The 41060-nt window shown below is 70.8% G+C and carries 39 protein-coding genes and 2 pseudogenes; 25 read left to right on the top strand and 16 right to left on the bottom strand.

Going from position 1 to position 41060, the window contains the following annotated elements:
• Positions 1–92: 92 nt before the first annotated feature.
• The 3 genes from WG212_RS18390 to WG212_RS18380 are packed head-to-tail and all read right to left on the bottom strand — an operon-like array spanning position 93 to position 3340.
• Positions 93–944, bottom strand: coding sequence for an SDR family NAD(P)-dependent oxidoreductase (locus WG212_RS18390; protein ID WP_337188568.1), 852 nt, complete (start codon positions 942–944; stop codon positions 93–95).
• A gap of 10 nt (positions 945–954) precedes the next feature.
• Positions 955–2490 carry an acyl-CoA synthetase gene (locus tag WG212_RS18385; protein ID WP_337188567.1) on the bottom strand — a complete coding sequence of 512 codons (1536 nt, stop codon included), beginning with the start codon at positions 2488–2490 and terminating at the stop codon, positions 955–957.
• A gap of 10 nt (positions 2491–2500) precedes the next feature.
• The gene (locus tag WG212_RS18380; RefSeq protein WP_337188566.1) at positions 2501–3340 is read right to left on the bottom strand and encodes an N-acyl homoserine lactonase family protein; all 840 of its coding nucleotides are present in this window, start codon (positions 3338–3340) and stop codon (positions 2501–2503) included.
• Between the two features lie 236 nt (positions 3341–3576).
• On the opposite strand from WG212_RS18380, the pseudogene WG212_RS18375 reads away from it, so the two are divergent.
• Positions 3577–3786 (top strand): annotated as a pseudogene (locus WG212_RS18375) (DUF2892 domain-containing protein); the annotation flags it as partial.
• 8 nt (positions 3787–3794) lie between these two features.
• Positions 3795–4255: pseudogene (locus WG212_RS18370) on the top strand (TSUP family transporter); the annotation flags it as partial.
• On the opposite strand, the gene WG212_RS18365 reads toward WG212_RS18370, so the two are convergent.
• Positions 4163–4819, bottom strand: coding sequence for a DnaJ domain-containing protein (locus WG212_RS18365; protein WP_337188565.1), 657 nt, complete (start codon positions 4817–4819; stop codon positions 4163–4165). The pseudogene WG212_RS18370 and the gene WG212_RS18365 sit on opposite strands and share 93 nt — an antisense overlap.
• A 52-nt stretch (positions 4820–4871) precedes the next feature.
• Between WG212_RS18365 and WG212_RS18360 the strand changes: the two genes are divergently transcribed.
• The 4 genes from WG212_RS18360 to WG212_RS18345 are packed head-to-tail and all read left to right on the top strand — an operon-like array spanning position 4872 to position 8929.
• A complete protein-coding gene (locus tag WG212_RS18360) occupies positions 4872–5144 on the top strand; it encodes a BolA family protein (RefSeq protein WP_337188564.1) in 273 nt (90 codons plus the stop codon).
• 58 nt (positions 5145–5202) lie between these two features.
• Positions 5203–5706 carry a 2Fe-2S iron-sulfur cluster-binding protein gene (locus WG212_RS18355; RefSeq protein ID WP_337188563.1) on the top strand — a complete coding sequence of 168 codons (504 nt, stop codon included), beginning with the start codon at positions 5203–5205 and terminating at the stop codon, positions 5704–5706.
• Entirely contained in the window at positions 5703–6665 is a 963-nt protein-coding gene (locus WG212_RS18350) for a xanthine dehydrogenase family protein subunit M (RefSeq protein WP_337188562.1), read from the top strand. Before WG212_RS18355 ends, WG212_RS18350 begins: the two co-directional genes overlap by 4 nt.
• Positions 6662–8929 carry a xanthine dehydrogenase family protein molybdopterin-binding subunit gene (locus WG212_RS18345; protein ID WP_337188561.1) on the top strand — a complete coding sequence of 756 codons (2268 nt, stop codon included), beginning with the start codon at positions 6662–6664 and terminating at the stop codon, positions 8927–8929. The genes WG212_RS18350 and WG212_RS18345 overlap by 4 nt, the downstream gene beginning before the upstream one ends.
• 125 nt (positions 8930–9054) lie before the next feature.
• Here the strand turns inward: WG212_RS18345 and WG212_RS18340 are convergent, their stop codons facing one another.
• Genes WG212_RS18340 through WG212_RS18330 form a run of 3 tightly spaced genes read right to left on the bottom strand, consistent with a single transcriptional unit; the run spans position 9055 to position 13623 of the window.
• On the bottom strand, positions 9055–12006 hold the full coding sequence (locus WG212_RS18340) for a TonB-dependent receptor (RefSeq protein WP_337188560.1): 2952 nt from the start codon (positions 12004–12006) through the stop codon (positions 9055–9057).
• Between the two features lie 55 nt (positions 12007–12061).
• Positions 12062–12841, bottom strand: a complete 780-nt coding sequence (locus WG212_RS18335; RefSeq protein ID WP_337188559.1) for an enoyl-CoA hydratase-related protein — start codon at positions 12839–12841, stop codon at positions 12062–12064.
• Positions 12838–13623 carry an enoyl-CoA hydratase/isomerase family protein gene (locus WG212_RS18330; RefSeq protein ID WP_337188558.1) on the bottom strand — a complete coding sequence of 262 codons (786 nt, stop codon included), beginning with the start codon at positions 13621–13623 and terminating at the stop codon, positions 12838–12840. The genes WG212_RS18335 and WG212_RS18330 overlap by 4 nt, the downstream gene beginning before the upstream one ends.
• 232 nt (positions 13624–13855) lie before the next feature.
• On the opposite strand from WG212_RS18330, the gene WG212_RS18325 reads away from it, so the two are divergent.
• The 9 genes from WG212_RS18325 to WG212_RS18285 all read left to right on the top strand — a co-directional run bounded on the left by WG212_RS18325 (position 13856) and on the right by WG212_RS18285 (position 24124).
• Entirely contained in the window at positions 13856–14650 is a 795-nt protein-coding gene (locus WG212_RS18325; protein ID WP_337188557.1) for an IclR family transcriptional regulator C-terminal domain-containing protein, read from the top strand.
• A 251-nt stretch (positions 14651–14901) separates the two neighbouring features.
• Positions 14902–15810, top strand: a complete 909-nt coding sequence (locus WG212_RS18320; protein WP_337188556.1) for a hydroxymethylglutaryl-CoA lyase — start codon at positions 14902–14904, stop codon at positions 15808–15810.
• Entirely contained in the window at positions 15807–17045 is a 1239-nt protein-coding gene (locus WG212_RS18315) for a CaiB/BaiF CoA-transferase family protein (RefSeq protein ID WP_337188555.1), read from the top strand. The genes WG212_RS18320 and WG212_RS18315 overlap by 4 nt, the downstream gene beginning before the upstream one ends.
• Positions 17042–19147: an acetate--CoA ligase family protein gene (locus WG212_RS18310; protein WP_337188554.1), complete on the top strand. Its 2106-nt coding sequence runs from the start codon at positions 17042–17044 to the stop codon at positions 19145–19147. The genes WG212_RS18315 and WG212_RS18310 overlap by 4 nt, the downstream gene beginning before the upstream one ends.
• On the top strand, positions 19144–19905 hold the full coding sequence (locus WG212_RS18305) for an enoyl-CoA hydratase/isomerase family protein (RefSeq protein WP_337188553.1): 762 nt from the start codon (positions 19144–19146) through the stop codon (positions 19903–19905). The genes WG212_RS18310 and WG212_RS18305 overlap by 4 nt, the downstream gene beginning before the upstream one ends.
• Positions 19902–20339, top strand: a complete 438-nt coding sequence (locus WG212_RS18300) for a PaaI family thioesterase (RefSeq protein ID WP_337188552.1) — start codon at positions 19902–19904, stop codon at positions 20337–20339. Before WG212_RS18305 ends, WG212_RS18300 begins: the two co-directional genes overlap by 4 nt.
• Positions 20336–21094 (top strand): SDR family NAD(P)-dependent oxidoreductase, encoded by a 759-nt coding sequence (locus WG212_RS18295; protein WP_337188551.1) that lies wholly within the window; start codon positions 20336–20338, stop codon positions 21092–21094. Before WG212_RS18300 ends, WG212_RS18295 begins: the two co-directional genes overlap by 4 nt.
• Before the next feature lie 8 nt (positions 21095–21102).
• Entirely contained in the window at positions 21103–22653 is a 1551-nt protein-coding gene (locus WG212_RS18290) for an acyl-CoA synthetase (RefSeq protein WP_337188550.1), read from the top strand.
• 28 nt (positions 22654–22681) lie between these two features.
• Positions 22682–24124 carry an MFS transporter gene (locus WG212_RS18285; RefSeq protein ID WP_337188549.1) on the top strand — a complete coding sequence of 481 codons (1443 nt, stop codon included), beginning with the start codon at positions 22682–22684 and terminating at the stop codon, positions 24122–24124.
• Positions 24125–24395: 271 nt separating this feature from the next.
• On the opposite strand, the gene WG212_RS18280 is transcribed toward WG212_RS18285, so the two are convergent.
• On the bottom strand, positions 24396–24770 hold the full coding sequence (locus WG212_RS18280) for a response regulator (RefSeq protein ID WP_337188548.1): 375 nt from the start codon (positions 24768–24770) through the stop codon (positions 24396–24398).
• 286 nt (positions 24771–25056) lie between these two features.
• Between WG212_RS18280 and WG212_RS18275 the strand changes: the two genes are divergently transcribed.
• Entirely contained in the window at positions 25057–25266 is a 210-nt protein-coding gene (locus tag WG212_RS18275; RefSeq protein WP_337188547.1) for a hypothetical protein, read from the top strand.
• A gap of 164 nt (positions 25267–25430) precedes the next feature.
• Positions 25431–25742 (top strand): UrcA family protein, encoded by a 312-nt coding sequence (locus tag WG212_RS18270; RefSeq protein WP_337188546.1) that lies wholly within the window; start codon positions 25431–25433, stop codon positions 25740–25742.
• Positions 25743–25826: 84 nt separating this feature from the next.
• Here WG212_RS18270 and WG212_RS18265 read toward each other — a convergent pair whose 3' ends face one another.
• The gene (locus tag WG212_RS18265; RefSeq protein ID WP_337188545.1) at positions 25827–26525 is read right to left on the bottom strand and encodes a pirin family protein; all 699 of its coding nucleotides are present in this window, start codon (positions 26523–26525) and stop codon (positions 25827–25829) included.
• A 205-nt stretch (positions 26526–26730) separates the two neighbouring features.
• On the opposite strand from WG212_RS18265, the gene WG212_RS18260 reads away from it, so the two are divergent.
• The 5 genes from WG212_RS18260 to WG212_RS18240 all read left to right on the top strand — a co-directional run bounded on the left by WG212_RS18260 (position 26731) and on the right by WG212_RS18240 (position 30661).
• Positions 26731–27363: a beta/gamma crystallin-related protein gene (locus WG212_RS18260; RefSeq protein ID WP_337188544.1), complete on the top strand. Its 633-nt coding sequence runs from the start codon at positions 26731–26733 to the stop codon at positions 27361–27363.
• Positions 27364–27415: 52 nt separating this feature from the next.
• The gene (locus tag WG212_RS18255; RefSeq protein ID WP_337188543.1) at positions 27416–28225 is read left to right on the top strand and encodes a peptidylprolyl isomerase; all 810 of its coding nucleotides are present in this window, start codon (positions 27416–27418) and stop codon (positions 28223–28225) included.
• A gap of 76 nt (positions 28226–28301) precedes the next feature.
• Entirely contained in the window at positions 28302–28478 is a 177-nt protein-coding gene (locus WG212_RS18250) for a hypothetical protein (RefSeq protein WP_337188542.1), read from the top strand.
• Between the two features lie 78 nt (positions 28479–28556).
• Positions 28557–29816, top strand: a complete 1260-nt coding sequence (locus tag WG212_RS18245) for a cation:dicarboxylase symporter family transporter (RefSeq protein WP_337188541.1) — start codon at positions 28557–28559, stop codon at positions 29814–29816.
• Between the two features lie 62 nt (positions 29817–29878).
• Positions 29879–30661, top strand: coding sequence for a thioesterase family protein (locus WG212_RS18240; protein ID WP_337188540.1), 783 nt, complete (start codon positions 29879–29881; stop codon positions 30659–30661).
• Here the strand turns inward: WG212_RS18240 and WG212_RS18235 are convergent.
• The 7 genes from WG212_RS18235 to WG212_RS18205 all read right to left on the bottom strand — a co-directional run bounded on the left by WG212_RS18235 (position 30658) and on the right by WG212_RS18205 (position 39263).
• A complete protein-coding gene (locus WG212_RS18235; RefSeq protein WP_337188539.1) occupies positions 30658–31359 on the bottom strand; it encodes a hypothetical protein in 702 nt (233 codons plus the stop codon). The genes WG212_RS18240 and WG212_RS18235 overlap by 4 nt on opposite strands.
• A gap of 75 nt (positions 31360–31434) precedes the next feature.
• Complete coding sequence (locus WG212_RS18230; protein ID WP_337188572.1) at positions 31435–35118, bottom strand: hydantoinase B/oxoprolinase family protein; 3684 nt, start codon at positions 35116–35118, stop codon at positions 31435–31437.
• Positions 35119–35458: 340 nt separating this feature from the next.
• Complete coding sequence (locus tag WG212_RS18225; protein ID WP_337188538.1) at positions 35459–35980, bottom strand: hypothetical protein; 522 nt, start codon at positions 35978–35980, stop codon at positions 35459–35461.
• Positions 35981–36054: 74 nt separating this feature from the next.
• Positions 36055–36861, bottom strand: a complete 807-nt coding sequence (locus tag WG212_RS18220) for a PEPxxWA-CTERM sorting domain-containing protein (RefSeq protein WP_337188537.1) — start codon at positions 36859–36861, stop codon at positions 36055–36057.
• 26 nt (positions 36862–36887) lie between these two features.
• Complete coding sequence (locus WG212_RS18215) at positions 36888–37427, bottom strand: hypothetical protein (protein WP_337188536.1); 540 nt, start codon at positions 37425–37427, stop codon at positions 36888–36890.
• Positions 37428–37672: 245 nt separating this feature from the next.
• Positions 37673–38650 (bottom strand): LysR family transcriptional regulator, encoded by a 978-nt coding sequence (locus tag WG212_RS18210; protein ID WP_337188535.1) that lies wholly within the window; start codon positions 38648–38650, stop codon positions 37673–37675.
• Positions 38589–39263 (bottom strand): glutathione S-transferase family protein, encoded by a 675-nt coding sequence (locus WG212_RS18205; RefSeq protein ID WP_337188534.1) that lies wholly within the window; start codon positions 39261–39263, stop codon positions 38589–38591. The genes WG212_RS18210 and WG212_RS18205 overlap by 62 nt, the downstream gene beginning before the upstream one ends.
• Before the next feature lie 433 nt (positions 39264–39696).
• Between WG212_RS18205 and WG212_RS18200 the strand changes: the two genes are divergently transcribed.
• From WG212_RS18200 to WG212_RS18190, 3 genes are all read left to right on the top strand, one after another.
• Positions 39697–39897, top strand: coding sequence for a hypothetical protein (locus WG212_RS18200; RefSeq protein WP_337188533.1), 201 nt, complete (start codon positions 39697–39699; stop codon positions 39895–39897).
• Positions 39836–40540 (top strand): molecular chaperone DjiA, encoded by a 705-nt coding sequence (locus tag WG212_RS18195; protein ID WP_337188571.1) that lies wholly within the window; start codon positions 39836–39838, stop codon positions 40538–40540. The genes WG212_RS18200 and WG212_RS18195 overlap by 62 nt, the downstream gene beginning before the upstream one ends.
• 121 nt (positions 40541–40661) lie before the next feature.
• Complete coding sequence (locus WG212_RS18190; protein ID WP_337188532.1) at positions 40662–40952, top strand: hypothetical protein; 291 nt, start codon at positions 40662–40664, stop codon at positions 40950–40952.
• The last annotated feature ends 108 nt before the right edge of the window (positions 40953–41060 follow it).

Below are 41060 nucleotides of genomic sequence, written 5' to 3'. Positions count from 1 at the left end.
GGGGGAGGAGCGATGATCCAGGTCCTCCCCCGAAGGGCACACTTCGGGGGAGGTGGCCGCGAAGCGGACGGAGGGGGTGCTCAGCCGCGGCCTCACCCCGTCGGTGGAACGCGGTCGCGGATGCGGCTGAAGCCTTCCCGGATGGCGGCGAAGCGGGCCTCGACGACCGGCTCGAACTCGGCGTCGGTGAAGATGTAGGGCCAGTCGCCCTCGATGCCCTCGCGCACCAGCTCGCCCACGTAGCGGGGGTCGATGCCGGTGTCGACGCGGGTGCGGAGGTTCTCGATCCACGCCAGGCGTTCGCCCGCCGGGGCGCCCGCCGGCTGGTCGTCGGCGAAGCGGTCCGGGCGGTTGCGGCCGGAGTCGACGATGCGCGTGCGGATGAAGCCCGGGCAAAGCACCGAGACGCCGACGCCACGCGGCGCGAGTTCGACCCGCAGGCCCTCGGACAGCGCGACGACCCCGTACTTCGTGACGTTGTAGGCGTTGCCCGAGCCCGAGACGAGACCGGCGATCGAGGCGGTGTTGACGATGTGGCCGCCCTGGCCGTGGCGCTCGATCAGGGGGCCGAAGATCTCCGCGCCCCAGACCACGCCCATCAGGTTGACGCCGATCGTCCAGTCCCAGCTCGCGTCCGTCCAGGCGTCGTAGCTTCCGCCCCCGCCGACACCCGCGTTGTTCACCAGGATGTGGACCTCGCCATAGGCGTCGAGCGTGGCCTGGGCCGCCTCGCGCAACTGGTCCTTCAGCGACACGTCCGCCACGACGCCGGCCACGTCGGCGTTGGTGGCGCGCAGGCCCGCGAGCGCGGCGTCGAGCGCGGCCTGCTCGATGTCGCACAGCATCACCTTGACCCCGGCCTGGGCCAGGGCGGTGCCGATGCCCAGGCCGATGCCGGACGCCCCGCCGGTCACGAACGCGGTCTTGCCCGCCAGGTCCTTCATGTGTCGCCTCTCAGATGCGCCGTTCCAGCCCGGCCCAGAAGGGCTCGCGCAGCTTCCGCTTGAAGATCTTGCCCGAGTCCTCGCGCGGCAGGTCCGTGGCCAGGTCGACCCGCCGGGGAACCTTGAAGCCCGCCACGTGCGCGCGGAGGTAGGCCTTCACGCCGGCCTCGGTGAGGTCGGCGTCCGGGCTGGGCTGGACCACCGCGCAGATGGCCTCGCCGAACTCCTCGTCCGGGATGCCGAAGACGGCGCAGTCGGCGACGCCGGGCATCTTCAGCAGTTCGGCCTCGATCTCGGCCGGATAGATGTTCACCCCGCCCGAGATGATCATGTCCTTGGCCCGGTCGCAGAGATAGAGGAAGCCGTCCTTGTCGAAATAGCCGACGTCGCCCGGCGCGATCAGGCCGGCCTTCTCGCTGTCGCGCCGCTTCTGGTCGTCGCCGTGATAGGTGAAGTCGGAGATGCCGCGGATGCGGGCCACCACCTCGCCGACCTCGCCGGGCGGCAGGCTGTTCCCCTCGGCGTCGACGACCCGCACGTCGGCTTCGGGCCATGGCCGGCCCACCGTGCCGGGATGCGCCAGCCAGTCCTCCGAGGTGCAGAAGGTGACGACCGAGACCTCGGTCGAGCCATAGTATTCGGTGATGACCGGCCCCCACCAGTCGATCATCGCCCGCTTGATCGGCGGCGGGCAGGGCGCGGCGGCGTGGACCACGAACCTGAGCGACGACAGGTCGTACCTGGCCTTCACCTCGTCGGGCAGCTTGAGCAGCCGGTGGAACATGATCGGCACCATGTGCAGGTGCGTCACGCGATGCCGCTCGATGAGTTGCAGCAGCTCCTCGGGGTCGAAGCGGGGCTCCAGGATCACGGTGGCGCCGAGGCGCGCGGCGGCCAGGCCGTAGGCGTTGGGGGCCGAGTGGTACATCGGGCCGGTGACCACGGTGACGATGTCCTGCGGATCGCCGTGGCCCACGAAGCCGAAGGCGCGGCCGATGACCGCGCCGGTCAGGGCCGCCTGTTCCGGCGTGGGCGGCGCGCGGCGGACGCCCTTGGGCCGCCCCGTGGTGCCCGAGGTGTAGATGATGGTTCCGGGCGCCTCGACGCCGGTGGCGGCGAGCGGCGCGAAGCCTTCCAGCCAGGACGACCAGTTGATGAAGCCTTCGGGGACCGGCGCGGGATCGATCCCGTAGGCCTCGGCGATCTCGGGCGGGGTGGCGACGGCCAGCACCGGCACGCCGGGGGGCAGGGCCTCGCGGATGGGCGCAATCAGGTCGGCGTGGATGACGATGGCCTTGGCGCCCGAGTTCTCGAAGAGGTAGGCCGCCTCGTCGGGCGTGTAGTGCCAGTTGACCGGCGTGGGATAGGCGCCCAGGAGGCCCGCCGCGCCGCTGGCCTCGAAGAAGGGGAAGTCGTTGCGCAGGTAGAGGGCGACCAGGTCGCCCTGGCCGAGGCCCAGGCTGGCCAGGCCCGCCGCCGCCCGCGCCGCGCGGTCGGCCAGCGCTTCCGGCGACAGGATGCGCGATCCGCTGATCAGTCCTCCCATGACAAGCCCCCTATCGCGCGGGGTTCGGGAACTTGGGCAGGCCGGCGAAGTCCTCGGGGACGTGCTGGAGGATCAGCCGGGCCTTCTCGGCCCTGGCCAGCGCCTCCACCGCCTCCATGGTGTCCAGCGTCTGGGCCTTGTCGAAGTTGAACCGCGGCACGCGCCGGTTCGGCCGGCTGGCGGCGATGTGCCAGAGGTCGCCCGTCAGGATCACCGGGCCGGTCTCCTTCAGGCGCACCAGCAGAACCGTGTGGCCCGGGGTGTGGCCGGGCGCCTTGTGGATCACCACCTGGCCATCGCCGAACACGTCGTAGGTGGGCTGCTCGATCAGGCGCGTCTTCGCCGTCTCCAGCGCGGAATAGGCGGCGAAGGTACCGGCGTTCTTGCGCGCGGCCTCGTTGAACGCGACCTCGCGCTCCTTCGGGTCCACGATCCAGGTCGAGCCGGTGAACAGGCCCGCATTGCCGATGTGATCGAAATGGCTGTGCGACACCGAGACGTATTCGATGTCGGCCGGCGTCAGGCCCAGGTCGCCCAGTTGATCGGCCAGCGAGCGCGCCGGCGTCCCGGGCGGCGGCGGCTTGCCGGCCGCAGGCGCGGGCAGGCCGGTGTCCCACACCAGGTCGCCCTTGGGATGGCGGATCAGGTAGCAGGGCACGACCATCTCGGCCGCCACGCCCTTGTACGACCCGTCGTCGGCGAACATGTCAGCGTTGGTCAGGCTGATCCGCCCGCAATCCATCGCGTAGAGTTCGACGGTCTTCGGCGTGTTGGGCGTCGCCTCCGCGGGTGCGACCCCCAGGCCGCCCAGAACGGCGGCGGCCGCAGCGGCGGCCAGCATCCGGAACATCGGCGTTTCCTCATCTTGTCGTTGACGCCAGCCTGACGCCGCGGAGGCGGCGGACACAAGCCCGCAGATCGACGGCTGTCGAAAATCATCGCGAAACGCTGGCTGGCTCGAGAGCGCTCGGCTGAGGCCGCGAAGGAGATCGAGATCCTCATCTCGGCGGCGATGGTCGAGGAGACGACCGCCGCCGCCCGATCGCTGAACGCCCGAAGCGCGGAGCCCGCCGCGGGGTCGCGTGACGCCAGGTACAGATCGCGGCGGGGGCGCTGGTGCTGGCGGGCGTCGCCCTGGGCGTGGCGGCCCATCCCGCCTTTCTGGCCGTCCCGGCGTTCGTGGGCGCGGGCCTGGCGTTCGCCGGCGCGACGGGTTTCTGCGGCCTGGCCCGGCTGCTGGCCGTCATGCCGTGGAACCGTCCCCGGACCCTCTCGCGGGATCTCGGGGCGGCCTGAGCGTGGACATCTCCTGGGCGCTGGGCGCCGCCCTCGCCAACGGCGCGCTGGTGGGCCTTCTGCCGGGCGTGTTCGGCGGCGGCGGTTCGGTGCTGGCCACCCCGCTGCTGATCTACGCCGTGGGCGTTCGCGACCCGCACGTGGCCATCGGCGCCTCGGCGGCGGCCGTGGCGGCGAACGCGCTGGCCGGCCTGGCCGTGCAGGCGCGGGCCGGCCGCGTGAAATGGCCCTGCGCCCTGGTGGCCGGCGGCGCGGTGGGCGTCCTGGCCTCGGGGCCCGTCGCCGGAGCGCTGTCGGACCGCGCGGATCTGGCGCGGAGGCTCTTCGCCCTGATGGTGATCGCCGTCGCCGCCTATGTCGCCTTCCGGGCGCTGACCTAGGCCATCCCCGCCTTGCGCAGCGCCTGGTAGGACTTGATGACCCGCTGGAGCCGGTTCTCGCCCGAGCGGTCGCCGTTGTTGGCGTCGGGGTGCAGGCGGCGCACCAGTTCGGTGTAGCGGGCGCGGATCTTCGCCGAGTCGGCGTCGTCGTCGAGGTCGAGGTCGGCCAGCGCGTTGCGTTCGATCTTGCCCAGGCGCCGTCCCGGCGTCTCGGCCTTGGCCTGGGGCCCGCCCCCGCCGAACAGATTGAAGGGATCGCGATAGGCGCCGGGGCCCTGCTTCGTCCCGAACTTGGCCGCGAAGGCGGCGGCCTCGCGGCTCATGCGGCCGGCCTTCATCTCCCAGGTGGGGCGGCCGCCGGTCATCATCTCCTCCTGCTGGCGGCGGCGGACCTCGCCCTCGGCCATGCCGGCGAAGAAGTTCCAGTTGCGATTGTACTCGGCGGCATGCGGCTGACAGAACCAGTAGTGCTCGTTCAGCATGTCGCGGCTCTTGGGCGCGCGGGCGGTCGCAGCCTGGCGGCAGCCGGGATGGTCGCACGGGCGTTCGCCGGGCTTCAGGGCATGAACGTCGTGCGCCGTCTCGTCCTTCTCGGACGGCGGTCGCACGCGGATATCCACGAACTTGGGCCTGTATTGAAACGCGCCGGGCATGAGCCGAGTATGGTGGGGAGAAAGTTCCGTACAAGAATTGAAGATCGAGCCGATGGGCGCCATATTTGATGCCATTCAGGACAAGCTCACCACGGCCTTCCGGCCCACGCGGCTGGAGATCGTGGACGACTCGGACCGGCATGCGGGCCACGCCGGCGCCCGCGAGGGCGGCGAGAGCCACTTCAACGTGACGATCGAGTCCACGGCGTTCTCGGGGACGCCCCGGGTGGCGCGCCAGCGGATGGTCTATCGCGCGCTGTCCGAGGAACTGGCCGGGCCTGTCCATGCGTTGTCGGTGAAAGCCCTGGCGCCGGGCGAGACCTGAGGATCGAAGAGACGAAACGACCGCCCACCAAGGGCGGCGCTCCAGCGGGAGGGACGGGTTGAGGATCACCATCACCGTCAATGGCGAGGCGCGGTCCCTGGACCTTGACCCGCGGACGACGCTGCTCGACGCCCTGCGCGAGCACCTGAAGCTCACCGGCTCGAAGAAGGGCTGCGACCACGGCCAGTGCGGCGCGTGCACCGTCCTGGCGGACGGAGTCCGCATCAACGCCTGCCTCTCGCTGGCCGTCATGCACGACGGCGACGCGGTGACGACCATCGAGGGCCTGGGCTCGCCCGGGAAGCTGCATCCGATGCAGCAGGCTTTCCTGACGCACGACGCCTTCCAGTGCGGCTACTGCACGCCGGGGCAGATCTGTTCGGCCGTGGCGATGCTGGCCGAGTTCGAGGCCGGCGCGCCCAGCCCGGAGACGCCGCGCGGTGCGGCGCCCGCCTTCTCGGACGCCGAGATCCGCGAGCGGATGAGCGGGAACATCTGCCGCTGCTCGGCCTATCCCCAGATCGTGGCGGCGATCCGCGACGCGGCGGAGGGGCGCGCGTGAGGCCCTTCACCTATGAGCGCGCGGCCTCGGCCGAGGCCGCGGTGAAGGCCGCCCAGGCGCCGGGCGCGCGCTTCATCGCCGGGGGCACCAACCTTCTGGACCTGATGAAGCTGGACATCGAGGCGCCGGCGCACCTGATCGACGTGGGCCGCCTGCCGATGGCGGGGATCGAGGCCACGGAAGACGGCGGCCTGCGCATCGGGGCGATGGCGACCAATACGGCGGTGGCGTCCGATCCCGGGGTGCGGGCGCGCTTTCCGATGCTGTCCGAGGCGATCGTGGCGGGCGGCTCGCCCCAGCTCCGCAACAAGGCCCGCGTCGGCGGCAACCTCCTGCAACGGACGCGCTGCGCCTACTTCTACGACCCCACGAAGCCCTGCAACAAGCGCCAGCCCGGTTCGGGCTGCGGCGCGCTGGAGGGCCTGAACCGCAACGCCGCCATCTTCGGGGCCAGCCCGTCCTGCGTGGCGACGCATCCCTCGGACATGGCGGTGGCCCTGGCCGCGCTGGACGCCCGGGTCGAGACCCTGGCGGCGAGCGGTGCGGCGCGCTCGATCCCTGTGGCCGATCTGCACCGCCCGCCGGGCGACACGCCGCACCTTGAGACGGCGCTGGACGACGGCGAACTGATCACCGCGGTGGTCGTGCCGCCTGCCCCGGCGGGGGGGCAGGCCTATCGCAAGGTCCGCGACCGGGCGTCGTACGCCGGCGGCCTGGCCAGCGTGGCGGTGGCGGGCGGCCGGATGGCCCTGGGCATGGTGGCGCTGAAGCCCTGGCGGGCCACGGCGGCCGAGGCGGCGCTGGCGGATGGCGCCGACCCGGCCGAGGCCATCGCCCGCGAACTGGCGGGGGCCAGCCCGCTGGGCCGCAACGACTTCAAGGTCCCGCTGGTGGCGCGCCTGGCGGTCGCCACCCTGGCCGAGGCGCGCGTCGCCGCGAGCGTGGGAGGGCAGGGATGAGCTCGGTGAGCGACTGGGACGCCCCCAATCCGGTCAAGGACAACCGCGCCGGGCTGATCGGCAAGGGCGTGGATCGCTACGAAGGCCCGCTGAAGGTCACCGGAACGGCGCCCTATGCCTATGAGGTCCAGCCGCCGTCGCCGCCGGCCTATGGCGTCATGGTGGGCGCCGCCATCGCCCGGGGCCGGATCACCGCCGTCGACATCGCCGCGGCCGAGGCCTCGCCCGGCGTGCTGCTGGCCTGGACGCACCTGAACGCCCCGGCGCAGCCGCCGCGCGGGACCAAGGGCCATCCGCGCAGCACCCAGGGCTCGAAGCCGGCGCTGGAGAGCGACCGGGTCGCCTATTTCGGCCAGCCCGTGGCCTTCGTGGTGGCCGACACCCTGGAGAACGCCGTCGCCGCCTCGCATCTGGTCCGGCTGAGCTATGCGGCCGAGGCGCATGACGTGGCGTTCCACGAACGCCTGGACGCCGCCGGTCAGCCGCCGGGCGAGCAGGATGTCGAGATCGGGGATTTCGACTCGGGGTTCGCCGCCTCCGAGGTCCGCCTGGACGAGACCTGGACCACCCCGCTCCAGAACCACTGCCAGATGGAGCCCTGCGCCTCGCTGGCGTGGTGGGAGGGGCCGAGCCGTTGTGTGGCGCACACGTCGGTCCAGATGGTGAAGCCTGCCCAGCACGGCCTGGCCGAGACCCTGGGCATCGGGCGCGACGACGTCCATCTGCTGACGCGCTACATCGGCGGGGGGTTCGGCGGGAAGGGCCAGACCTATGACGACCTGACCCTGGCGGCGCTGGCGGCCCGCGCCCTGGGCCGCCCCGTCAAGGTGGCCTTCACCCGCCAGCAGATGATGCACGGCACGATCCACCGGCCCGCGACCGTCCAGCGGGTGCGGCTGGGCGCGGGGCGCGACGGGCGGCTGAACGCCATGTCGATGATGACCTGGACCCACTGCCATCGCGACGGCGCCTTCACCGAACATGCGTCGAACTTCGCGCGCAGCCTCTATGCGGCGCCAAACCGGCTGACGGGCCACCGGCTGGTGAAGCTGGACCTGCCGCACGCCGGGGCGATGCGCGCGCCGGGCGAGGCCTCGGGCACGCTCAGCCTGGAATGCGCCATGGACGAGCTGGCCGAGCAGCTCGGCCTGGACCCTGTCGAGCTGCGCATCCGCAACGAGCCCGAGGTCGATCCCGAGAACGGGCGGCCGTTCTCGCAGCGCCAGCTCGTCCGCTGCCTGCGCGAGGGCGCCCAGCTCTTCGGCTGGGACCGTCGGATGCCGACGCCTGGCCAGGTGCGCGACGGCCGCTGGCTGGTGGGCCTGGGCATGGCGGCGGCCATCCGGGGCAACTTCCTGCTGCCGGCCAAGTGCAGCTTCTCGGTCGACGCCGACGGCGTGATCACGGTGCGCCAGGGCATGACCGACATCGGGACCGGCACCTATACCGTCCTGGCCCAGATCGCGGCCGAGACCCTGGGCGTGCCGCTGGGCCAGGTGAAGGTCGAGATCGGCGATTCCGAGCTGCCGCCGGCGCCCGGCTCGGGCGGCCAGTTCGGCGCGGCGACGGCCGGCTCGGCGGCGCTGATGGCCGGCATGAACCTGCGCCGGGCGATCGCCGACCTGGCCACGGGTGATCCGGGCTCGCCGCTGCACGCCGGCGACCCCGGCGACGTGACGTTCCAGGACGGCGTGGTCGCCATCGAGAACCGCTCCGAGACGCTGTCGGACCTGATCCGCCGCGCGGCGCCCGACGGCCTGACGGTCGAGGGCGAGATCCGGCCGGCGCAGGACGCCCAGAAGTGGAGCCAGCAGACCTATGGCGCCCACTACTGCGAGGTGGGCGTGGACCCGGTGACAGGCGAAGTGCGCGTGCGCCGGATGCTGGGGGTGTTCGCGGCCGGGCGGATCATCAACGCCAAGACCGCCCGCAGCCAGCTGACCGGCGGGATGATCTGGGGCGTGGCCTCGGCCCTGCACGAAGGCAATCCGGTCGATCCCCGCTACGGCTCGCTGATCAACCAGGACCTGGCCCAGTACGTCCTGCCGGTGCAGGCCGACATCGGCGAGCTGGACGCCATCATGCTGGACGAGGTGGACGACAAGGCGAACCCGATGGGGATCAAGGGCGTGGGCGAGCTGGGCAACTCGGGCGCCGGCGCGGCGGTGGCCAACGCCATCTACAACGCCTGCGGGGTGCGGCTGCGCGACTATCCCATCACGCCCGACAGGCTGCTGGCGGGGCTGATCGCAAAGGGGATGTAGCCCCAGAAAAGGACGGCGCGGCTCCTGGGGAGCCGCGCCGGAGGCGTCCGGGGAGGAATACGCCCGGTCGGAGGAAGAAACATCGTGCGGGGCTAGCGAGGCCCCCGGCAGTAAGTCCTTTCGGCCTAGAAGGTCTTCTTCACGCCCAGCTTGAACGACCGCCCGATGGGATTGCCCAGGAAGGGATCGTAGTTGAGCACCAGCCGGGCGCGCGACGGATCGCGGTCCAGGACGTTGAGCACCGAGGCGGTGACGGTCATGTCCCAGGGCAGTTCCACCCGATAGGTGAGGTCGTGGCTGATGAAGGACTTCACCTTCAGGCCGTCGGTGGTCAGGACGCAGTTGACCGCGGTCCCGGCCAGGGCGTTGGCCACGGTGCAGTTGGTCGACGGCCCGTTCTGGACCACCGTGGGGCCGCGGTTGTCGTCGGCGCCGCTGGTGTAGTGGACGGTCCAGCGCAGGTTGTGCGGGCCGCGGCTGTAGTCGGCGTAGAACTGGCCGCGCCACTTGGCGATCGTCTGCGAGGTGCGGTCGTAGTTGGTGAAGCCCGCCGCGTCGTAGGCCGGCGTGACGGTGATGCCGCCGTAGACGAAGGCGTCCTGCTTGTACGAGATCGTGTGGGTCAGGCTGCCACCGATGTCGAGGACGCCGTCCCACACGTCGGGGAAGCGGTAGTTGACGTCGGCGTCGACGCCGTCGGTGCGGATCGTCGGGCCGTTGGTGATGTCGGACCGGACCCGGGCGATGTTGGTCCCCTGGGTGACGCCCTGGACGCAGGCGTTTCCGTTGTCGAAGGTGATGAGGTAGCGCAGGGCGCTGGCGCAGTTCACGAACTGGCTGCCGTTGCCGATACCCGCGACCGCCGTGGCCACCACATTGGCCGGCACGTCGGTGATCTGTCCGCGCACGCGGTAGTTCCAGTAGTCGATCGTGGCGGTGAAGTTCTCGATCCGGACGATCGTGCCGACGCTGTAGGTGACGGCCTTCTCGGGGCCGACGCTCGGGTTGCCGAAGAAGTCGATCGAGCGCGAGTTGTTGCCGGCCGCCGCGATGCCGGTCAGGCCGGTGGTCCCGGTCGGGGCCACGTTCGCCGCCGTCGGGCCGCGGAAGGACGATCCCACCGACCCGCGCAGGGCGACAGCGTCGATCACCTGCCACTTCAGGCGGAGCTGCGGGTTGGTCGTCGAGCCCGTGAGGCCGCCGTAGTCCTCGTAGCGCAGGGCGAGCTGGGCGTTCAGGGCGTCGGTGACCGGTACGTTCAGTTCGCCGAACAGGGCGTAGACGCTCTGTTCCAGGCTGAGCGGACGGCTCTGGCCCAGGAAGGTGAACGGGCCGGTGCGGAAGGTGCAGGATGTAGAGCCGATGGTCGGGCAGGGCGTGATCTGCGAGTTGAACAGCGGATTGTCGACCATCTGCTGGAAATGGATCTTGCGGTACTGGGCGCCGGCCGCCCAGCCGATCTCGCCGCCGGGCAGGCTGATCCCCAGCTTGCCGTTGAAGACGGCGTCCAGGACCACGGTCTCCTGGTCATTGCGCAGCGACTGCATCTCGAAGAGCCAGGCGACCAGCTCCTTCGAATTGGCGTTGGCCGACACGAAGCCGGGATTGGTAAGGCCCAGGGCCGGGTTGTTGGGGAACGCGTTCGAGAACGGGTTGAAGTACTGGCAGCCGTTGGCGCCCGGGGTCGTCCCCTGGCAGTTCGGGCCGCCGAAGCCGCTGAGGGCCTGCTGAAGCCGCGGGATCAGGATGTCGGTGACCCGGGTGTCCTGCTTCTCGCGGATGTAGGTGGCGCCCAGGTCGTAGTTGATCCCGAAGTAGCCGGTTTCGCCCTTGAGGCTCGCCGACACCCGGAACTCTTCGTTCTTGCGGCTGCCGGTCTGGCCGCCCAGGCCGCCGGTGGCGGGATTGCCGCCGTTGCCGAACGGCCGCCACAGCGTTCCGGTCGCGCTCTGCGCCACGCCGATCAGGGCCGCGTTGCCCGTCTGGGTCAGGAAGGTGTTGAAGCCAGGGTTCGACGACGGCACGAAGAAGGCGTTCGTGCCGCCCGGCCCGTTCGGCCCGGAGGTGGGTGCGAAGCTGGGCGAGGCCCGGACGTCGGGCTGCGAGGTCTGGGTATAGAGCGCCTCGACGTGGAACCGGCCGGTGTCGCCGATGCGGGCGTTGAATTCGCCGTAGAGCTGGTACTGGTCCTGCTCCTCGACCAGGTTGTCGAACGGCAGGTAGATGAAATAGCAGGCCGGCGTGTTTCCGGTGAAGGTGGGCGTGCCGCCGGTGGCGGCGCAGTTGGCGTCCTGGAAGAAGCCCAGGTTGGCGCCCGTGCCCGCGGGTCCGCCGCGCACGGTCCAGCCGCCCGGATTGCCGCTGGGCGACCAGGCCGAGGGGTTCTGGAAGTAGGTGGGCTGCGACCACTTGCGGTCGACCGTGCTCAGCTCCGAACGGTGCTGGTAGCCCGCGGTGAGCAGCAGGTTCGAGTTCTCGCCGACCCAGCCGTAGACCGCGCTGGCGCTGTAGTCGCCGCCGTCGTCGGCGCCGCGGATCAGGCGATAGTCCGCCTGGACCTCGAGGCCCTCGAAATTGGTGCGGGTGATGAAATTGGCGACGCCGCCGATGGCGTCCGAGCCGTAGGTCGCCGCCGCGCCGTCCTTCAGGATCTCGACCCGCCCGATGGCGGCGGCCGGGAGCAGGTTGGTGTCCGAGACATAGCCGGCGAACCGGCGGCCGTTGAGCAGCACCAGGGTCCGTTGCGGGCCCAGGCCGCGCAGGTTGATGGTGCCGCCGCCGCCGCGTCCCTGGGACGCGACGTTGAAGTTGTTGGTCTCGCCCAGGACGCCGCCCACGACGGGCAGGGTCTTGATGATGTCGAGCATCGAGGGCGAGCCGCGGCGTTCCAGTTCGTCGCGGCCGATGATCGCGACGGGAATCGCCGAGTCCTTCGGCGTGCCGGCGATGAAGGAACCGGTGACGACCACCTCCTCCACCGACGTCGCATCGGCGCCGCTCTGCGCCGCCGCCGATGTCGCGGCGAGGGCCGTGAAGGCGGCGGAGCCCGCCATGAGCCAGAATCTGAATGTCGTCATAGTCCCCTCCCGAATTCCGCGCCGGCGTGCGGCGACGGTGTCCTTTGTCTGGATGTCAGCGGCCCGCGTACCGGGGGCTGCGTTTCTCGGCCGCCGCCGCAGCCGCCTCCCGGCGGTCCTCGGAGGTCAGCACCCGTTCGTAGAGCGCGGCTTCGACCTGAAGCCCCGACTCGAGGTCGGTGGTGAGACCCAGGTCGATGGCCCGCTTGGCCGTCTGGAGCGCCGTGGGCGACACGGCGGCCAGTTCCCCGGTCAGCGTGGCCACCGCCTCGCTCAGCCGGTCCGCTGGAACGACCCGGTTGACCAGTCCCCAGCGCTCGGCGTCCTCGGCGACGAAGCGGCGGCTGGTGAAGATCAGCTCCTTGGCCCGCGCCGCGCCGATCAGGCGGGGCAGCACCTGGGTGCCGCCGCCCGCGGGGATCGAGGCCTTGGCGGTCTCGGGCAGGCCCATGACCGTGCCGGCGGCCGCGTAGACGAAGTCGCAGCCCAGGGCCAGTTCCAGGCCGCTGCCGATGGCGTAGCCGTGCACCTGGGCGACGACCGGGCGGGAGAACCGGCGCATGGCGCCGAAGGCCAGGGGCGCCAGGCGGCGGCGGGCGCGGACCGCGTCCTGGGACATGGTCCCGCGTTCCTTGATGTCGGCGCCCACGCAGAAGGCCCGCCCCGCGCCGCGCAGCACCGCGCAGCGGATCTCCGGATCGCCGTCGAGGCCCGTGAAGGTGGCGACGATGGCTTCCAGGAGGCCGTTCGAGAGCGCGTTCAGCGAGTCTGGGCGATCGAGCGAGACGGTGGCCACGCCGCCGTCCACCTCGACCTGGATCAGGCCGGCGCTCACGGCCGCACCTTGGCGGCGAAGGCGCTGCCGGCGGCCGGTTTTGTCTGCCGGAGCATCTGGTTGAAGTCGCGGGCGTAGTCGAGCGCGCGGTCCAGGTCGAGTTCGGCCACGTTGTAGTAGAGCGACTTGGTCATCCGCAGCGCCTGGGCGCTGTGCTGGGCGACCTCCCCGGCGTAGGCGACCGCCTGGTCCAGCAGGTCGTCGTGCGGGGCCACGCGGTTGACGAGGCCCAGGCCGAGCGCGTCGGCGGCGGTCAGCTTGCGGCCGGTCAGCAGCAGGTCCAGGGCCTGGCGGCGGCCGACGATGCGGCTCAGGCTGACCATCACCATCGCCGCGACCAGGCCCTGGCCCACCTCGGGATAGCCGAAGGTGGCCTGGTCGCTGGCGATCACGAGGTCGCACGACATGGCGACCCCGCAGCCGCCCCCGAGCGCGAAGCCGTTGACCGCGGCGATGACGGGCTTTGGCAACCGGGGCAGAAGCCGGTGCAGGTCGAGCGACTGGCCCGACCGTTCGTACTGAAGCCAGAAGCCTTCGGCGCCCGGAGGGGTTTCCAGGGCCTCGCGCAGGTCGGCGCCGGCGCAGAAGGCGGGCCCGGCGCCGGTCAGGACGACGGCGCGGACCGAATCGTCCTCCATCGCCGCATGAAGATGTTCGTGCAGTGCGGCCAGGAGGGCGCGGTTCAGCGCATTGCGCGCTGCCGGGCGATTCAGGGTCACCACGGCGACGGCGCCCCTGCGTTCCGCCAGCACGGGCGGCGGCGCCTCTACGGTCTCGGTCAAGACAATCCTCCCGACTTCGCCTGCAAGCTCTCCGAAGGGGCTTGCTATTTGTGCGATAATCGAACATAAATCTAGATAACGAACAAAATACCAAGCCTCGCCGCGTGTCAACAGGGCGTCGGCGGCGCGCGTTCGGGTGTGGAATGGGGTTGCGCGGCGGGGTTGTGCTATCGCTTGGCGCCAGGAGCAGGCTCGGGATCAGGCGACGGGAGTCGCAGCCCAAGGGAGAGGCATGAAGACGAAATTCCCCTACGCCGCGATCCTGGCCGAGCAGGACCCGGAGTTCATCGCGGGCTTCGCCAAGGGGCTGGCGGTGATCGAGGTGTTCGGCGACCAGGACCAGCGGTTGACCATCAGCCAGGTGGCCGAGCGGGTCGGGCTGGAGCGCGCGACGGTGCGGCGCTGCCTGCTCACCCTCACGCGGCTGGGCTACGCCGAGTACGACGGGAAGTTCTTCTCGCTGACCCCGCGCATGCTGCGGCTGGGCTACGCCTATCTGTCATCGACGCCGTTCATCAGCATCGTCCAGCCGTTCCTGGAGGAACTGACCCGCAAGACCGGCGAGACCAGCGCCGTGGCCAGGCTGGACGGGGCCGAGATCGTCTACCTGGCGCGTGCGATGGATCCGACGCGCGCGCTCACGGTCAGCCGCAGCGTGGGCGGCCGGCTGCCGGCCTACGGGGCGTCCCTGGGGCGGGTGATCCTGGCGAGCTGGCCCGAGGACCAGGCCCGCGCCCTGCTGGAATCGACCGAGCGGCCGAAGGTGACGGACAAGACCCTCACGTCGATCCCGGACCTGATGGCCGAACTCGCGCGTGTCCGCGACCAGGGCTATTCGATCAACGACGAGGAGACCGGACAGGGGCTGCGCTCCATCGCCGTTCCCCTGGTGGACGGCGCGGGCCGTGTCACCGCGGGCCTGAACATCGGCGTCGTGGTCCGGAACGTGTCGGTCGAACGCATGCTGGCCGAGTTCCTCCCGATCATGCTCGACATCCAGCGGCGGCTTCGCCAGCTGATCGCCTAGGAGCGGCCGGCCGAGCCGGCGCTCGAAAGTCTTTCTGAAACAGTCGGATGGGGGGTGGCTTCCGCCCCGGCGCAGCGTCGCGGACCCCTGGGGGGACGCGGGCGCGCGCCGCCGTGTCCGATCTTCCGTAGCGGCGCCCGCCGATTTTCGAAAACCCGCCCCGGACGGCCTTGACGGCCGAAAACGCCACGGCTAGGTCTGTGTTCGTTATCTAGTATACTGTTCGATAAACGAACAAATGGGACGGGAACTTGCGCTACCCCAGCCGCATCCATCTGCGAGAAGTCTCGCCGCGTGACGGCCTCCAGGCCGAGGCGACGCACCTGTCCACCAAGGACAAGGTGGATTTCATCAACCTGCTGTCCGACGCGGGCTTTCCGCAGATCAACGCCGTCTCCTTCGTCAGCCCGAAGGTGATGCCGCACATGGCGGACGCCGCCGACGTCATGGCCGCGGTGACCCGCCGGCCGGGGACGATCTACGACGCCACGGTGCCGAACCTGTCCGGCGTGCGCCGCGCGATCGAGGCCGACATGCCGGTGATCTCGGTCTTCATCTCGGCCAGCCTCGCCGACTACCGGCCCGACAAGACCCAGGACGACAATCTGGTCTCCGCCGCCGAGGCGGTGGCCGAGGCGCGCGCCAACGGCCTGGGCGTGATCGCCGTGGTGGCCAAGGCGTTCGGCTGTTCGGCAGAGGGCGAGATCCCGTTCGACCGGGTGCTGCGCCTGGCCCGCGGCCTGCACGACGCCGGTGCCACCGAGGTCTGCCTGGGCGACACCTCGGGCGAGGGCGGGCCGGCTCAGGTCGCGCGCATGGTCGGCGGCATGCTGGACGCGTTCCCGGACACGCCGCTGTCGCTGCATTTCCACGACACCCGTGGCCTGGGCCTGGCCAACGTCCTGGCCGCCATGGACGCCGGGGCCACCCGCTTCGACAGCGCCGTGGGCGGCATCGGCGGCTCGCCGCAGACCCGCAACTCGACCGGCAACATCTCGACCGAAGACCTGCTGCACCTCTGCGAGGACGCGGGCGTCGAGACCGGCGTCGACCTGGACATCGTGCTCGAGGCCTACCGGTTCCTCGAGGAGAAACTGGCCCATCCGCTCCCCGGCCGCCTGGGGAAGTTCGGCCGCAGCAAGAGGGCGCTCGCGTCATGACCACCCAGCCCCCGCAGGACATGTTCGCCGGCGTGAAGGTCCTGGACCTGAGCCGCGGCGTGGCCGGGCCGCTGACCTCGATGATGCTGGCCGAGTTCGGCGCCGACGTGATCTTCGTCGAGCATCCGCGCGCCAAGGACGAGAGCCGCGTGTGGCCGCCCTTCAAGGGTGGGCTCAGCGCCTACTACGCCACCAACAACCGGTCGAAGCGGACCATCGCGGTCGACATGAAGCGGCCCGAGGGGCTCGAGGTGATCCTCGACCTCGCCAAGGACGCGGACGTGGTGATGCAGAACTTCACCCCCGGCGCGGCCGACCGCCTCGGCGTGGGTTACGAAGCGATCCGCGCGATCAATCCGCGGGTGATCTACCACTCGGTCTCGGGCTACGGGCAGACCGGTCCGGACCGCGGCAAGCGTGGGTACGACCCGGTGCTGCAGGCCGGCAGCGGCTTCATGAGCATCACCGGCGAAAAGGGCCGGACCCCTGTGAAGAGCATGGCGCCGGTCGCCGACGTCTCGACCGGGATCTACGGGTTCGCCGCCATCCAGGGCGCGCTCTACTACCGCGAGCGGACGGGCGAGGGGCAGCACATCGACCTCGCGATGTTCGACATCATGGTGTCGATGCTGTCGGTGATCGGCAGCCGCTACCTGCTGACCGGCAAGGTGCCGGAACGCCACGGCACCGAGAATCCGCAGCGCGTGCCCTCGGCGGCGTTCAAGTGCGCCGACGGCGTCTATCTCCAGGCCGTGCCCGGACAGCGCCAGTGGCCCGACTTCTGCCGCCTGCTGGGCCATCCCGAGTGGATCGAGGACGAACGCTTCGCGACGCCTTATGCGCGGGTGGCCCACGAGGAGGTGCTGTACCCGCTGGTCCACGAGGCGATGCTGGCCAAGCCGGCGGCTGAGTGGCGCCAGGAATTCGACGACCACGCCATCGTCTGCGGCCCGATCAACGATCTGAAGGCGGTGTTCGAGCATCCCCAGACCCTGGCCCGGGGGATGATCCAGACCTACGAGGCGCCGGGCGTGGGCGAGATGCCGGCCCTGAACCTGCCCTGGAAGATGTCGAAGACCCCGCCCAGTATCCGGCGGCCGCCGCCGCGGTTCGGCGAGCATACGGTGGAGATCCTGAAGGAGATCGGCCGGACGGACGACGACATCGCCGCCCTGATCAAGGCCGGTGTCGTCGCCGACATGGTTCCCCACGCCCAGGTCGGTCCCGCCCAATGACGGCGCTGCGGGCCGCGCGGGCCCGGTCCGACATGCCCGGCGGCGACCTGGCGGCGTTCCTCGCGCCGCGCGCCATCGCCGTGGTGGGGGCCAGCCCCGACCGGGCGCGCTCGGGCGGCCGGGTGCTCGCGACCCTGGAGGCGACCGGCTATGCCGGCGCGATCCACCTGGTCAGCCCCAGCCAGGATCGGATCGGGGACCGGCCGTGCCACGCGTCGCTGGCCGATGCGCCGGGCGAGATCGACCTGGCCCTGATCTGCGTCTCGGCCGAGCGCGTGCCGGCGGCGGTGCGGGAATGCGGCGTGCGCGGCGTCCGGGCGGCGCTGGTCTTCGCGGACGGCTTCTCGGAGCCTGCGCTGGGCGACGGCCTGCGGGCGGCGATCGCCGAGAGCGGCGTCCGGGTCATGGGGCCGAACACGGTCGGGTCGCGCGACGTGGCGGGCAAGGTGTTCGTCACCATCGCCACCGACATCAACCAGCCTCAACGGCCCGGTCCCGTCGCGGTGATCGGACAGAGCGGCGGCCTGACGCTGTACTTCGGCTCGGCCCGGCTGCGCGACCGCGGGGTGGGCGCGAAATACGTCATCGACACGGGCGCCGAGTTCGATGTCGACGCCGCCGAGTGCCTGGAGTGGGTCGCCGACGACCCCGAGGTGGCGTGCGTGGCGCTGATCCTGGAGGGCTGCCGCGACGGACGCCGGCTCATGGCGGCGGTGGAACGCGCCACGGCCCGCGGAAAGCCGGTCGTCTTCTGGAAGACCGGCCGGGGCGCCGGCGCGGCCGCGCAGATCGCCTCGCATACCGGCAGCCTGGCGGGCGACGCCGCGGTGTTCGAGGCCGCGATGGCGGCGGCGGGCGCCATCGTCGTGCGCGACGAGACGGCGTTCGGGGACGCGCTTTCGGTGGTCGCCGCGGGCCGTGCGCCGGAGGGCCGCCGGCTGGGCGTCGTGACGCCGTCGGGCGGCTACGCCATCGTCACCCTGGATGCGGCGGAGCGCTTCGGCCTGGAGGTTCCCGCCGCCTCGGTCGCGCCCACCGCGGCGCAATCCGCCGCCCTGGGGCCGGCCCATTTCGCCAATCCGCTGGACGTCTACGCCCTGTTCGGCAAGGGCCGGCGCTCGTTCGACGCGGCGCTCGCGTGGATGGACGCCCAGCCCGTGGACGCCATCGCGATCTGGCTCTCCTACGCCTGCATGGCGGGGCACGTGCAGGCGATGGTCCGCGACAGCCTCAGGGATTTCGTCGCCGCCGGCCGCAAGCCGGTCTTCTGCTGCGGCCTGACGACGGTGTCGTTCGAAGCCGAGTTGCGGGACCTGGGAGTCGTCTGGTTCCAGGAACCGACCCGACTGGTGCAGGCGCTGGGGTTGGTCGCGCCGCGCGCCAGGCCGGCCGACGTGTCTGAAACGCGCACGTCGGCCGGTCACTCCCCCGGTCGGGATTCCGGCGTCGTCGCGGGCGAGGCCGCGCGTGGGCGGCTCGCGGGGCTGGCCGCACTGCCGCATGTCGCCACCTGGCCCGTGGCCAGCGTCGAAGACGCGATCGCCCGCCAGCGCGAGGCCGGCGGGCCGGTGTTCCTCAAGCTCGAAGCGCCGCGACTGGCCCACAAGACCGAGGCGGCCGGCGTGGTCGGCCCGGTTGGCGCGGATTCCGTCGCCGACGCCTACGATCGCGTGGCCCAGGCGCGCGCGCGCCTGGGCGATCCCGCGTCCGCCATCGTGGTTCAGCCGTGCGAGGCCGGGGTGGAACTGGCCCTGGGCGCCTTCGTGGACCCGGCCTTCGGGCCGTTCGTCATGGTCGCCAGCGGCGGCGTCTTTCTCGAGATCCTCAGGGACACGGTCTTCGCGCCCGCGCCGGTCACGGCGGACCAGGCGCGCGACATGATCCTCAGCCTGCGCGGGGCGCCCCTGTTGCTGGGCGCGCGCGGCAGGCCCCGTTGCGACGTGGAGGCCGCCGCCGCGGCGCTCGCGGAGCTGTCGCGGTTCATCGCGGCCCATGCCGACCAGTACCGCGAGATCGAGATCAACCCCCTGATGGTGCGCGAAGAAGGACGCGGCGTGGTCGCCGTGGACGCGCTCATCGTGGCCAGGAGCCCGAGTTCATGAGCGACATCGTATTCCGCAAGGTCGAGGAGGGGATCGGCGAGATCGTCTTCAACCGGCCCGAGAAGCGCAACGCCTTCACCAACGCGATGTTCGCCGAGTTCTACGACACCCTGCGCTCGCTTGAGGTCCAGGAACTGAAGGCCGTGGTGATCCGCGGCGAGGGCAAGAACTTCTGCGGCGGGGTCGACCTGAACGAGGTGGCCAATCCCGTGAAGTCCAAGGCGCCGCCGTCCATGGCGGTGGACCTCGCCGCCCTCTACCGCAACACCCGCCCGGTGCTGATCGCCGCGGTGAACGGCCCAACCCTGGGCCTGGGCGCCAGCATCGCCATGTCGTGCGACATGGTGGTGGCCGGCGAGACCACGCAGTTCGGCTATCCCGAGGTCCACCATGGCCTGGTGGCCACTTTCGCCCTGATCGGCCTCTCGGCCGTCGTGCCGATGCGCAAGGCGTTCGAGCTGGTGATCACCGGCCGCCGCATCCCGGTAGCCGAAGCGCTTCAACTGGGCATGATCAACGAGATCGCGCCCGACGCCGACGTCGTGGAGCGCGCCTACGCCATGGCGCGTGACGTGGCGCAGTACAACGACATGGCCATCCACACGACCAAGCGGTTCTTCTACGAGAACCAGGAGATGCCCTACAGCGTCTCGGCCCACGCCGCCGACCGCGTCACCCGGCTGATGCGACAGACCAACGCCGCCAGGAAACAGGCCGCGGCCTTCCTCGAGGCCAAGGCCAAGGAAGGCGCGCAATGAGCGCCGCCGCCATGGACCGCGCGCACTACGACGCGATGGAGGGATTCTACGACACCTCGCCCATCCACCGGACCCTGGGCCTGAAGCTGAAGGTGCCGGGCGACGGGGAGGCGGTCATCGTATTCGACGGCAACGCCGGCGCCACCAACCGGCGCGGCGACGCGGCCGGCGGCGCCCTCGCGCAGATGATCGATTCCGCCGTGGTCCAGGCGGCGCGCACGCGGCTGGCTCACACCGACAGCACCGTGACCCTCGAGTTGAAGGTCAACTACCTCCGCGCCGCGCCGGCCCGGCTCAATCTTTCCGCCCGGGGCCGGCTGGACCATTTCGGCCGCACGACCGCGGTGGGCAGCGCCCGCGTCGAGGACGAGACGGGCAAGCTCTATGCCCTCGGCATCGTCACGGTCAGCATCAAGAAGGCGGAGGCGGCGTGAGCGCGGGGGCTTTCGACGGCAAGATCGCCCTGGTCACGGGCGCCGGCTCCGGCATCGGCCGGGCCTGCGCGGTGCTGCTGGGGGCGCGGGGTGCGGCCGTGATCGTGAACGACCTGAACGCCGAGACGGCCCGGGCCACCGTCGAGGCGATCCGCGCGGCGGGCGGTCGCGCTGAGGCCGCCCCGGCCAACGTAGCCGAGCGGGACGAGGTCACGGCGGCCGTGAACGCCGCCCTGGGGAGGCTGGGGGGCGAGATCATCGACGTGCTGGTCAACAACGCCGGCGTCGGCAGCCGCCGCATGCCGATCGAGGACATCGACGACGACGCCCTCGACCGGATGCTGGGCGTCCATGTGAAGGGCGCCTTCCACTGCGCGCAGATCGTCCTGGCCGGCATGAAGCGGCAGAGGGCGGGGAAGATCGTCAACATCTCGTCCGCCATGGGCACGGTCGGCGGTCGGTCGGGCTCGCACTACGCCGCCGCCAAGGGCGCGCTGCTGGGCATGACCCGCACCTGGGCGCGGGAACTGGCGAAGTGGAACATCCACGTGAACGTGGTGGCGCCTGGCGGCGTGTTCACGGCGGCCACCGCCACCATCCCGAACTATGCCGACGAGGCGAAGACGCGGGTGCCGATCGGCCGCTTCGGGCAACCGGAGGAGATCGCCGCCCTCGTCGTGTTCCTGGCCTCGGATGAGGCCAGCTACATCACCGGCCAGACCGTCAGCGCCAACGGTGGCGAGTTCATTCACTGAGTATCCCGATGCAGCTCCTGTCGCACCACGAGGGCGTGTCGCCCGACAAGCCGGCCCTGGTGTTCGAGCCCAGTGGCCACATGATCACCTACGGCGAGCTGTCCGAGCGGACGGCCCGGCTGCGCCGGCTCCTGTGGCGCCAGGGACTGCGTCGCGGCGACCATGTGGCGATCCTCATGGAGAACCACCCGCGCTTCCTGGAGATCTGCTGGGCGGCGCTGAAGAGCGGCCTCTACATCACCGCCATCAACCGCTACCTCACGCCGCCCGAGGCGGGATTCATCCTCCAGGACTGCAGCGCCGCCGTGCTGATGACGTCGGCCCATATGGCCGAGACGGCGGCCGGCGCCGTGGCCCATGCGCCCGGCTGCAAGGTCCGGCTGATGGTCGACGGTGTGGCCGAGGGTTTCAACTCCTACGAGGCGGCGCTGGCCGCGACGTCCCCCGATGCAGCCGACGAGCCTGTCGAGGATTGGGCCGGCGACTTCATGCTCTACAGCTCGGGCTCCACCGGCCGGCCCAAGGGCATCAAGCGGCCGCTCCAGGACTGTCCGATCGAGGACGGCTGGCGGCTCAGGCCCAGCCAGGCCAAGTACGGCTTCGGGCCTAAGATGGCTTATCTCTCGCCGGCGCCGCTCTATCACTCGGCGCCGCTGAGCTACGTGCTGGGAACGCACTACTTCGGCGGCACGGCCGTCGTCATGGAGCGGTTCGAACCGGCCGACGCCCTGGCGCTCATCGAACGCCACCGGATCACCCACAGCCAGTGGGTGCCCACCATGTTCGTCCGCTTCCTCAAGATGACCGAGGCCGAGCGCACAGCCCATGACCTTTCCAGCCATCGCTGCGCCGTCCACTCGGCCGCGCCGTGCCCGGTCGAGGTGAAGCGGGCCATGATCGAATGGTGGGGGCCGATCATCGAGGAGTACTTCGGCGCCACCGAGGGCAACGGCTCGACCAGCATCACCAGCGCCGAATGGCTGGAGCGGCCCGGATCGGTCGGCCGGGCGCGCGCCGGGATCATCCACATCTGCGGCGAAGACGGCGAGGACCTGCCGCCCGGCGAGATCGGCCAGATCTACTTCGAGCAGCCGACGCTGGTGTTCCGCTATCACAACGACGACGCGAAGACGGCGTCCGCGCAGCATCCGAGGCGCCCGACATGGACCTCGGTCGGCGACATCGGATACGTCGACGACCAGGGCTATCTGTTCCTCACCGACCGCAAGAGCTTCATGATCATCTCGGGCGGGGTGAACATCTATCCGCAGGCGATCGAGAACGCCCTGGTCCTGCATCCCAAGGTGGCCGACGTGGCGGTCATCGGCGTGCCCAATCCCGACTTCGGCGAAGAGGTGAAGGCCATCGTGGAGCCCGCTGCGGGCGTCGCCGGCACGCCCGAGCTGGCCGCCGAACTCACGGCCTTCCTGGGCGGGCGGATCGCGAAACACACCATCCCGCGCAGCTTCGACTTCATGGAGACGCTGCCGCGACTGCCGACGGGCAAGCTCTCGAAGCAGGCGCTCAAGGCGAACTACTGGCCGGCGACGGCGCGTTGAGCGCGCAGCGGGGATCCGGGGGGACATCGTGACGGAAGCTGTCGTTGGAGAGACGCCCCGCGCCGGGGCCGGGGCCGGGGTCGTGGTCGGAGATGCGCCGCCGGTTTCGGCCCGCTACCGGACCTATGCGCTGATCCTGCTGATGCTGATCAATGCGGTGAACATCCTGGACCGGATGGTCATCACCAACCTGATCGAGCCGATCAAGGAGGACCTGAACCTCACCGACGGACAGGTGGGCGCCATGGCCGGCTTCTACTTCGCCGTGGTCTATACGCTGCTGGGCATCCCTCTGGCGCGCTGGGCCGACCGGGGTGACCGGCCGCGCATCCTGACCCTGGCGCTCACGGTGTGGAGCGGGTTCTCGCTGCTGGGCGGCTTCGCGCAGAACTTCGCGATGCTGGTGGCTTCCAGGATGGGCGTCGCGGTGGGGGAGGCGGGATGCTCGCCCACCGCCCATTCGCTGCTGACCGAGTACACTCCCCGTGAAAAGCGGGCGATGGCGTTGTCGGTGTATTCGATGGGGGGACCCATCGGGGCCATGGCCGGCATGGCGATGGGCGCCGTGGTGGCCGAGTCCTACGGGTGGCGGACGGCCTTCCTCGTGGCCGGCATGCCCGGACTTGTCCTGGCGCTGTTTGCGATCTTCACCCTCAAGGAGCCCCGGCGGGCGCTCAAGGCGGCCGGGGCCGCGGCGGCGCGGGCCGCCGAGCACGTCCCGATCCGCGCGGCGGTGCGGGTGCTGTCGCGCAAGCCCACATTCTGGTTCTTCGCCATCGGGGCGGCCTTGTACGCGGTGGTGGCCTACGCCCACTCGCATTTCCTGGCTTCGTACTTCGTGCGCAACTACACGCCCGAGCTGACCGAACTGGCGGCCGGGTTCGGGATGCAACCGCGCGGCTTCCTGGGGACCGCACTGGGCGTGATCTCGGGCGTCGGGGGCATCGCGGGCTCGCTGATCGGCGGCTGGTTCGCCGACCGGTTCGGTGCGCGCGACCTGCGCTGGTACGGGGTGCTGCCGGCCGTCTTCCCGCTGCTTTCGACCCCCCTGCTGTGGTGGGCCTTTCTGACGCCGAACCTTCCGCTGGCCCTCCTGCTGCTGATCGTGCCGACCATCGGGCATGCGCTCTGGTACGGGCCGGTCTACGGTGGGGTGCAGGGGTTGGTGCCGCCTGGTATGCGCGCCACGGCGGCCGCGGTGCTGCTGTTCGTGATGAACATGATCGGCCTGGGCGGCGGCCCGACGCTGTTCGGGATCGCGAACGACATGATGACGAACCGGCTGCTGGCGGACGCCGGCCTCACCGTCTCGGCCTGTCATCAGGCCGTGGGCGAAGCGGCGGCGATCTGCGCCACGGCCAGTGCAAAGGGCATTCGCGAGACCATGCTGTGGTCGACCGCCCTGATGATCCTGCCCATGATCTGCTTCTGGCTCAGCCGCCGGACGATCCGCCAGGACATGGAAAGCTGAGCTTGCGGGGCGCCTCCGGCCGGATGCGGCGGCCGGGGCCTCGTTTCCGCAGAGCCAGTCTGCACAAAGCGTAACTGTTCGCGGCGCGGTCCAGCCCTTATCTCCATCTCGTCCGGCGCAGCCGCCGGAAGAAAGGAGACAAGGCTGTGAAACTCCTGATCGCGACCGCCGTGCTCGCCGGCTCGCTGGGCCTGCTGGCCAGCGACTGGGCCACCGGCGGGCTCGCCTACCTGTAGGTCAGCCCTATCTGCAGGTCGGCCCTGTCTGCAGGTCAGCCGCGCGCGCGCAATTCGCCCAGGACGCGCGCCAGATCGCCCTCGCGGAAGGGTTTCTGGAGGACGGGCGAACCCTTGTCGACATCCCGCAGGCCCGCGTCGCCGTAGCCGGTGGCGAAGGCGAAGGGCGCGCCCTTTTCCCGGAGCAGGTCCGCGAGCGGGAAGATGGGCTGGCCGCCCAGGTTCACGTCAAGGACAGCGCAGTCCAACTCGGCGCGGTTGGCCAGGTCTATCGCCTCTTCCAGCCGGGCGGCGGGTCCGACGACCACGCAGCCGAGGTCGGCCAGCATGTCCTCGATCAGCATCGAGACCATCATCTCGTCCTCGACGACAAGGACGCGAAGCCCCTGCAGATCGGCCTGGCTCGTCATACCCCGGACTCCAATACCCGCGTCGGCGAATTCACTCGGCATCCGTGCATCCCGCAAATGAAAAGTGGAGCCCATACAGATTGTCACGGGGCCGACTCGCCCGTTCGGCGGGTCGTCGTCGTCCGACAGCCCGATCCTGAAGCCCGAACGCCCAAGCGTGGCCTTGGTTCCGGACGAGGCCGCTCGTGACCTTCCTGCGTCGGCGCGCCGCAGGCCGGGCGGTTGGCCCTTCGCCTTTCGGAAACACTTCGGCCGGACACTGGCCGCAGGTCGGAGGACCGATTCGATGTTCGACTTCACGGTTCGGGCCCGCAGCGGCCATTGGGTGCTCCAGGACGCCGAGGCCGGCGACCTCGGCGCCTACGAGACCCGGGACGAGGCCCTGGCGGCGGCCGGCGACTGGCTGCGCCTGATCGAACAGCCCTGGCCGGTGCTGATCTGCGACGACGACGGCGAGTGGCGCCAGACGCTGGTGGAGCCGACGCGCCCGCACTGAATCTTGCGCCACATTACGGGGCGTTAAAGTATTAAGTCGCTGTAATTATCTTAAATCGGTGTCATTACTCCCTATTCACGGGAGTTGATCCGAACATCGAAGTATTCGTTTCCTCGCCGGCGGACATCACCGCCGGGGCACAAACCGCTCCGAAGGAAACGACGATGACCAACCTGACCGCCAAGATCTCCGGCGTCGCCATGCTGGCCCTGGCCGCCCTCCCCATGGTCGCGATCCCCGCCTCGGCCCTGGCCGCCCCCGCCGTGCAGGTCGCCGACCTGAACGTGCTGACCGCCGAAGGCTCGGCGACGTTCCAGGCCCGCGCCGAACGCGCCGCCCGCGACTTCTGCCGCAACGAAGCCCGCCTGAGCCGCGCCGCCGACTGCCGCGCCGCGGTGGAACAGGAACTCGCCGAGAAGTTCGCCGACCTGCGTCTGGCCGCCTTGCCCCAGGCCCGGACGCTCGCCGCCCGCTAGCTCCCCCTTCCGTAGCGGACGTGCGAAAAAGGGCCCGAGGCCGCCCCAGCCTCGGGCCCGTCGCATTTCCGGATGCGGCCCGGATCAGGCCGCGTCCACCAGGACGACCTCCGCGTCTTCCAGCGCGGTCACCTTCAGGACGTCCTCGTCCCGCACCGCCGCCCCGTCGCGGGTGTTCAGCCGGACGCCGTTGACCTCGATGCTGCCCACCGCCGGCACCAGGTAGGCGTGGCGGCCCTTGCCCAGCACATATTCGGTCGTCTCGCCGGCCCTGAGCGTCGCGCCGGACACCCGCCCGTCCGTGCGGATCGGCAGGGCGTCGTCGTCGCCCGGGACGCCGCTGGCCAGGGTGACGAACCGTCCGGCCCGGTCGCCCTTCGGGAAGGGCCTGGCGCCCCAGCTCGGCGCGCCGCCGCGCGCGGTCGGCTCGATCCAGATCTGGAACAGCGTCGTGGTCTCGGGCTCCAGGTTGTACTCCGCATGGCGGATGCCCGAGCCGGCGCTCATCACCTGCACGTCGCCCGCCGCGGTCCGGCCCTGGTTGCCCAGGCTGTCCTGGTGGGTGATCGCGCCCGTGCGGACGTAGGTGACGATCTCCATGTCCGCGTGGGGATGCGGCGGGAAGCCGGAATTGGGCGCGATCTCGTCGTCGTTCCACACGCGGATCGGACCCCAGCCCATGTTGTCCGGGTCATGGTAGCCGGCGAACGAGAAGTGGTGGCGGGCCTTGAGCCAGCCGTGGTCGGCGCCGCCCAGGCGCGCGAAGGGTCTGCGGTCGATCATCGTCGTCACTCCCTTGGGGGTGCGGCGCACCCCGTTCGAGGAGGAAGATAATCATTCAATATAGGGTATAAACTCTCCTGAAAGAACTACATTGTTTCCGAAACGGAATTCTTCCCCGGTGACCGGAAGCTGGCTCTGCGCTTCAGCGGCGGTTCATGCGATGCACGCTCAAGCTGGAGATCAGGATCGGCTGAGGAGGCCCGCCATGAACACCCCTGCGACCCGTATCGCCGTCGCCACCCTCGTCGCCGCCTGCGTTCTGGGCGGGGCGGCCCACGCCCAGCCGGGGCGCGGCGCGACGGCCACGCTGTACGACCAACCCAACTTCCAGGGGAACTCGGTCACCATCACCCAGTCGGTGTCCGACCTCAGCCGGTGGCGGTTCAACGACCGCGCCCGCAGTGCGCGCTTCAACGGAACCTGGCGGATCTGCGAGCATGACCAGCTCAAGGGGCGCTGCCAGGAGGTGCGCGGCGACGTTCCCCATCTGAACGCCTACGGCCTGGCCGAGCAGATTTCGTCGCTGGAGCCCGTGGGCCGCCCTGGCGGCGGAGGTTATCCGGGCGGCGGCCATCCCGGTGGCGGCGGCTGGCCGGGCGGGGGCTCGACGTCGCGCGGGATCGAAGGTGACTACACGGTCTTCTTCGCCCGGCCGACCCTCGGCGGCGTCGATGTGGCCGCGGGCCAGCGCGGCGCGGACACCTTCTGCCAGCGGGCCGGCCTGGGCCGGTCCGTCTGGTTCGACTCCAGCACGCGGGCGAACCAGGCGATCGGGCCCGACGGGCAGTATGTCGGCCGCTCCACGGTGATCCGCGACCTGCTCTGCCGGAAGCGTTGACCGCAGGCCGCAGCCCTGTCCCTCTCGGAAGTCCAGAACCGGGAGGGGCGGGATGTGGCGGACGATGATGGCGGTTGCGGCGCTTATGGGCGCGACACCCGGCGCGGCCTGGGCGGCCGACTGGCGGCCGCTCGATCCCGAGAACGCCCTGGTGATCGGCACCACCAAGGGCCGGGTGGTGGTCGAACTGCGGCCCGAGATCGCGCCCAAGGCGGTGGAGCGGATCCGGCTGCTGGCCCGCGAGGGCGTCTACGACGGCCTGCAGTTCCATCGCGTCATCGACGGCTTCGTCGCCCAGACCGGCAATCCGGACAACCGCGACGGCGGCGCCTCGCGCCACCCCGACCTGGCGCCCGAGTTCAGCTTCCGCATCCCGGTCGAGCAGGCGGTGATCGCCGTTTCGCGCAGCGACGCCCGCGAGGGTTTCGTGGGGGCCACGCCCATACAGGCGGTCTCGGAGGGTGAACAGGCGCGCAGCGCCGATCCCCGCCTACGCGGCTGGGGCGCCTATTGCCCGGGCGTGGTGGGCATGGGCCGGCAGGCCGATCCCGGCACCGCCAACAGCGAGATCTTCTTCATGCGCGCGCCGGCCCGGCGGCTGGACCACGAGTACACCGTGGTCGGGCGGGTGGTGGACGGGCTGCCGGCCATCCTGGCGGTGGCCGCGGGCGAGCCGCCCAAGGTTCCTGACCTGATGCTGAAGGTGCGCGTGATGGCCGACCTGCCGCCGGCGGAGCGGCCGGCGATCGAGGTGGCGGACGCGCGAGGACCTGCCTTCAAGGCGCAGGTCGAGGCGTTGAAGCGCGCGAAGGGCGCCGCCTTCAGCATCTGCGACGTCGAGATCCCCTCGCGCCACAGGTGAGCTTGACTGCGACGATGCGCGCAGTTGTTGCAGCGCAGCAGCGTTCGTACATGCGTGGCCCTAGGACGGGTCTGGCATGCGTTACGAAGTGGTCGAGGACGCGGACGAGTGGATCGTCCGCAGCGAAGGGTTCGAACTGGCGCGCTACGGCGACCAGGATTCGGCTCTGCATGACGTCGCCGACCGCCTGCGCGAAGCCGATGCGTCGGCGCCCGCTTCCATCTCGGTGCGCTACCGCAGCCGGCCCGGCTGACGACGCCCCCTTGCCCCCGGCGCGCGCGACGGGCCAGATCGGGGCGCGCCCACGGCGGGCGGTGAGAGCGGGGCGGCCTTGAGATTCCTGAAGACCCTGAGCGTGCAGGTCCTGCTGTCGCTTGCGCTCGGCCTGGCGGCGGGCGCGGCGGTGGCTTGGGGCGGCGGCGTGGGCGGCGCGCGCGTCGTCGAGGCGGTGGAGGCCGTCGGGGGCCTCTGGCTGAACGCGCTGCGCATGACCGTCATCCCGCTGATCTTCGCGGTGCTGGTGACCGGGATCGCCCAGGTGGCGGACGCCGCCGCGACCGGCCGGCTCGCAGGACGCGCCGTGGCCTGGTTCGCCGGGCTGCTGATCGTCTCGGCGGTGACGGCGATCGTCCTGGTGAATGGCCTGCTCGCGGCCTGGCCCGTGGGGGAGGCGGCTGCGGCGGCCCTCCGCGCCGGCGCCGAGGCTCCGGCGCCGGGCGCGGCCACGTCGCCCGACTTCGCCGCCTGGGTCCGCAGCCTGGCGCCCTCCAACCCGATCCGTGCGGCCGCCGAGGACGCCGTCCTGCCGGTGGTGGTCTTCGCCGTCTTCGTGGGCTTCGCCCTGACGCGCCTGCCCGAGGGGCGCGGGCGTACGCTGCTCGAGGTGTTCCAGGCGTTGGGCGACGCCATGATCATCATCGTCCGCTGGGTGCTGATGGCCGCGCCGCTGGGCGTGTTCGCCCTGGCGCTGGGCGTGGGCCTGCGGGCCGGCGTGGGCGTCGCCGGCGTGCTGGGCCAGTACATCGTGGTGGCCTCGGCCGCCGGGCTGGCGGTCAGCATCCTGGCCTACCTGCTCGCCGTGACCGTGGGACGCGTTCCCCTGCCGCGCTGGGCCCAGGCGACCTCGCCGGTCCTGGCCACAGCCTTCGCCACCCAGTCGTCGCTGGCCTGCCTCCCGGCGATGATCGAGCGATCGCGGGACAACCTGGGCGTCCCGCCCCGGATCGCCAACCTCGTGCTGCCGCTGGCGGTGGCGGTCTTCCGCATGACCAGCCCGGCGGTGAATCTGGCGGTCTGCCTGTTCGTCGCCCATATCTACGGGATCGAGCCGACGCCGCTGCAATACGCCGGCGCGGTGCTCGTGGCCCTCGCGGTGAGCATCGGTTCGGTGGGGCTGCCGGGGCAGGTGTCGTTCATCGTCAGCGTCGCGCCCATCTGCCTGGCGCTGGGCCTGCCCATCGAGCTGCTGCCGATCCTGCTGGCGGTGGAGGTCGTGCCCGACATCTTCCGCACCCTGGGCAATGTGACCGGCGACATGGCCGTCACCGCGATCCTCGCGCGCGACGAGCCCGAGGCGGCCGCGGAAGCCTGAGCCTCTGGCCAAGCTTGACCCCCTGGCCAAGCCCGGGCCGTTGCGGCAGGGTCCCCGCCGCCATGACGAACGAACCCTTCTTTCGAAAGGACGCCCAGGGGCGCTTCCTTCCCACCCGCGCCGGCGTCGGCCCCTGGAGCCAGGACAGCCTGCACGGACGCCTGATCATCGGCCTGCTGGGGGCCGAGATCGAGCGCCAGTTCCGTACCCCCGAGTACATGCCCGCGCGCCTGACGGTCGACATGTACCGCCTGCCCGACCTCTCTCCCGTCGAGGTGGTGACCCGCGTGGTCAAGGACGGCTACCGCATCAAGGTGGTGGACGCCGAGTTCATCTCGGGCGGGCAGAGCGCGGGCCGCGCCACCTGCCAGCTCCTGCGGCGCACCGAGAACCCGCCAGGGACCGTCTGGACGCCAGAGCCGTGGGACGTCCCGAAACCCGCCGACATCGTCCCGCCCGACGGCGGCCGGGGCGCGATGGGCGGCATGTGGACCATAAGGCCGATCTCGGGAGGCTTCGGCGAGCCTGGCATGCCGCGGCGGCTATGGATGGCCGAGGTGCGGGAACTGGTGGAGGGCGAGACGTTCACCCCCTACGCGCGCGTCGCCACCGCCGCCGACTTCGCCAGCCCGTTCGCCAACGCCGGCGACCAGGGGCTCGGCTACATCAACTCGGACCTGACCCTCTACCTCCACCGGGATCCTGTGTCGGAGTGGGTGGGCTTCGACGTCATCAACCACGGCGCCAGCGACGGGATCGCCGTCGGTGAATGCCTCGTCTACGACGAGCAGGGCCCGATCGGTTCGGCGAGCTGCACCGCGCTGGCGCAGAAGCGCAAGGCCTAGGCGGGTCCGCCCGAGCTTTCCGTGACCGGGGACTCCGGCGCCGGGGCCTCGCCCTCGGGCGCAGCGATTCCGCCCGGATCGGAGGCGGCGGGCTCAGGCTCGGGCGTCACGGTGGCCTGGAGGGAGTCGTCCGTTGCGGAGGGGCGCACCTCCTGCTGGTTGGCCCGCAGGGTGGCGCCGATGAGGTTCGAGCGGCTCTCCAGCGACGCCGACACCGTCTCGCAGCGCGCGGGCAGGGCCCAGCTCATCCATTCCTGGGCCTTGCGGGCCTTGGTCACCTCGGGGCCGGTGTTCCAGATCTGCCGGCCCTGGCGCACGGCCACGGCGCCGGTCGCGTTGATCGGGCGGACCGAGGCCTTCTCGGCGGCGGTCAGGGCGGCCTGGAACTGCTGGAGTCGCGCGCGGCCGTCGCGCCGCATGTCGGCGTAGACCTTGAGGTCGTCCTCGAGTCGGGTCCCCGGCTTGCGGAACTGTTTCTCGATGCGGGTCACCTCGGGCATCATCTCGTCGTGCAGGTCGAGGTAGCCGCGCAGGGCGCCATAGCACCAGGCCACGAAAGGATAGTCGTCCCGCGGGGCGCCGGGGGGCAGGCGATCCTCCGGCGCCGGGGCGGCCGCCGGTGCGGGCGCAGGGGCCATCTCCGCCGCGGCGGCGGGGTCCTGGGCGAACAGGGCGAGAGCGAGAGCGAAGGGCGTCATTCGGAGCCTTGTATCGTGGGTCGGGGCCTTGTGTCGGCGGATTGTGTCAGCTTCGCGCCGGAACGGCTCCAGCCTTCAGGCCGGTGATCCGTAGCCGCCGCCGCCCGGCGTCTCGATCTCGATCGCGTCGCCAAGCTGGACCGTAACGGAGAAACAGCCGGGAAGTTCACGAATCACCCCGGATGCGGCGATCAAGCGCTGGCGGCCGGGCGCGCCGGGGCCGCCGCCGGCCAGCCCCTGCGGCGCATGTTCGCGCCGCGACGAGAGCAGGGCCGCCTCCATCGGCGCGAGAAACCGGATGCGCCGGACCACGCCGTCGCCGCCGCGTCGCAGGCCGGCTCCGCCCGACCCCTCGCGGATGCGGAACGTCTCCACCCGTACGGGGAACCGACGCTCCAGGATCTCGGGATCGGTGAGCCGGGAATTGGTCATATGGGTATGGACCGCGCTGGCGCCGTCGCGCTCGGCCGTGGCGCCCGCGCCGCCGCAGATGGTCTCGTAATACTGCCGCTGCGCATCGCCGAAGGTGAAGTTGTTCATGGAGCCCTGGGCGTTGGCCATCACCCCCAGGGCGGCATAGAGTGCGTCCACCACGTGCTGGCTGGTCTCGACATTGCCGGCGACGACCGCAGCCGGCGGACGCGGCGCCAGCATCGATCCGTCGCGGGTGCGGATATCCAGCGGCTCCAGGCACCCGGCGTTCAGCGGGATGTCGTCGTCCACGAGAGAGCGGAACACATAGAGCGCGGCGGCGTCCACGATGGCCGAAGGCGCGTTGAAGTTCGAGGCGAGCTGGTCGGCCGACCCGGTGAAGTCCAGCACGGCCTCGCGGCGCGCGGCGTCGACCGTGGTCCGCACCACGATCTCGCCGCCGCCGTCCATGGGAATCCGGGCCGCGCCGTCCGAGAGGCGGCCCACGGCGCGACGGACGGATTCGGCGGCGTTCTGCTGCACGAAGGTCATGTAGCGGGCGACCGCCTGGCCGCCGTAGGTCGCGATCATCGCCGCGACCGCCGTGGCGCCGGCCTGGCTGGCGGCGACCTGGGCCTTCAGGTCGGCGAGGTTGCGGTCGGGGGCGCGGGCGGGCCAGCGCCCGCCGGCCAGGGCCGCGCGGACCTCGGTCTCCAGGAACCGGCCGCCGGCCATGATCGGCAGCGCATCGAGGAGCACGCCTTCCTCGTCGATGGTCGCGGAGAACGGCGGCATGGAGCCGGGCTGGACGCCGCCCACGTCGGCGTGGTGCCCTCGGGCGGCGACGTAGAAGGCGGGCGCGATGTCATGTTCGCCGAGGAACACCGGCATCACCACGGTGATGTCCGGCAGGTGGGTGCCGCCGGCGTAGGGGTTGTTGAGCGCGAAGGCCTGGCCGGCCGCGAGGCGGGGATGCCGGTCGCGCACCGCGCGGACGCTGGCGCCCATCGAGCCCAGATGGACCGGCATGTGCGGGGCGTTGGCCACCAGGCCCCCATCGGCGTCGAAGAGCGCGCAGGAGAAGTCCAGGCGCTCCTTGATGTTCACAGAGTGGGCGGTCCGCTCCAGCGCCGCGCCCATCGCCTCGGCCACGCCCATGAAGCGGCGATTGAACAGTTCCAGGGTGACGGGATCGGGGCGGTCGAGGGCGATGACGTGTTCCTCCGCGGCGTCCGTTCGCGTCAGGCGGACGAGGTCGTCCCCGCCGGCCGTGGCCCGCCAGCCGGGCAGGACGGCGATCTGGGTGTCGGCGCGGACGATCAGCGCGGGGCCGTCGACGGCGTCCAGCGTCTTCGCCTGGATGACGGGAGCCTCCTGCCAGGCGCTGCGGACGAACATCCTCACCCCTCCCTCCCCTCGATGGGGAGGGCGGCCGGAGCGGAGCGACGGCCGGGTGGGGAAAGGAGGATCGTCCGTAGCGTGTGTGGTTGGCGTGGGGACGCGGGGATCGTCTCCGGCCTCAGCCCTCCGGCCCGCACTTCCCCACCCTGGCCGCTTCGCGGCCTGTCCCTCCCCATCGAGGGGCGAGAGGGCCTCCGCCTCGACGGCGGCGATCCGGATGGGCCGCTCCGGCTCCACGAAGCCGAACAGGCGCCGGTGGGCCGATTCGAAGGCGGTGCGGGCGGCCGGGGTGTCCCCCGCGGAGACGGGCAGTTCGGCGTCCGCACCGTCGTAGCGCAGGCGCAGGGTGCGGCGGATATCGGCGACCTCGCCGCCCTGAGCCCTGACGTCGTCCGCGGCGTCGCGCCCCAACCTGTCCAGCGCCGCCCGCGCGATCTCCAGGCCGGCGGCGTCCAGCGGCGCATCGACGCCCGCCTGGCGCAGAGCCGTCACCTGGGCCTGGCCGATGCCCCAGGCCGACAGGACGCTGCCGTAGCCGGGGCAAAGCACTTCGCTGACGCCCAGCGCCTCGGCCGTGTGGCAGGCGACCTGGCCGGCAGCCCCGCCGAACGCCACCAGGGCGTGCTCGCGCGGGTCGAAGCCGCGCTCGGTGGAAATGCGCCGGACGGCCTGGGCCATCTGCTCCACCGCCACCGCCACGAAGCCCTCGGCGGCCGCCTCGACGCTGTCGGCGCCCATCGCGCGGGCGAGTTCGGCCAGGCGGGCGCGGCTGGCGTCGGGATCGAGGGGCGCGGTCCCGTTCGGCCCGAACACCGAGGGGAAGTCGCGAGGGTCCAGCCGGCCCAGCACCAGGTTGGCGTCGGTCACCGTCGCCGGGCCGCCGCGGCCATAGGCGGCCGGGCCGGGGTTCGCGCCCGCGCTGGCCGGGCCGGCGCGGGCCCTCAGGCCGTCGAAACTCAGGATCGACCCGCCGCCGGCCGCCACCGTCTCGACGTCCAGCATCGGGCTGCGCAGCTTCACGCCCGCCACGCGGGCCGTGTCGCGCCGCTCCAGGGCGCCGGCGAAGCGACAGACGTCGGTGGAGGTCCCGCCCATGTCGAACCCCAGGGCCGCGCCGCAGCCCGCCGCCCCGGCCGTGTGCGCGACGCCCACCACGCCGCCGGCAGGTCCGGAGACGACCGCATCCCGGCCGCGGAACGCCTCGGCGCGCACCAGCCCGCCGGCCGAGGTCATGAAGTAGAGCGGCGCGCCCGCTGTCGCCTCGGCCATGCGGCGCACATAGGCCTGGAGCACCGGCGTGAGGTAGGCGTCGGCCACCGTCGTCTCGGCGCGGGGGACGAAGCGGGGCAGGGGCGAGACCTCGGAGCTCAGGGCCACGAAGGGAAAGCCCGCCTCGCGGGCGATCTCCCCGGCCCGGCGCTCGTGCCCGCCATCGAGGTCGGCGTGCAGGAAGGCGACGGCCGCCGAGGCGAATCCCCCGGCCAGGGCCTCCTGTAGCCGCGCGCGCAGGGCCGCTTCGTCCAGCGGGACGACCACCGCGCCGTCGGCCGCCCGCCGCTCGCGGGCCTCCACGACCCCGGCGTACAGGGGAGCGGGCTTGTCGATGTGCAGGGCGAACAGGTCGGGCCGCGCCTGGTCGCCGATGGCTAGGGCGTCGGCGAAACCCTCGGTGGTCACCAGCAGCGTCTTCGCGCCACGCCGCTCCAGCAGGGCGTTGGTGGCGACGGTGGTCCCCATCTTGATGACCCGCACCCGTCCGGCCGGAAAGGGGGCGCCGGCTGGCGCTTCCAGGATGCGCCGCATCGCCTCGACCGCGGCGTCGTCGTAGGCCGGCGAGGCCGACAGCAGCTTGCATGTCGTCTCGGTTCCGTCGTCCCAGCGGCCGATCACGTCGGTGAAGGTGCCGCCGCGGTCGATCCAGAAGGCGCAGAGGCCGCGGTCTGGCATGTTCAAAACCTAACCTCTCCGGTCATTTGGCGATCTCGCCGCTTACTTCATTGACACAGAGAAGGGACGCTAGAGCAGGAAGATGTTCGTGCGCGGCCGCGCCTTCGGCGGCGCGGTGTGCGGATCGACAGGACTCCGGCTGCGGGCGAGTTCATTCGAGACGATGACGAGCGGGCCTAGGCGGGACGTGCCTATCAGAGACGCCCGGGAGGTCCGCGCTGCGACCTGGGATACGATTCCCTAGGTGGGTCAGTCCCAAGCGACCGTGTCTGGTGCTGAGTCGAAGCGCGCAACCCGCGGGGCGGTCTGAGCTGTCTCGTCGTCGACTTGCCGTGGCAACCTATCGCACAGCGCGCCGGGGCATGCCGGCGGCGCGTCGTGCGGCGGCGTCGTAGTAGAACAGCGACTGAGCAGCGTCCTCGGCGCCTGCCGGGTCCAGGGCGCGTCGCAGATAGGCGGCGTAGTGGCCGTAGGCGTTGCGGCAGTGGGTGTCGCGGTCGTTGATCTGCGGCGAGAAGCGGAACCGGTCGAAGTTCGCCAGCGTGTAGCCCGCGCAGGCGCCGTTCGGTGTCAGCCACTCCAGCTGGCCGTGCTCGCCCATCAGCGCCTCCGCGAGAGACGGGGGTTCGGGCAGGGCGTCGTAGGCGACGTGGGCGCCTGCGCGGACCCCTTTCTCCATCTCATCGGCCTGGCGGAGCATCTCGGCGCGGGCCTCGGGGGCGAGGGTCGCCTTGTGCTGTTCCGCGGTATCGCGAAGTTGCCGGGCGGCGGCCGTCATCCGCTCGGCTTGAGTTTGGGACCAGGCGTCAGACGCGATGAGGGAGAGGGTGGCGACCAGTACGGGCGCAAGGTTCAGCCGCATTCGATCGGCTCCGATCAGGTCAGGGATTGGAAGGGGTGGGAATGGGTCGCGGGACGGCCGGCCCGCGCGGCCCGCTAGACGGCGGAGACGCCCCTGCGGCGGCGCAGCACCGAACCCGCGACGCCGAAACCGCAGATCATCATCGCCCAGGCGGCAGGCTCGGGCACGGCGGCGAGCGTCGGGGTGAAGATGAAGTCGTCGATCCCCAGGGCGTCGTCTGCCGCCTGGCCGCTGCCGAGCCGCACGTCGAAATCCGCCCATCGCAAGGTGAGCACGTCGCCGTGCGCGATGTTCAGCCCCGTGATGGCGCCGTTCACGAGGACGCGGTTCGCCGCGGCGTTGCCGTCCCGAATCTGGGCGCCGGTCGTGTTCGGCGCCACGAAGTCGAGCGCGTCGACATCGGTGAAGACACCTGTGTCCAAGGCTCCGGCGCCGAGGCGATAGGCGAAGTCCATGCGGTCGGCGCCGCGTCCCGTCTGTCCCAGGCGCCACTGCTCGCCAACATAGCTGACCGTGAAGCCGGTGATGGTCTTTCCTGTCAGATTGACCAGCTGCACGCCGATCATCGGTTGGAGCACGCCCGTGGTGTTGTGCGTAAGGCCGCCGAAGGCGCGATCGCTCGCGCCGACCTGCCCCAGGCTGAAGGTGTTGCCGCTGTTCTCGGCGCCGTTCGTCGCAAAGTAGCTGTCGTTTCCCGAGGTCCCGAGTTCCAGGAACTCCCAACCCGCCAATCCCCCGGTGCTCTGGCCGGAGTTGGCGAGCGTGTCGAAGTTGTTGGCGTGGACGCCGTCGCCGGTGAGCACGACGGCAGCTTCCGCCTGCCCTCCAAGGGCGGTGAGCAAGGCAAGCGCCAGTGCGCCGCCGCAAAGGTGCGTGGTCATGATCGTTTCCTTCGTGCTTGATCAGTTCAGGGCGTGGTTTCGCCGATGGCCTCGGCGAGATGGCGCCAGGTCAGGACGCGATTGGGCGCCGCCGGCGTGGCGTACGGGTAAGACAGGGTGACGCCCTCGACGTCCCCGCGGTCCGGTATGGCGTAGGTCACGGCGATCGTCAGGCCGGGGCCGATGGTCTGGTCGTGCATGCCGAAGTGCGAGCCGTCCCGGCGCAACGGCTGCGCCGTCTGGCCCGAGGCGCGGCCCTGCCACCAGACCCGTTGAAGGGTCCGCGGGAAGGTGGGCGTGGCGCCGGTGTTCTTCAGCGTGAAATCCAGAAAGCGAACGGGAAGCCCGGCCTGCACGCCGCGCCGCATGCCGTCGAGGCGGAACGCGCCGATGTCGCCGATGGCGGTGAAGGCGCCCGGGCCCGCCGCCGCGCGGGCGTGGGCGGAGGTGTCGGCAGGTGCGGTCGGGGAGCCGGCGGCGACTGAACTCTCGCCTGCGGTCGCCTTGGCGGGCGCGCAGGTCATGGCGACGGCGCAAGTCGCGCCGATGAGGGCGTGGGCGAACATGGAATGCTCCGGACTCTGGGCGCAGCTTCGGGGAAGCTGGAGTGGGAATTGCACATGCCGTCCCCGGGCCTTGCTTCCCGACCAGGGCATGGCGCTCGGCTCACCGGCCGAGGTGTCCCGTCGAGGCGCGAAGCAGGCCGCCGTCGCTCGGGACAGTCACGGTTTAGCTTTGCCGCGCGCTTCGCTCCATCCGAAGTTACGCGGAGGCGTCTGCAGGAACGCCGAACCGTCCGGATCGGCGATCGCTAGGTTCGGACGCCTGCCAGCATGGGCCGCAGCGTCGAGATATGCGCCGCGAGGATGTCCGAAAGGGCGCGAATGTGCGGTTCGCTACGCAGGCGCTCAGGATAGACCAGCCACATCCAGGTGGTGATGGGGAGGTCGAAGCATCGCACCAGGTTTGCATCGCGATCACCGAGCATGCAGGGGAGGCCGCCTACCCCCAGGCCGGCCGTCAGCGTCTGGGCTATCCCCTGCGCCGAGTTCGCCTTGTAGCGGATGGCGCTCGGGGGGACGACGCCCTCCAGGAACAGCTGGGTGTGGGTGAAAGCCACGACGTCGTGGCCCGCCATCTCGGCGAGCGAGGCCGGCGCCCCACGACCTGCGATATAGGCCTTGCTGGCGTAGATGGCCCATCCCATCTGGCCGACCTTGCGCGCGACCAGGGTGGGATCCGTGGGCGGCGGCCCGGGGCGGATCGCGAAGTCCGCCTCGCCGCGGGTCAGATCGAAATGCCGGTTGTCGATCAGAATCTCGACGTCGACGTTCGGATGCAGCTTGTGGAAGGCTGGCATCGCGGGGCTGATGAAGAGTTCCATCATCCCGTCCGCCGTGGTCAGCCGTACGGTCTTGGCGGTTTCCCGCGCGTCGCCCGCGACGATCTGCAGGACGGACTTGGCTTCCTGAGCCATGGTTTCGACGGCGGGCAGGATGCGTTCGCCGAGCGGAAGCAGCCTGTATCCCGCGGCGTGCCGTTCGAAGAGCTTGGCGCCCAGCGCCTCCTCCAGCGCCGCGACGCGTCGCGCGCAGGTCGTCTGGTTGAGGCCCAGCGTCCGCGCCGCCCCGAGCGTCGTACCCTCGCGCGCGACCGCCAGGAAGACTTTCAGATCATCCCACATCCGCCCAGTCTGCGGCCAGGGGGGAGCCGTCGCAACCGTATGGCTAAGCCTGTCCGCCAGCGCGCTGGGCTGGCCCCTGGCCGAACATCTGCCGGAACCCGGCATGCGCGCTCACCCAGCTGGGACGCCCCTTCAGCGTGGCGACCCACCGCGCGACATTGGGCCAGGGCGACAGGTCGAACCCGATAGCGTCCGCCAAGGCGAAGATCGAGCCGCCCATGTAGTCTGCGAGCGTCAGCTCCGGTCCGCAGCAGTAGTTGCGGTTCGGCCCGATCATATGGGCGTCCAGCACGTCGAGCCGCCGCTCCGTCGCCGCCAGGCCTTGCTCCAGGACGAGCGCCTGCTGGGCGGGGTCGTCGAGACGATATTGCGGGAGCATCTGTGGATAGACGAACCCCAGCCCGAACGCCGAATGGAAACCGAAAAGCCAGTCCATGGCGGCGTTGATCCGCGCCCGCGTCTTCAGGTCCAGGGGATAGGCGGGCGATCCGACCTTGTCGGCGAGATACTTCAGGATGGCGGAGCTTTCGATCAGTTGCAGATCGCCGTCCTCCAGGAGGGGGATCGTGCCGTTCGGGTTCAGCGCCAGGTAGGCGGGGGCCTTCTGCGCCCCCTCAATCAGCGACACGAGCTCGAGTTCCAGCGGCACCGCGTGTTCCTCGGCGAACATGAGGATCGGCCGGGACGACGTGGACAGGGGGTCGTAGTAGAGGCGCATGGGAAGCTCCGCTGGAGGTGGCGCGACCCTACGTGCCGGGCGGCCTTGCGGACAATGTCGAAGCCTGCCGACGCGTCTGCACGGCTGCAGACCGGCGTACCGTTGAGCGTCTTGCGAATGTCGGCTTTCCGAGGAGCTCCGAACGTCTCTTGCTGGTGCAACGCTGGCCCCGTCGGGCGCTACGAGATCTGAAATGCACGACGAATCCTTGGCCACGCCACGCGCGGCTCGAGCGTCAGCGAGCTCATCTCATCGAGGTATGTGCCGGGCACGGCGCTTGGCGCCTTTTCCTTGCCACCGGAACCGGTGAATGACGTGACGATGGCGCGCCACGGTGATTTCGAAGGACAGGCCGCCAACTGAGAGGCGGCGAACGAGGACGCCCGTTGCGTTCACGTACGGCTTGAATCCCCTGGCTTCCTTGTCCCTCACGGTGGCTTTCGTCATCACCGCGTCCTACAACTCGACCTACAAATCGCCCGTTGCTTGGGGCGATCCGCAGAAACACGTTGGAAACCTGCTGCGCAATACAGCATTGAATTTTCTTATAAAATGGAACGAGGAGAGACGTCCTGAAACCGGCTTCTTCCTTCTGGCGCAAGATAGCCGGCCTGGCGGCGCGCAAGGTCGATGAGGCGGACTGCGATGTCTGTCCCCCCGGCCTGCCCGGCGAAGATCCCGCGTTCTCCACGGCGGTGACGGCGCTGGGCGCCAAGCTGGCCAAGGCCGACGGGCAGGCCCAGTCCTCGGAATACGACACCTTCCACGCCGTCTTCCAGGCCGAGCCGGGCAGCGAGGGCAACATCCGCCGCCTGTACCAGTTGGCCCGCCAGACGACGCGCGGGTTCGAAGGCTACGCGCGACGGCTGCGCAAACGCTACGGGACCTGCCCGCAGGTGCTGGAGGATGTGCTGGACGGCCTGTTCCACATCGCGGCTTCGGACGGCGTGGTGACCGCCGACGAGCTGGCCTATCTCGAACGGGTCGGAGAGCTGTTCGGCCTCTCGCCCCTGACCGTCCGGCGGCTGAAGGCCACCCACCTGGGCGCGGCGAACGACGATCCCTACGTGATCCTGGGGGTGGCTGCGGACGCGTCCGACGCCGAGGTCCGGGAGGCCTGGCGCGCCCAGCTCTCCGAGGCCCACCCCGACCGAGCGCGATCCAGGGGGTTGCCCGCCGAGTTCATCGAGGTGGCCGAGGCCAAGGCGGCGGCCATCAACGCCGCCTACGATCAGATCGCACGCGAGCGTCGGTCGCTCTCCGTCGACGTGGCATAGGCCGCCGGTGCGGCATAGGCGTCGCGGTCGTGTTTCCGACACATGTGCGGTTGACGATCCGGGTCAGTGTGCTGACATACGTCTTTCACGGATTGGCGCAGGCCCGCCGCGAGGAGCTGAAATGGTCAAGGACTACCCCGCGAACCAGGGATCGGCCCTTCGGAGCCTGGCGGCCGTGGGCGCCGCCCTCGCCACGACCGCCGCCGTGATCGTGGGCGCGATCCTTGCGGTCTTCGCGGCCGCCACGGTCGCGGTGATCGCCGTGATGGCCTCGGCGCTGCTCGGGTTCACCGCCCTGGCGATGCGTGCGAGGCGCAATGTGCGGGCCCGCCGCCGCGCCAGCGACGTGATCGAGGCTCGACACCAGGGCGGGCATCACTGGGTCGCCTATGGCTGGAACGAGCGCCGATAGGTCGCACGGAGCCTCCGCGTCGCCGGAATTCCCATAAGAGTGCTTGCTTGACGCGACCGGCATGATAATGCGAGGCGTTCTTAATTAGTCCGGCGGTCTGGCCGGTTT

The sequence above is a fragment of the Phenylobacterium sp. genome, from assembly GCF_037189685.1.
In the GTDB taxonomy this organism is placed as follows: Bacteria; Pseudomonadota; Alphaproteobacteria; order Caulobacterales; family Caulobacteraceae; genus Phenylobacterium.
The sequence above is the reverse complement of the archived record's forward strand: the minus strand, read 5'-3'. Positions and strand labels throughout refer to the sequence as shown.

Bases quoted from the DNA above. Each gene is read 5' to 3' on its own strand.
- WG212_RS18390 (WP_337188568.1), bottom strand. From the start codon at position 944: ATGAAGGACCTGGCGGGCAAGACCGCGTTCGTGACCGGCGGGGCGTCC.
- WG212_RS18385 (WP_337188567.1), bottom strand. From the start codon at position 2,490: ATGGGAGGACTGATCAGCGGATCGCGCATCCTGTCGCCGGAAGCGCTG.
- WG212_RS18380 (WP_337188566.1), bottom strand. From the start codon at position 3,340: ATGTTCCGGATGCTGGCCGCCGCTGCGGCCGCCGCCGTTCTGGGCGGC.
- WG212_RS18365 (WP_337188565.1), bottom strand. From the start codon at position 4,819: ATGCCCGGCGCGTTTCAATACAGGCCCAAGTTCGTGGATATCCGCGTG.
- WG212_RS18360 (WP_337188564.1), top strand. From the start codon at position 4,872: ATGGGCGCCATATTTGATGCCATTCAGGACAAGCTCACCACGGCCTTC.
- WG212_RS18345 (WP_337188561.1), top strand. From the start codon at position 6,662: ATGAGCTCGGTGAGCGACTGGGACGCCCCCAATCCGGTCAAGGACAAC.
- WG212_RS18340 (WP_337188560.1), bottom strand. From the start codon at position 12,006: ATGACGACATTCAGATTCTGGCTCATGGCGGGCTCCGCCGCCTTCACG.
- WG212_RS18325 (WP_337188557.1), top strand. From the start codon at position 13,856: ATGAAGACGAAATTCCCCTACGCCGCGATCCTGGCCGAGCAGGACCCG.
- WG212_RS18315 (WP_337188555.1), top strand. From the start codon at position 15,807: ATGACCACCCAGCCCCCGCAGGACATGTTCGCCGGCGTGAAGGTCCTG.
- WG212_RS18310 (WP_337188554.1), top strand. From the start codon at position 17,042: ATGACGGCGCTGCGGGCCGCGCGGGCCCGGTCCGACATGCCCGGCGGC.
- WG212_RS18305 (WP_337188553.1), top strand. From the start codon at position 19,144: ATGAGCGACATCGTATTCCGCAAGGTCGAGGAGGGGATCGGCGAGATC.
- WG212_RS18300 (WP_337188552.1), top strand. From the start codon at position 19,902: ATGAGCGCCGCCGCCATGGACCGCGCGCACTACGACGCGATGGAGGGA.
- WG212_RS18290 (WP_337188550.1), top strand. From the start codon at position 21,103: ATGCAGCTCCTGTCGCACCACGAGGGCGTGTCGCCCGACAAGCCGGCC.
- WG212_RS18280 (WP_337188548.1), bottom strand. From the start codon at position 24,770: ATGACGAGCCAGGCCGATCTGCAGGGGCTTCGCGTCCTTGTCGTCGAG.
- WG212_RS18275 (WP_337188547.1), top strand. From the start codon at position 25,057: ATGTTCGACTTCACGGTTCGGGCCCGCAGCGGCCATTGGGTGCTCCAG.
- WG212_RS18270 (WP_337188546.1), top strand. From the start codon at position 25,431: ATGACCAACCTGACCGCCAAGATCTCCGGCGTCGCCATGCTGGCCCTG.
- WG212_RS18265 (WP_337188545.1), bottom strand. From the start codon at position 26,525: ATGATCGACCGCAGACCCTTCGCGCGCCTGGGCGGCGCCGACCACGGC.
- WG212_RS18260 (WP_337188544.1), top strand. From the start codon at position 26,731: ATGAACACCCCTGCGACCCGTATCGCCGTCGCCACCCTCGTCGCCGCC.
- WG212_RS18255 (WP_337188543.1), top strand. From the start codon at position 27,416: ATGTGGCGGACGATGATGGCGGTTGCGGCGCTTATGGGCGCGACACCC.
- WG212_RS18250 (WP_337188542.1), top strand. From the start codon at position 28,302: ATGCGTTACGAAGTGGTCGAGGACGCGGACGAGTGGATCGTCCGCAGC.
- WG212_RS18240 (WP_337188540.1), top strand. From the start codon at position 29,879: ATGACGAACGAACCCTTCTTTCGAAAGGACGCCCAGGGGCGCTTCCTT.
- WG212_RS18235 (WP_337188539.1), bottom strand. From the start codon at position 31,359: ATGACGCCCTTCGCTCTCGCTCTCGCCCTGTTCGCCCAGGACCCCGCC.
- WG212_RS18230 (WP_337188572.1), bottom strand. From the start codon at position 35,118: ATGCCAGACCGCGGCCTCTGCGCCTTCTGGATCGACCGCGGCGGCACC.
- WG212_RS18225 (WP_337188538.1), bottom strand. From the start codon at position 35,980: ATGCGGCTGAACCTTGCGCCCGTACTGGTCGCCACCCTCTCCCTCATC.
- WG212_RS18220 (WP_337188537.1), bottom strand. From the start codon at position 36,861: ATGACCACGCACCTTTGCGGCGGCGCACTGGCGCTTGCCTTGCTCACC.
- WG212_RS18215 (WP_337188536.1), bottom strand. From the start codon at position 37,427: ATGTTCGCCCACGCCCTCATCGGCGCGACTTGCGCCGTCGCCATGACC.
- WG212_RS18210 (WP_337188535.1), bottom strand. From the start codon at position 38,650: ATGCCGGGTTCCGGCAGATGTTCGGCCAGGGGCCAGCCCAGCGCGCTG.
- WG212_RS18205 (WP_337188534.1), bottom strand. From the start codon at position 39,263: ATGCGCCTCTACTACGACCCCCTGTCCACGTCGTCCCGGCCGATCCTC.
- WG212_RS18190 (WP_337188532.1), top strand. From the start codon at position 40,662: ATGGTCAAGGACTACCCCGCGAACCAGGGATCGGCCCTTCGGAGCCTG.